This window comes from Acidobacteriota bacterium, from assembly GCA_038040445.1.
Lineage (GTDB): Bacteria > Acidobacteriota > Blastocatellia > UBA7656 > UBA7656 > Onstottus_A > Onstottus_A frigus.
The window spans coordinates 1-40,861 of record JBBPIG010000038.1; the positions used below are offsets into that span (position 1 = coordinate 1).

Genomic DNA, 40,861 nt, shown 5'->3' on the forward strand with positions numbered 1-40,861 from the left:
AGTACGGATTCAAGTGCAGTTTCAATCCGACGTTTTCGACGGCGCAAAGCAAGGAATGGATCTCAAAGGGCTACTACGGTCTGGATCAAGGTCCGATAGTTTTGATGATTGAGAACTATCGCTCAGGATTTCTTTGGCGCCTGATGCGTGGCTGTCCTTACATCATCGACGGGCTTCGCCGCGCAGGTTTCACCGGCGGCTGGCTGCGCGACGTTGAATAGGCCAAGTCATATCCGGCCCGGATCGGTGGCATCAAAGGGACGGCCACGCTAAGATGCTCTCGTTTTTGAAGGCGCTTCGATGACAAAAGCAAAGAAGAAGAAAAAGAGCCCGCTTGAGGCCGTCGCTCCTCGCGGTGTTAGACGGTTCTTTGGTGAGTTGGGTCCCGGTTTGATTACGGGCGCGGCTGACGACGACCCTTCCGGCATTTCGACATACTCAGTGACGGGCGCTTCGTTCGGATACGCGCCGCTCTGGACCGCGCTCTTCTCATTTCCCGCGCCGATCTTGGCGGGATGGCTGAAGCCACCAGCATGGTTACCGGCATAAGTCATTTCATCTGGACGCCTGTCTACGCAGTGCTGGTCGTCTCGCTGCTCTTCTGGACCTCCTATAGTCTCATAGCCAAAGTTTTCAAGTGGCTCACGCTAGTCCTATTCGCCTACATCATCGCAGCGTTTCTCGCACATCCTGACTGGCGAGCCGTTTTACTGTCCACCTTCGTTCCCCATATCCAGTGGTCGAGCAATTATCTGGCAGCGTTTGTCGGGATCCTGGGAACTACTATATCCCCTTACCTTTTCTTCTGGCAGGCCTCGCAGGAGGTGGAAGAAGAGAGAAAGATGGGTAAGCGCACAGTTCGCGAGCGTGAAGGCGCGACTGTTGAATCTCTTCGCAAATCGAGAACAGACGTGCTCACAGGAATGTTTTTCTCAAACCTGGTGATGTACTTCATCATTCTGACCACCGCCGCGACCTTGCATGCTCATGGTCAAACCAGCATCGAGACTGCGCAGCAGGCGGCCGAGGCCCTCAAGCCGGTTGCCGGCAACTTCGCTTACATGCTTTTCACGTTGGGATTGATAGGCACGGGAATGCTAGGCGTGCCCGTACTGGCGGGCGCGGCGGCTTACGCCATTGCCGAAGCGCGCGTGTGGCGCGGAACGCTCGAAGACAAGCCGCGACTAGCAAAGAAGTTTTACTCAGTCGTGGCTGTGTCGATGCTGCTGGGGTTATCTCTAAACTATGTCGGAATCCACGCGGTGAAGATGTTGTTCCTGGCGGCGGTTTTGAACGGCGTCCTCGCGCCGCCGTTGATCGTCCTGCTTGTGCTTTTGACCAGCAACAAAAAGGTGATGGGCAAGAGAGTCAATCCTCCCGTGCTCAAGTGGCTAGGCTGGGCTACGGCGGCGATCATGTCGGCGGCAGCGATGGGGATGTTCGCAACGATGTGATCTCCGATGTACGCGAGCTACGTTCATTTCACCGTTCAGTTGCTACCAGCCATTGTCGAAATAATCCCACCTTGCCCGTAGAAGCCGCTTATGTGGGTCAACCCCGACTCTTTCGCGTGGGCGGGAGAATCTGAGCTTTAGTCAGCCCACCGAGAGAGGATGAGGCGATAGTCCTGAGAGCCGGCTTTCTTTCAAGTCGGTATCTAGCCGATTATCACTTCTTCGGCGCTTTAGCGATGCAAGTCTTCTCAGATTCTTTCGCCTGCACCTTTGCTGTCCTGTCTCGCCTTACTTGGACTTAATCCCGTCGCGCGTTTTGCTACTGCCCTCAAGCAGCCCCTTCAGTTGCAGCGAAACTGTTTAGGTCCTCCAACGACGGTAGCCAAAGCCCCCGCCAAAGAGCAGAACCAGAACCACGATAACAATCAGTATTGTCATGGTACTCATACTCACTCCTTCCAGCCTGGGCGCTACACCACCCGGCCTATCTAGCTCGTCTCAAATTCCGGATTCTCTTGCCTAGAATAAGCTAGCGTAGTTGAAGCACGACGCCTGGCTTATTGATGTTGACATCAATTTCATGTTTTGCAGGTCCGCGCCTGAAGACGCCGGCGAAATAAAGGACGGCAGTCGCCGCGATCAATACCAACACAACGGCCAACACGATCAACGCACCGCTGGCGCCGCCGCCATCGGAATGAACTACTTCTACGACTCTATCTGTCATCGTTCTAGCCTCCGTTCGTGGTAAGTACAATACTCCTATCTCGAATCCATCACCGTTCAATTTGGACAACCGTGGAAATAAGAGGTCCGAACGAGTGGCTTTCTGATGAGGATTAGTCAGTGGACGAAATAGAGGATTATGCCGTGACAAACCTTCTGAGTTGCTCAAACCGCTTAAGAATCAAACTCACATATGTCACCGGCTCAATGCCGCGACAGAAGCCATAGTTCACGACCGGGTCCTCTGAATACTGCACTTTTGACTCCTGCAAAAGCCAATACGCGACATCCTCCCAGGCTTTGCAGATCTTAGAGAACCGAGTACCTGGAGAAAAAAACAGAAACGAAAAAGAGCCAAGAATGGCGACTCCGGAATTCAGACGGGTTGTTTGCTTCGGCGCTACCACCTGCGATTTGGCCTACTCCCTTCCTTTCCTCCACACTGACCCTAATCCGTCGATAAGGGTTGATGAGGATGGAGATTGGCGTGGCTCGCGTGGAGATTAGCTAGTTGAACGAATTGACGGTCGTGATCAACCAGTTTTTGGGGACCCATCGGTTTATGTATCTCCTTTTGAGCCACAGTCGTGTTTCGCGGGCACACTGCTGGCTCCAAACCATCTTGTGCGGTTGAATCAAATGTGAGTAGCATTTGTTGCCACCATCTAGCTCACGCAGTAGCCGGTATGATCGCCTTCATTGCTGCTGCCCAGTACTCAGCCAGCCTCTCCTTAGTCGTGGCCAATCGCAACACCATCTTCCGCGCGTGATGGAGTACCTGTCCCGCCGTGTTGAATATCAAGAACCTCAACCGCTTCGGTCGCGCAGTCAACAACTCGGGCGGCAAGGCTAACCGCTTGAGCGCCGTCAAAACGTTATTCGTTATAACCACCATCCTCAGCCAAGCCCCATTCGCTCCGAACCTTCCACAAGGCATCACTGCTGCTCCGAGTTCGTTCTTGATCACGTCGTGGATCGCTTCGATCGTGCCTGCTTTCTGACGATGCCAGTCGATCAGTTTCTCAAGCTTCCAGTCCCATATGTTAGTGACGATCGCAAAGTGCTTGACCGAACTCCCATCTCCAAACAACTCTCCCTGGCGCAAGCGCATTCGGATAGTCACGTAACGCAGAGGCTTGCTGTGTTTGTTTTCGGCTTCGTGGTTGGATACAAACACCACCTCCGCGCATTCGCGTATCATCGATGGGTCCCGGCTGTTGAGCCGCTCCCAGCTTTTCTCTTCAACCGTCGAGCATATCGCCTCGCGCAACGCCGGGTTCATGCGCGCGCTGATCGCAAAGCCAATGAACCCGGGCGGGCCGTCATGGCGTTCTTCGTTCCTCAGCCAACCGATCAATTCCTTTTCCTGGCAGGCCGAGTCGCCTCGGTAGTAAAACGTCTCCACTGTTGCCGGCAGAGCAGCAAATGCTCGCTTAGCTACTGTCAGCGGCTTCATGATTGCCGGCACGTTTCCGTCTCTGAACTCGTCGGCTATGATCAGATCCACCTCAGCCCAAACCGCCAGCATCGGCTGGTATCCACGCTCGCCTTCGTAGGTCGGTTGCGCTTCCTGTTTGCTACTCTGGATGATCGTCGAGTCCTGATCAATTGTTGCGATCTTCTGGTCCGCACATCTTTGACCCACCGCCCGAACCAGGTCTCGATTGACTTCGGCAAGGCCGCGCAGCGCCTGGCTCTCGCCAGGAGTGTATGCAATCTCGCCTGGCAGCAGTTGCTGCTGTGCCTGCTTGATTTCCTGTTCGTCGTGAAACTCATACAGAAACTTCCGCGCCGCTGCTGACGATGGAAGCTCGTGACCGATTAACTCTGCCAGCCCTTTATCCTCTCGCAAGTAGTCGAAGTCATCCAAACAGTCGTCTCCTGCTGCGTTGAGTATCACGAAGCTTTCAACGAACGTCGCCTCGTCGAAGCCCCGCTGACGCTGTTTTATCTTCACATTACGACTGACGCTTGTCGGCAACCCCAGCGCCCGGCACATTTGCACTACCAGCGGTATGCCGCCTCGTGCGGTCCAAGTTTCTTTAGCTGGTTCAACGTCGAGTTCTGAAAGGCAATGGTAGTTCTGTCGGAGATGGTTTGTTCTGTTTTCTCATCACCTGCAATTTAGCATGGCGATGCACCCAACGGGTGAAATCTATGTCGATCCACGTATTATTTCTTCCAAAGCCGCTTCACTCCATCGCTGTCGGCTCTTCCGCATACTTCAACTGTCATCCGCCCACTACCCTCACGCCCCTTATCGACGGATCAGGGACTGATGGACGACAGTGCGGAACTGTGGTAGGGTAGCGATCATGAGCACCACGACAATAATAATTGTTATCCTCGTACTGCTCCTGCTCTTTGGCGGCGGCTACGGCTACTCCCGCCGTGGGCGATAGGAGCGACCGGGGGTATTAGGCTGCAAGTAGCTCCTTCAACTACCCGACATGATCTGCGCATCCCGCTTCAATCGTTGGCGTGACCCTCAAGCTCTGATGCACCGTGCAAAAGTTGTAGTAGGCGAAGTGTAGCGCATTTTCGTCTTCCTTTCTCCCACAACTGCATTATGTCAGTGGCAGGCTCTTGATTGCATCCGACTATCTTTTTCCAACAACGCATTATGACCTCATCAAACAAAGTCCCATTCCTTGACCCAACATAAACATCTGCGGTATTTTTAGCGGCAAATCTTAGGCGCCTCACCGTCTATTAGTATCGAGGGACCTCACCTCCCGCGAAAAAGCGAGTCTCAAACATCGCGATTGCCTTGCTGAGTGGGATTGTTCGTTCTTTGCCGAGCAATGGGTTGGGTAGGTCTAGTTCATTTCTTCTTTAGGACCCTTGAAGCCATCACGGTCGTTGAGTCACTCGTGCTCAATAAGCCAGGCATGGCTTTAGGACGCGGGACCTACTTTCCACCACTCCATATCTTTTGCTGACGACGATGGGTTTAACGCTTTCACCAGGGGGAATCTATGCCGTCTGACGTAACAGTCAACGACGTTATCCTGCAACCTTTCTTGATGGCTCAGGACTCTGCCGAGTCGCAGCGCGAACTCATGATTTTATTGTCGGAATACGCGGAAGGGCGCATAAGGGGCATTATTATGGCTCACCTCCGTTCCTACCCAAACAGTCAAGAGCATAGTGCAGATTTTGAGGATCTATACAGCGAGACGAAAACAAGATTGCTCACCTACTTGTATGAACTGAAGGAGGGCCTGCGAACTACTCCGTGCGAGGATTTCCGTGGGTACGCTGCGGCGATCACTCACAATACTTGCCACGACCACTTCCGCCAGTTGTACCCAACACGCACTCGGCTCCATAAAAAGATTCGTGATTTGCTTCAAGCTCATCCGGATTTTGCATTGTGGAAAACTGAAGACCAGAACAAAGGTGAGTGGCTATGCGGGTTTCACTACTGGCGAGGTCGAACCAGTTCATCTGATTCGACCGCATGGCTACGACAGTTCTATGAGAATCCCGAGACTCTGACGGAGGCTCTTGCATCTCAAGGTGACATTCAAGGCATGGAGATCGACGCTCTGCTCGCGTCGATCTTCACGAAGGTCGGAGAACCGCTCAGCTTAACCGATCTGGTCAACATCGTATCGGATATCCGAGGCATTAAGGATGTGGCAGTTGCTTCCTTCGACGCGAATGGGGCCAGCTTGAGTTTGCGACTTCAAGATTCAAAGCTTCGCGTCGATTCGGTGCTCTAAATGCGGGAGCCCTTGACGCGAATCTGGCAGGGCCTGCAAGAGCTCCCCCACGATCAGTTGCGAGCCTATTTGCTATATGCGCGGGATAGCTCAGGGGAAGATCTGATCAACTTGTTCCTGGCAGCCGAGATCGCAACAGAGGTGGAGATAGCGGTGCTGTTGCGAATGAGGATGGATCAGTTTCGAGATCTCAGGTTGACGAGGCTACCGCTCGACAACGAAGCCATCAGTAAAGAACTTGGGGTCACGCTCGAACGCGTCTACAAGCTCCGTTTCAAGGCTGGTAAGCGGTTGAAATCGCTACTAGCTGAAATAATCGCGCAAAAGAAATGGCCGAAGTAGGAAGAATTCCCCTCCGCCACCGTCTCATTATAGAGCACGGTACGTGGTCGTTTGTGAAGCGCTATGACGGTTTATATGGATACACACCTGTCAACTAAAGAGATAAGGGACTACCTCCGTCGCAGGCTGACCCGGGACGATTTCGACAGAGTGGGTGAGCATGTGCACAGTTGCGCGTCTTGCTATCAAGACTTTCTGGCCGAACTACAAAAGCGGTTTCCTATTGAGATCGACCTGGATGAGCTTGCCGGGTTGAAAGGCTGGCATCTTGAGGGCGAAGAGTTGGCGGCCTACGTTGAGGGCCGGATGGATGAGCTTAACTTTGAATGTGCCAGTTTGCATCTCGAGGAGTGCGGCTCGTGCATGGAGACGGCATCAGCCGCTTTCGAATATCGCTTGGAGAATCCTCGTGTGAGAATGGGCGCGCGCCGGAAGGAACCATCGACGTGGAGCAGATACCTTCCCAGCGTCCAGTCAATCTCCTCGCCTCGCTTGCAACTGGCCGCCGCTGCTGTACTGCTACTTGGCTTGGCGCTCATCATATGGGCCGTGCTGCAACCGAGGTCTGAGAAACCTCAGCTTGCGGGAGTTCCTCCGCCAGAGACGCGTTCGACTGATCCCTCCCCCCATCCAACTCCGATGCCGATTCAACCGGGTCCAGGCGTAGGCTCCGACATCGATCATAAGATTGACGAAGCGGCGCCATGGCAGACGGCTGCCAATTCACACGAGCACGGAGGCGGACGCCAGGAGGATGAGATCGAGCGAGCGCTGTTAGCCAAGAATCTGACAATGCCGCCTGCGATCGAGATGCTTGACAGGACGCCGGCGATAGCGATTCGCGGGAATCGCGCTTCCATTCAATCCTTCACCATCGCTCGGCCGTTCACGACTTTGATAAATAATGATCGCCCGACCTTCTCCTGGACCACCTTAAACGGAGCCACAAGCTACAAGGTGTCGGTTTATGACGCTGACCTCCACCTTGTTGAAACGAGTGAGCCGCTCGAAGAAACTCAGTGGTCGATGCCTGATCTACTCGAAGCCGGAATCGTTTACACCTGGACGGTGACTGCTCTAAAGGATGGGCAAGAGATTATCGCGCCGGCGTCACCCGCTCGCGCAGAGTTCAAGATACTTGGAAAGCCCGAGCTGCGTAAGCTGAATCGCATGGTCAGTAGAACTACATCGCACGCGGCCCGTGGAGTTCTCTATGCAGAAGCCGGATTGCTGGACGAGGCTGAGAAAGAATTCCAGGCCTACCTCGTCGCTCACCCACACGACGATCGCGTGAAGAACTTGCTTCAAACAGTCAGATCGTGGCGTGGCATACAGCCGTAGTTTGCCGCCATCGCCTCCCACAACAAAACTCGCCGACCATTAACTGAAGCCGCGCTTTTGATATGACAGCCACGGCCCAGCCAAGAGACTACAGCCAGATGCGTCTCGCACCGTGGATTCCGCGTGGTGAGTTTCGCGTTGACGAGTCAATGCGTAGCTACGCTATAACTGCAAGGACCCCAAGTAGTTTGATTAATAAGCGCGCTATCGTACTTCTCTAAGGGCCTCTGCTATTCTTGCTATGGTTACGACGGTCGCGAGGCCGCGATTCAAAGCCCAGAGTACTGAAGCTCATGCCCAAGAAAGTAGCTCCACCAAAGCCTACAAGCGGCGGCGGTTTCGTCTTCGAGGATGACGTTGTCGCTTATTTTTTTTCGTGCCTTCTAGGCGGTCAGCCACCACTTTCCCCGGACCTCGGGCTGCTCGCGCGCCTAGACTTTCAAGCAAGAGCCGATGGTTGGTTGCTCGATGATATATTGCTTACTTTGACTCCGCACGGTGTGACAAGGCGTTGTCCGTTTTCAGTGAAGAGCAACAGACAGTTCACCTCACAATCCGCTCCCAGAGAATTCGTAGTAACTGCTTGGGAACAACTTCTGCACGCGGGAACAGCGGTCTTTGATGTCGAGTGTGACTGGCTCGGAATCATTACGGCTCCATTACCGACCCCGTTGTCCGATTCGATTCAGCACCTCGTAGGGGCCGCAAGCAAACAAGATTCGAAGCTGTTGGCGCATCGGGCGAGTGTTCCGGGATTCATGTCCAAGATGGAAGCGAAGCTTTTTTCAAGCTTTGAATGTCCCGTTGAATTCAAGGAGAAGTACCCCGAGGACTGCACAAACACCGGCGAACTTCTAAAGCGTCTTATACACCTTGAATTTGACTTTGAGCGACAGCCTTCAACTCGTCACCAAGATGCCGTAAGGAATTGTCGTGATGTCCTCAAAAGCAATTCGCTGGATGAAGCAATACTCCTGTGGGAGGAGCTTCGAAGAATTGGGCAGGGTCATCGAACCAGAGCAGGGTTCATCGACTTCAAAGGAATTGTCGACCTGGTCCGATATAAGTTCCGACTCAAGAACTTCCCGGAGCATCAAGTTGATTGGGAGCGCCTGTCAGAGCTGACGCAGATCAACCTTACGGTCATACCGGACAAAATCGGGAATATCGTTTCGATCTCGAGGTCAGCTGATCGCTACCGACTGAGTGAGCAACTCGCACGGCGGAAGGCTGTGGTAATTCGTGGTCCGTCTGGTTGCGGGAAAACAGTGTTAACAAAACTTTGGGCTGAAGAAGCCGGGTCTCAAGCCAAAGTACTGTGGTGGGAAGCCAAGAGTTTTGAGACGAGCGACTTCACTAACTTTGAGACACACTTGGGACTGAGGAATCCCCTGCGGGATGTGCTCCGATGTACCACCGACTCCGATGCATCACTCGTGATTGATGGCATCGACCGCGTGTTTTCAGAGCAGGCGTTTCGTAACTTCGCCGTCCTGCTCCAGTACGTTGAAGCCGGCCTAGAAACAAGCCCATGGCGACTTCTCCTAACTGTTCAGCCCGAAGAGTGGGACAGAATTCAAATACAGCTTGCGGCCGTGAATGTCTCCACATCTGGCTGGCAGATTCTGGACTTGAGCGAGCCTCCTGAATTAGATCTTGCTCCAGTCTGGAAAGCGTTTCCATCACTTGGACAATTACGTCTACAGCGGCATTTGAAGGGACTCCTGCTGAAGCCGAAAGTTCTGGATTTGCTCGCTACACACCTACATATCGCGCCCTTGGACACAAGTAAATGGGTCGGGGAGTCAAACCTTATCAAGTGGTTCTGGGAGACAGAAGTCCTGAATAAGCCTGATGGAGCCACGCGCGCCGGCTTTCTAAAACTGCTGGCTGAAAAACAGGGAGATGATCTACGCGCCCAAACTTCAAGCGGGACCTTTCCTATCGCTGATCAGACTTCGGTCTCTGGACTCGTCCGAGACCGAATTTGCCGAATGCGTGACGAGCAGCTTTCTTTTGATCACGATTTGTACGGCGACTGGGCAAGGCAACGGATACTCCTCTCCTATGCCGACTCCTTATCGGAGTATCTATCACATCGCATGACTTCGCCGTTATGGCACCGGGCGCTCAGGCTTTACAGCTTGCATCTCCTTGAACTGGAACCAAACCTAACGCGTTGGCGAAATCTCCTGAATAGCTTCGCTTCTGATGACGGCAAGGGCACTCTTGAACAAGACTTGATTCTCGAATCTACGATCTTCGCCGCTAATCCAGAGTCAATCTTGGAGCGCCTGTGGGCTGACCTGGCAAACGACAGCGGGGTGCTTCTCCGTAGACTGCTAAGACGATTTCATCATACCGCTACACTTGCCAATCCGATGGTGCTCGTAGTGTCAAAGATGATCGACGATTACTCAGATACGGACGCGGCTCTGACTAATCGGATCCCGTATTGGCCCTACTGGTTGCCAATGCTGCGCTTCCTCCACAATCATTTAGGCCAGGTGATCGATATGGCGATTAAGCCCGTGTCGGACTTAGTGAATACTTGGCTGCGTCTTGGAGCCGAAAACTGGCCGCTCCGCGTGGAGGCGGCTGAGATTGCATTAGCGGCGGGCGAGCATATCAATCGATTCAAACGGCAGGATGGCATTGTAATAGTCGAAGACAAAATCGATGAAGCAATTTACCGGGCAGTGTTGGCAGGTGCAACCGATCTTACTGAACGAGTCACGAATTTCGCGTTAGAGGCAAGTTGTCGGGTTCGAGCCAGGGTTGAGGAAGACGATGAATGGCGTTCCGACTCAAACGCACTCGGCATCCCAGATCCAACGCCTCATTTCGGAGCGACAAGGAAGACTGATGCATGGCCGGACGGCCCCACGGACCGAGTCGACCGCGCGTTTCACAATGTCTGCTTGGAATCCGATTCTCTTCTTCCTTTAATCAACGCCAATCCCGATGCCGCACGAGAAGTGATTCTTGCCAACCTCATTGAGGAGCCGGAAGAGTATTACGAACACAATCGCCATCCCCAAAGCTTCAACCTTGATGGATTTCAGTACCTTCCTGGCTGGCACCCTCCGTTCTACACTCGGGGGCCTTTTCTTCAATTCCTGAGAGCCCAACCTAAGGAAGGATTGGAAACGATATTGCGGTTAGTAAACTTTGCGACGGAGCGTTGGTCCCAAGAGCGAAATACTGAAAGATACTCCGCGCCTTTTGTGGTCGTACCGCTGCCAGAAGGTGTCCAAGAATGGGCGGGAGACGGACATGTCTACTATTGGTATCGAGACAGCGGAAGATGCCCGCACTCGGTCGTTTCAGCGCTCATGGCTTTGGAAAGGTGGTTCTATGAAGAAACAGAGAAAAAGAAGAATCTTGTTCCCTTTGTTGAAACCATCATTCGTTGTTCCAAGTCCGTCGCATTCGCCGGATTGCTCAGTGCCGTTGGTCGGAACGAGCCTTCGCTTTTTAGCGGAATTCTACAACCATTATTCGCTATCCCTGAGTTTCATGTTTGGGAATTCCAGTACGGCGCACAACAGGCGGACTACTACTCGATGATCAGTTGGACATTTCAGAGCAGCTTTCTCGTCAAAGCAGCTTCAGAGTGGCATAGCATGCCTCACCGACAAACGACGCTCCACGATTGGGCAAGGTGGTTCTACCTAAATGCGTCCGAAACGAGGCCTTTTTTTGATCAAGCACGCACGAACTGGTTAGAGCGGCTTAGAAACAGCACGCGCCAAGACTGGCTTGCACATCATCTCGAATGGCTCATTCCAAGGTTTGAAATAGGCAACTATAAAATCGAGGAGAGATCAGATGCCCGAACAGAATGGATTTACGAGGCGCCAAAGGAATTTCAGGACAAGCATCGCGACGAATCCGAGAAGGCGGCACGTCAACTTCAGTTGATGGAATTCCCCGTACGGTGCAAGGCGATTCTAGAAGGCGGGAAACCTCTGCCAGCGGATTCGATAGAAGACTTCTGGAATGAGATTCAGCGCATCTCGAAGCTCTTCCGTGGTGATAGCCCTGATGAATCTGTTCGTAGAATAGATGATGCTGTCTGCGGGGGTATTGCTGTACTCCTTGAGTATCATAGCGACTGGTTGAAGCGCTACCCCGATCACAAAGAGTTTTGTACCCAACGGCTGATTGAATCAACTCGCAATCCACCGCCGAGTAGAGAATTTGATTCTGACGTTAGTGCCTATGATTGGGCATGGCATAGTTTCTGTGCAAGAGCGGTTCCCATTCTATGGTCAGAGAATCCTGATGAGCCCATTGTGCGCGAGAGCGTTGTTTCGCTAGCCCTAAATAGCCACTACAAGACTGTAGCGACCCTTTGTCAGTCGGCCGCCAAACGGCGGGTGCTGCTGGGAGATCACTTTAGTCAATTGCAAAACTTTCTCGTGTTTTGGTCTTCTGTGAGGTGGGAGATAGGCCGTTACCGTCACCCCGAGCAACCGGAGTTTGATGAAGCTGAGTGGCTAGAGCGTGAGACCCAATCCTTCATCAAAGGGACCACTAAGATACTACTTCGCGGATGGAGTCATTCGTTTTTGCAACAAGAGGAAGAGGCCAAACATAGAAGGTCAGGGCGACGCAAAAGGTACAGGCAATTCCCCAAGATCGATTTAGCCATAATCCAATCAATTTTTTCATGGCTACCTGCGCTTAGCGAGGCACACAATGAGACCGAACGTTCGGAATGGGTTGCCCTTTGGAAAGAAATGCTCGATGTGTTCCTCTGGACAATGAGCTCCGGAGTTGAGGACGAGAATGAGATAGACGGTACGCCGCACGAGTGGGATCGTTGGGTTCTCGGTAGGGTTGCATGGATTGTTCAACAGCTCAACGAAGATGAGCATCCAGAAGACTTCTGGCGGCCTATTCTCAGTCTTGGTAGCCCCGGCCACTACTGGGTAGAACATTTTCTGACAGATTGGTTCAGTGTTGCATTGCGCGCCGGCCCCATGCCAGACCAGGGACTTATCCAGTGGAAAGCGATGATTGACTTCGCCCTTTACTCGCCGGACTGGGACCTCGCGTCACCGAGGCCCAACTACTACATAAGTGAAATCTGGTGCCATCTGATGGGCTTCGACCACATAGTTCGCAGCCTTTGGAATGAAGACCAAAGAGGCACGGTTGACGCACTGGAACCTGACTATTGCCGGTGGGCCTCGGTTTTTCTACTCGTTCCTCGCTGCCTAACAGGCTTTTCGGTATTCTTGATGAGCAGTGCTGCGGATGGAATCTTGCTTGAAGCGCTTAGGTGGATTGAGGCGAGCATTGTAAATGCAAGCAGAGATTTCTTCAACGAACGCGATGTTCAGGAATGCCTCGTCCAGCTCCTTGATCATTCTTGGCATACTCACAACACGGCTTTGCGGCAGCAACCTGATACCTTCAAGGCGTTCATGAGTGTTCTGAAAAAAATGGCTGACCTACAGAATCCCACCGCACTTGAAATTCAACAAAGAGTTGTTTCAACCGTATAGGCATCCAGAGGCGCCCCAAAGAACCTAGTTGCCACCGTCGCCTATCACAATGAATCCGGCCCAGTAATAAGGCTTCATTCTATATCGCGGATCGCTCATCATTATTAAGACAGCCTGCCGCCACGCTTCGGCTTTAGAAATCTTCCTGTCGCTTGATCCGGCGCCCACAACGTTCTTGTGAAAACCAAGCATCAGTTTCGTTGTGCTTTCGGAAGGAACTTGCCATTGGCTCGCGATCGTGGTCGGCACGCCGGCTACGAAGAGCGCCCAGGTCATTCCTATCATCCCTTCTCCATCGCCCACGCGCCCTCTTGCCGTATCGCATGCTGACAGCACTACCATTTCGGCTTTCAGATCCATCTTCATCAGCTCCCAAGCTTCGAGGAGACCATCCTCGCTCGAGTCGCCGCCGGACGCAAGGACGATGTAAGAATATAACGGGTTGCGATCATCGAATACTCCGTGAGTTGCGAAGTGAAGCACTCTGTACTTCCCCATCTCGGCCTTAACAGTGTCTTCTCGCGCCGCCGATCCAATGCGAACTACGCTTCCCTGCGCCCCGTACACCTCAGCCACAAGAGTCTGCGCCTCTCTCTCCGTTTCGGGAAGGGGAACAAGAGGCGCATTCCTTAACGTCTGCGCCCGCGCTAGGGCCTCACCACCAAAAGCGGGGTTTCCAATAGCGTAGAATTGCCCTGTTTGGACTCTCGATAACGAGGAATCGCCGTTTTGTTCCTTCTTGCTCAGAGGTACTGAACGCAAGCTATCAGGTACTTATCCCTGGCGTTTTGTAACGCCTGGAAAGGAAGATTCCAGAGGGTATCATCAGGAACAATGCATACAGTACTCTTGTTGTTTAGATACGGTTCTGCTGGTTTGATTAATAGATCATAAAGCTCAAGACCGATCTGCCTGAAGCCCGGATGATTCGTGGACAATAGGTTCCGAAATCTCTCCACCATCGCAGATAACGCGCTCTTCTTAATATCTATAGAGTAGACGCCAACGTTTACTTTGCCCCAAGTTGTTGAATCCCTGGTCAATACAAACAAGAACGTGTGCTCGTCTGTTACGACGTATTCCAAAACTGTCGTTTTGTTATCTGATACGAGCTCGCCTGCATCTTCAATTGTAAATACAGGGAAGAGGCCCCGCTTAGCTTTCTCCTCCGGGTGTGCTGCGTACAGCCCTGCTTGGAATGCTTCATACGCATTACGGGCCTTCTGTAGTCGAGTCTCCAGTCCTTCTATTCGTTTTTCGTCTGGCTGCTGACGCATCCTCTCGCCGCGAATCTGAGTGTTAAGAGCGACCATTTCGCTGTACAGTTTCCGCTCTTCCGACCGCTCGCTTTGACTCAACGAGTTGTTAACGTTGATCCGACCGTTTCGAAAGACATCGAGCAACACGCGCCCCTTCGCCCGCTCAGCGTACTTCAAGGCTTCTTCGACTTTGCCTTGCTGGACGAGCATCGAAACCATTTCGAGATAGGGAGAGATTCTATTTTCAAAGAAAAGTTGTTGCTCTTTCTCCGCACCTGCAACTTGATCTCGCATCTGCTCAACGGCTTCGATGCCCTGCGTGAAAGACTCGGTCGCGAGCGCGTTTTCGTTTTGCGCGCGATAAACTTTCCCTTTGAGAGTTAGAGTCAGGTAGTTCATCAGCGGCGACCGAAGCAGTCTTGCCAGATCAGCCGCGCTATTAGCCGCAGCGCTTGATCTTGCGTAGTCCCCCTGCGAATAGAACACCTGCCCTTTGCGCCAAAGGAGTTCCGTTGTGCGAATCTTGTCCCCTATTGTTTGAGCAAGCGGCAATGCCTTATCAAGCCAAGCCGACGCTCTCGCATAATCGCCCTGCGCCTGATACACGGCTCCCAGGCCTTCCTGGGCAGCGATGATTATTTCAACCGCGTCGATCTCCTCGGCCCTCTTCAGACTATTCTGCAATTCCTGTGATGCGGCTTCGTACTTTCCTTGCCTGTAATCTATTACTCCGATGTTCAAGAGATTCCTTGCGATCTCCCGCCTGTTGTCTACTTGCATGAAGATCTTCAGGCTTTGATTCACGAATTCGGAAGCTTTCAAATAGTCGCCTTGTTCGATGTATAAGACACCCATGTCGTTAAGCACCGCCGCGGTTCTGCCCTTATCGATCAATGTCTTCGCTGTGTCCATCGCTTGAGACAAATAGTTGAGCGTTTGGATGTGGTTACCCATGACCTGGTACACATGACTGATATCCACCAAAGCATCCGCTATGTTGCCGGCAGACCGGAAACCGCCTTGTAGCAGTTCCCTCCACAAAGCGAGCGCCTTTTTGAAATTATCCAATGCGGCGTCGTAATCGCCTTTCCACTTGGCTACATGGCCAAGATTCGACCAGGCAAAGGCAATCCCGTATTTGTCGGGCAATGCACCCGCAGGATCATTAACGTTCTTCAGCGACGCCGCGAGTGATATGCTCTCCAATGAGTATTGCTCAGCCTTAACGTAGTCTGCCGCGTAAATGTGTAGCGTCCCAAGTTCACCCAGAATGTAGATAAGGTCTCTGCGCGAATTAACTTCCTCGAATGCTGCTTTGCTCTGGAGATATTCTTCTATCGCTATTTTGATTTTGTCTTGTTCAAAATGAACGCGTCCCATGTTGTAAAAGACGCGTGCGAGAAACTTCTTATCTTGTAGCTGCGTCGCCGCTGCCTTTGCGACGTTACAGAGGAACATCGATCTGGCTGAATCCCTTAGAGCGGAAGACATAGTCACGGCCTGCAGCAGCGAGTCGCACAGTCGCGCGGTGACAAGTTCCTTGTTACCTCTCAATAATGACAAAGCCGTTAGTTCATCACCTGTTTTCACGGACACCAACGCTGAGAGCAAATCGCCTTCGGTAGCGATCCGCAGAGTACTTGTTGACTGCGGGGATGACGGAATACTCACCTGAAGACTAACGAGGACTACAGAAAGAAAACGAACGGGCCTGAATAACATGGTTGGTTTGCCCGGATAGAAACAGAGAACTTAGAGTCAACGGTAAGGGGAAAGCAATGCTCTCCCCTCACCCGAAGACATCATATTGTCTCGCACGGTTGGTGTGCTCACCACAGCCGTAGCGCGGCGGCCAAGAGGGCAGCTATCTCTGCCAATGTTAGAGTCGAGCCTCCACTTGATTGTGAGCTAGATGTATTCTGCGGCCCACCCGTCTCGGCACGAGCGGTAGTCGACTGCAAGGCAAGCCCAACTGTCAAAATGATGGCCAGGCTGAGCAGCATGGATCTGACTTTCTTCATGGCATCTCCTTAAGTGATTGGGATTTCAACGCCGCTTTGATAACGGCTTTCACATCGTGAGGGAACGTGGTCAATATTGTTTGCTGAGTCGTCAGCTAATAAATGAACGCGGCGCTGCAGAGGGTCTTCTGTTCTATGGCGGGGCTAGTAACTCTTAGAGATCCCTCACCCAACAACCGCGTGCTCGAATGATAAAGAACCAGTTCGTATGTCTTCCGATGCAAGGCTACTGCATCGATACCAAGTTATGGAGCCTGCTTCAGCAAATGTTCCTGCACAAATAATGCGATCGCGTAAAGTCTGAAATCCCGGTTCGCTTTCTTGCTCCAGTCATGACCTTCGTCTTTTGCAAGGAGATACCAGACTGGCGTCCCATTCTTCTTGGCGGCCGCGACCATTTGCTGCCCTTCCGTGGCCGGGACCCGCGGATCGTTCCTTCCTAGAATAATGAAGAGCGGCTTCTTAATTTTGTCGGCGTTATTTGCCGGCGCGGTTCGCTCTAAGAACTCTCGAACCTTTGGATCGCGCTCGTCGCCAAACTCGACTCGCTGCAAATCTCGCCTCCAACCCGCTGTGTTCTCGTTAAAGGTCACGAGATTCGACGGCCCTGAATCCGATATGGCGGCACGAATGCGTTCGCTGTAGTTCGTCGCTACAGACAGTGCCACGTAACCTCCATAGCTGCCACCTTGGACCATAACTCGATCCGCGTCGAGACCGCCCTGCTTCTTAATCCAATCAAACAGAGCACCGATATCCTTCCAGGCGTTCACCCGGAGGATGCCGTTGTCGAGTTTGTGAAAGCTCTTGCCGTAGCCCGAGGACCCACGCACGTTCGGGAAGATCAGCACAACTCCAAGCTCATTGAGGAAATAGTTGTTGTGATACCCGAACTCCGGTCGATACTGTTCTTCAGGACCTCCGTGAATATTGATAATTACAGGTCGCTTGCCCGTGAAGGTTGCAGGCGGGCGATAGAGGAATCCTGATATCATTTTGCCATCAAAGCTTTTCCAAGTGATTTGCTGTGGCTCGGGCAGCTTGTCGAAATCGATTCCACCAGTCGCAGCGCTGTACCAGTGGTCGATCTTACCTGTGTTCGCGTTGACTGAGTACACGTCATTCGGAGTAAGCCGTGATCTGAGATTGAATGCGAGGTCAACGGAGTTACTGTGCCATTGTAGATCTGAGATTACGCCTACCGGCAAAGAAGGGGCCGCCTTCTCCTTGCCAGCCTTCGTGTCAAGGATATGAAGTCGAGATACTCCATCCTCGTTAGACACGAACGCTAAACTTTTCCCGTCAGGCGCAAGCCTGAACTCCTCAACATCCCATTTGATATCGTCCGACAGATATTTGTACTGCCTTGTCGCGAGATCCAGATACGCAAGACGCCGAAACTCTGAATCATGATCGGTAACGACATAGACTCCCTTCCCATCCTTGCTGAACTGCGGATAGTCGTAGTACTCATCCTCCTTTCCTTTCTTTGGGCTCAGGAGGGTCTTCTCTCCGGTTGCCACATCGACTATCCAAAGGGTGCTTACTGTGTTCGAAGCAAAGTTACAAAAGACAGCCTTATGGTCGTCGGCGGACCAGTCATAGGCTTTCAAATAGTTTCCTTTGCCCTCCACCAGCAAGCGCACCGTTTTCGGATCGAGAGGGTTGATGATAGACAGGTCGACGCCGTTCCCGTTCGGTGGCGATGAGCTGTAGATTATTATGTCACCACGGTTGGACCAAACCGGCTCGGTGTTTCTTGACTTCCCATCTGTAATCAGCGTGCTTTTCCGGGTCGAGATGTCATAAAGGTAGAACTGAAAGAAGTCGTTGCCATTGGTGTCCTTGTTGTAGACAAGGTACTTGGCCTGTGGCTGGTGGTACACGTCGTACACGCCCGTCGGGATGAAGAACGAAAGTTTCGGCGACACGCCGGGTGTGTCTCCGCGAAGAATCCACGTTTCGCTGCCAGCTAGGTTCTTGAACAGCAGTTCGCGTTTGGTAAGGTCCCAGCCTGCCACCCGGAAGCCCCATGCATTCGTGTATCGGTTGACTGTTTGCGCCAGGGACGTGGGTATCTTCGGAATGCCATCGACTACGAGACTATCGCCTGGCGCAATCTCACCGTTGTTGGCAGTCTGCGCGAGGCCTGAATTTGCCACCAGGACAACAATGCTCACAATACGCGCAAGTCTGATCATCTCGTTACTGACTCCGTGAACGAGTTCTCGCCCGAACTTTCTCCCACGCGTATTAAAGACGGTGACCAATCCTATTTCTTCCAGCCTCAAGAATATTTTTCTTCGTACTGGGTTCTACCAGTAACCACCTGCTCCAAAGCCGGCATTCTGCCTCATGGAAATAATGCGAGCAGAGGATGAAGCATGGCAAATGGTTACTGGCCTGTGGCAGGTAGACTCCGTGACCGCGCCCCCCATGCTCCTTTTGATCAGCCATCAAGACTTCTTTTGTTCCAGTCGCTCGTGCTTGCATTTTGCGGCGCCTTCCCGACCATCCTTTTCGATGACCTTGAAGCCTTGGCCATTGCAGTCAGGGCACCGGCTTATATCGGATCGTTGCGGCTGCGGGGTGAGATAAAACTCTATGAGGGTATCGGCTTCGCCTGTTCGATGGATGGTTCTGGCGAAACCTCCAGGGTTGACAATTCCCTGTCCTGTTTTCTGAAGGTGGTTTGCATATCGACGACATTCCTCTAGGGTGAATCTCGATACCACACCCACACAAGCCTGTGTTTGTGTGTGTTCTTCATGAATTGTTTCTTCTTTATATTCTATACTGCGACCGGATTCTGCATGGCTTGCAATTCTTGCTTGGCTTGCAGAAATTGCAAGGCTTGCAGCTTTTGCAGGGGCCGACGCTGGAGTAACCCAGTATTCTATGCCCTGGTCTTTTCCTTTCCCTGAGATCATCGCTCCCCTTCGGACGAGGCCCTTGCTCTGCAACAAGTCTATGGCATCTGAGGTGCTCCTCGGACTCAGATTCGAGCGCCGGGCAAGTCTCGGTAGGCTTATCAAACAGTTAGGGCATCCTCTGCCCCACGATAATCTGTAGAGCTGGATATGAACGATCTGCTCTTTTGGTGAGAGCTGGCAATAAAGGTGATCGACGACCTGATGATGTAACTTCGTGAAGCCCGCAATCTCAGGCAGCGAATCCATAAGGCTTGTCAGAGTACGCTGCGCCGGTAGGCGTGCAGCACTTGCAAGCCTAGCAGGATTTGCAAGGCTAGCATTTTGCAGACCAAACGTATCGGTTTTTGCAAGCCTTGCAGAATCTGCAAGGCTTACGAGGTCTGCATCTTTTGCTTCATCGGATAGGCTTGTTGAGCTTCCCTGGTTAACCTCCAGTTCCTCCTCTTGAGCAGTTGGGGAGGAACGGAGGCGGCCCAGTTTTTGAGCTTCTGGGCTTTCGTTGGGCGGTTGTTGAGGCCGTATGAGTTCCTCATGAGGGAGTCGCAGTAGAGGCGGTACAGAAAGACCAAGTTTCTTGGGGTGGGGCGTTCGGAGCGATGCTGGTTCCTTCTTCTGTTTTCGTTCTGGCATTCGCGGCCTCACTTCACAGCGGCGAGTTTGTTTCTGCTCATCTCGAGACGGTCCAGTATTTCATCCGTCAAGCTCCAGAGCTGATCTGCCGCCCGGTGCTTCTCGGCATACATGACAGCCGGCAACTTTTGTGAGGGTGCTTCAGCGATTTTGGAATAATCGTGCAGGTTGGTATCGAATACATGGCTTACTAAAGCGATTGCCGCCTCAACGGCCGCTCGGGACTCGGCCGAAAGGTTCCGTTGTGGTTTGTAGAGGTTGATTACGGCGCCAAGCATTCCTAAGTCCGAGTTAACGTTCTTGCGGACCTGCTCGATCGTATAGGCAAGGTCGGCTAAGCCTTGGAGCCCCATGGCATCAGCAGCGCAGGGAACCAAAACGTAATGCGCCGAGTACAGAGCGGCAGTGAGTAGCTTGCCGAGCTGCGGGGGGCAATCGATAAACACAAGATCGTAACCGGACGCGTGCTCTCTAATCTGTTTAGTCAGGCGGTGGGCAAGATAGTCCGGCTGCATTTCGAGTCTTGCAAGGCGTATATCCGCGGGGACCAGGTCGAGATTAGTAAGCGGACTCTCGACGATGGCATCATCGAGATCTCTCGGTTCCAGCTTTATGCCCGCCTGCGCCTCCGGTTCAATCAGAACGTGAGAGAGCGTGATGTTGTAGATGTCCGGTTCAACCCAACTCGCAGTCAAATTAGCTTGTGGATCGCAATCGATTACGAGCGTTTGATAGCCTCGAAGCGCGCAACAAGCGGACAACTCCCTAGTAACCGTCGTCTTACCAACGCCGCCTTTCTGGTTCGCGACTGCAATGACTTTCATCGTTCAGGCCTCTCTTGTCTTCAGCCCGCACAAGTCTTGCCCAACGCCGAGTTCTTGAGCGCGGCAATGTTCACGCTCGAAGAGTTCGAAGCTCTCTCGCAGACCGGTGCGCCACCGAGTCAGGTTAGCGAACCCTGCCTGCGCGCCGCTTTCGAGTCCTACGACGACGAAAATGAACAGACCTTATTCACTGGCTATCTGGATCTGTGGGCGCTGCTGCTGTCGCCGTTCAGAAACTCGTCAACAGCCTTCAGACTGAACAGAACTCGGCGACCTATGCGAACGGGTTTTAGTCGTCGCGATCGAACAAGCTTCCACAATGTTGTTCGTGAGATTTGAAGCGCTTCGCAGACTTCAGGAACTGAGTAGGTGAGCTTTGGAACGTTCGTAGCCATAAGAAAAGTCCTTTCGAAATTGTGATTGAACTCTTTCCTATGGAAGGACGATGCGCAGATTCTCATGGTGCTTCTCGGTCTGCGCTTGTGTCAGCAAGTTAGCACATAGACATTCTGTCATCAAGAAAAATCGCAACGACAAGAAATCGGAGCGAAGAACATCGCGAGCGCGCATTGAGAACTGAAGTCAAAGTTTGACGAAAAGGAGAGCCGCCCGCTCAGTACGACGGCAAAGGAAATGCTTCTAATGAACTGCTGTAGGCGCTGCCTCAGTCGGGGGACTATTGTACTCGTCCAACATCGCGGCAGCGCGCCTTGCGGTCTCCACATTCGCGTTCACGTAACGGAAGGTCGTATTCGCCTGCGTATGCCCCAGCATCCTGCCCACCTCCGCCAAGGGGAGTTGTTTGGACACCAACCGTGTGGCGTGAGTGTGCCGAAGATCGTGAAATCTCAAATCAGCGAGCCCTATTTTTTTCTTTAGTTTGTCGAACGCTGTCTTGACACTCGTTTTCACGTTGAACACCAAGGCGTCCGGCTCGGCACACTCCAAAAGTGGCAACAACTCTGATATCAACCGAGAAGTCATCGCGACCTGGCGTTCCCTCATGATTTTCGTATTGAAAGCCCGGATCGTAATCAATCCGTTTTCAAAATCAATATCAGACCATTTGAGCTTAAATATCTCACCACGTCGCATCCCCGTATCAAGGGCGCAGATCAATATGGCTCTCAAATGTGCTTTCGCCTCGACGCAGCCGGCCAAGAGTCGAGTTTCCTCCTCTCGGGTCAGTATCCGTTCTCTCGGCTTCTCGTCGCCAGGGTTAATGAGAGACCGGCCCATTTCAAAAGGGTTCTTTTGAAGCCAACCGTTTGAGACTGCCACATTCAAAATGCGCCGCAAGAATGACAACTCTCGATGTACTGTTGCAATTGACCGATCGCGCTCTTTGGGGCTGCCTTTCTCCTTAGTTCCTCTCGTGTTTCTTCCTATCACGACTGGGGTCTTCAGACGATTTGTTTTGTACTGCTCCAGGTCGCCGTGAGTGACGGCACGCACTCTCTTCCCGCCGAAGAACGCCTTTAGAGGTACCAGCCGTTTCTCTAAATCATACTTTGAACGCAGCCCGGCGATCTTGCGCCCGTCCCTGTACTCCGGTTCCACCAGATACGTCTTCTGGTAGTGATCCGCAAGTTGCACAAACGTCATCGCATGAGCATCAAACGCCTTATTGTCACTGTCCAGCTTGGCGAGCATTTCACGCGCTTTGTCCCTTGCGCTTCCTTCGCTATTGTAGGCGGGCTTTCGTTCGATCCGTCGCTTCATGCCCGAATCATCGATATATTCGATCCGGGCGTACCAGACCTTATGCGTCTTCTTGCCTTTCTTGATCTTTCTCGCTAATGCGCAGCCTGTTCTATATCGTGGCATCGTTCACCTTTTCATTCACCTATTCACTGCGATTCGAGGAGAACAATAGCAAACCTGGGAATAAGGAAACAAGTAGAAATACTGAGAAAGTTGACAGGTGCACAGTGGTGAATACACCGAGGAACGGTGGAGCGCTGTTTTCGTAAACCGGAGGTCAAGGGTTCGAGTCCCTTCGCTGGCTCCATATTTCTCGCTTTGGTCAGTTATTCGGTCAGTTAATCAATCGTCAAATCTTCCTCGCGCTTTCCTGCTCAGCGTTCAAAAAAGTTATTCGCGGACCTGGTTGTGGCGGCCGAAAGGCCCGTAAAAAAAGGAGGCCCAAGCTGAATGGGCCGGAACCTACGCGCTTTCATTCCGCTAGTCTAGCGGACAATCGCTTCACACCCAACGACCAAGAACTGCTCACGACCAAATCTGGCGCGACATCGAAATACTCACGCACCGGGGTCTTCGCAACCCGTGCGCGAACCACGTATGCATCAATGGCCTTGTCAGAGTTGCTGCCCCTGCGCCTCAAGACGGCGATCTGGCTCGTTCCCTCAGTTATGTACACGAGGATGTTCTCCAGCAATTCCTCGTGACCGGCCCAGTCGAGTGCCATAGAGGTGACGACCAGACGTTCAGTAGTGCTTCCGGTTCGGAGCATTACCGCTCTACTTGGGTCAAGGCTCGCGCGCAGAGCTTCGGGCACGGGTGGTGCCTGAGAATCGACAAGGAGTGTGATAAATTGCGATGGATGTCTTGGCACAATGTGCGATCGGTACTTGTGAGCCATGAACGAGTTGTTCGTACAACGATGCTCGATCAACTCATGCTGTGACAACGTTTGGATAGGAGAAAAGTGGATCGGACGGGACCGACTCGGTCATGAGGCCTTCCGCAGACGAGCTTTCAGGCCTATCGTAGAGACCATACTCGTATCGTTCGGGGAGAAACCCTGTGATGCGGGCTTTCTCCCCGAACTTTTGACTTAGCTTCTTCTGGGAGCAGACCAGAATTCCTCGTCCAATGCGCAGGAACTCTTCTACAAGCGAAGCATTGGAACGCAGGGCCTGAAGCACCTCGATGTTGTTTGTGGCGTTGGTGGCGACAATCAAGCTGTCGAAGGTGGTTAAGTAGTTCTCGCCGTCGCGAAGAAACATGCGGTGGATATTGTACTTGTCGAAGGCGAAGAATCGGTAAGTGTCCAGTTTCTGGTCGCCAAGTGCAACTGGACGCTTGAGAACTCCAAGGGTGTCCGCGAAAGCGGAATGTGCGGCCTCATTCTCATTTACTAGGATGGCAATCCTAAACACTACTTCCCCCTGTCTGGAGTTCACCCTGTCCGTAGACGGGTTAGCGGAGTCCCTTCATCGCGGGTGCGGGCATACGCTGGTGCGAATTGAGGAAGTAGGGACCGGTATGAAGGATACATTACGAGCCGGTTTGACATTCGAGTTTGAATTCCAAATCCCGGAATTCACATAAGTCACACAGCAGTACGTCCGCGCCGTCCGCATGCAGGCCTGTTGCCTCTCGGCTGGGCCGAATGGCCCGAATGAATTAACAATCTCGCGACGCCGCAATCCTATATCCCAGACGGCGATCCTGCAACGTACATGATACCGACAAAGACTACCGCGCGGACCGCATTGCGCATAACGCCTCATAAGCGAGCATTAGTGTCACCAGGAAATAGCTACGTAACTTAAGTCAAAAGGCAGGCAGGGCTACCTCCAAGAAGGATCTTCCGGTATTTCTCAGAAACACACGAGTAGCCATACTTATACTCACAATAGGCGGGAGTAGACTCTTTAATGTCTGCTCTCCGTTTGTACCCTCAAGCTTGTACCCTTGAGACTCGTTGACGCTTTCCCGAACACTGCGGTATTTTTAGCGGCAAATCTTAGGCGCCTCACCGTCTAATAATATCGGGGACCTCACCTCCCGCGAGTAAGCGAGTCTCAAACATTGCGAATGCCTTGCTGCGCGGGCGAAGTCTGAGCAATCGCGTTGATCGCTGCGCTCGCCAGCATAACGGTTGTGAAGGAAAGCAATGTTAAGACTTTCAGCAACCGAGTCAACGATCTCATATCGAGACTATATCAGCCCGGCGTGTTCAGCACGGCGAATTGCTTCCAGGCGAGTGTGGACGTCTAGCTTTCGCAGGATGTGTTGGATGTGATTGTTGACGGTGGTTCGGCTGATGTGAAGCTGCTCAGCTACGGCCGTTGTTGTAACGCCCTTAGCCAGGAGTCTGAGCACGCTGACTTCGCGATCAGAGAGTTCCGTTTCACGAGCGGGCGCCCGAGTTGAAGAGATCAAAGTGGTAGCTAGCTCCGGGGCGAGCCCCGTGCCCGTGACGACAAAATCGCGTACGAGCAGCTCGAGCCGCTTGCGAACATCGATTTGACGAACGATGTGTATTGAGTAAGGCAGCGTGGTGTTGGCTTCATCGGCGATCAGCACAGAGACATTGCACCATTGCCTGCCGCTTGCTGTCTGAATGTGAAGATCGAAGTTGCTGACTGGATGGTGATTGCGAACGGCCTGCTGGACGCTGCAGTCGGCTGAGCACACGGGACCGCATTCATCCATTCCCTGAATGATCTCGCCGCACGTCTTGCCGATCGCATCGGCCGCGGTCAGGCCAAACATTGCTTCAGCCGCGATGTTCCAGGCGGCCATGTGGCCGACCCCGTCGACGGCAAAAGCCGCGTCCGAAGTGCTCTCCACCAGGTCTTTGATCTCGCGAAGCCGCATGAGCAACCTGACCACTTATTTGATGTGCCTTGATTATTGTTTAAAGGCCGGGAAAAGGCAATCATACTGCGCAATCGAGGCTTCGCAGGCAAAGGGAAAACTAACTGAGAAATACGTCCTCATCTTGTCGAACCCGGAGGAAGAATATGAAAGGTAGAATCGTCAATCTTAGAAAGCTGTTCCCGCTGGTCGCTGTGCTCGTCTGTGCGAGTGTTGCCAATCCTCAGGCGGATCGCCGTCTGCCCGACCTCACCATACAAGCAGGAACTGTAACTGAGAAATCGCCAGTAGTGGATCTGAAAACCGCGGGTAAAGAGGTGGCTCCGGGAGTGTTTGAAGTGGACCCCGCTTCTATTCGCGGCAAGCGGCTCGGACTACCTCGTGGTGGCCAAGCCTTACGGGCAATCTGCATCGGACAATGGAGGAAGGGCGAATGCAAGGGGATCTACATCGAGTGGTAGCTACTACTCTGAGCTAACAACTCGCTCAACACGGATCGTTTACCTCGACGTTAGGCGCCGACCGTACGGGCCGGCGCGGATGGACGCTAGGCTGCTTTCTTTACGACTACTCTTACAATGCCACGACTTTGCGCGCCTCGAGCACGTACACATCAAGCCCGCCTCTTTACAATCCAATCATCAAAATGATTAGGCCTGATTATTGTCCTCCGAACGGAGACAAGTGATCATAAGGGACAAAGAAGTACGCTTGTAGAAACGGCTGGAAACTCGCGCTGGAAAATTCGGGCCGGAAAGTCGGGCTCAAGATGATCTTCTCAAAGGCTACAGGTTATGGAATCCGCGCGCTGGCCTATCTGGCCAAGCACCCCCATACCGGGCTGTGTGGCCTTCAAGAGATCGCCGAACACGAGCACATTCCGCCGGTCTACTTGCGCAAGGTGCTCGGTGAGCTTCGCCGCCATCGGCTGTTGCGCTCGGTCAAGGGGATTCACGGAGGATACGAATTGGCGCGGCCGCCTCAGACCATAACGCTGTGGGAGGTATTTCGACTGTTGGAGCCGGACCCTTATCTGGATGCGTGCATATTGGGATGCGGCCCATGTGATCCTGAGTCATCGTGCGCGCTGCACGAAGACTGGCAGAAGCTGCGAAGCGGGTTGGTTGGGCTGATGCAAACCAAGACGATCTCCGAAGTAGCCGCCTCTGCTTCAACTCATCAGCAGGCTGGCGTTTCGGACACATAGCGACGGAGACAAAAACCGGAGCGGACTTATGTCAGACGCGAAGACTAGATTCAAATTGGTGGTGTTAAGCACATTCGTTGTCGCATCGCTCGCCGTCGTATCGGCGCAGACACAAGCTCCGTCGCCCGCCGCTACGCTGTTCGAGAAGAGCTGCTATAGCTGCCACAACATCGGCGGCGGAGACAAGAAAGGCCCCGACCTCAAAGGCGTCACCTCGCGACGGACTCGCGAATGGCTGCACCAGTACATCGCCTCGCCCGCAAGTATGAATCGCAACGGCGATCCTGCGGCGGCCGAGCTGTTTAAGAAGTACGCTCCCGAAGTCATGCCTGATCAGGCGACGACCCCGGACCAGATCGACGCGATCCTGGCGTTGATCGAGGATCTCTCGAAGAAGAACGAAACCTTCGTGCCCGCGGGCGCGAAACTCGCCAGGCCGATCGTTCCATCCGACATCGATGCCGGACTCGCGCTGTTCACCGGAAGCGCGCCACTTGAAAGTGAGGGCACTGCGTGCATCTCGTGTCACAACGTAAACGGAGTCGCCACACTGGGCGGTGGAACGCTCGGCCCTGATTTGACTGCTGTCAACACGAAGTACAAAGACCCGGAGCTGATCGGGATTCTCCAGAATCCCAACTTCCCGACGATGAAGAGCGTGTTCGGAACGCGCCCGCTTGCCGACGAAGAGATCGTCCGACTGTTCGCCTATTTTCAGAACGCCAAGCTGACTCAACCGGCAGCGCAGATGAACCCGGGAATCGTCCGGCTCGATCCGTGGTTCGTGGTGGTTGGCTTCTTTCTGACGTTGCTCTCGGTGTGGTCGTTCAGTTTGATCTGGCGGAATCGGCTTCAGGGCGTGCGCGAGCCGATTGTAAGCGCGGCCGCAAAGAGTCACAAGAGGCATAAGAGATGAAGGTTCAGGGTTCAGGGTTCAGGGTTCGTGGTTCAGGGTTCCGGGTTCGTGGTTCAACTCGGAACTCTGAACCCTGAACCCTGAACCGTTTTTTCCGGAGGAAACAGTGAACTGGATCAAAGACATAATCAGCCCTGAGACGCGCTCCTGGGAAGAGTTCTATCGCAACCGCTGGCAGCACGACAAAGTGATCCGCAGCACTCACGGCGTCAACTGCACCGGCGGATGCAGTTGGAACATTTACGTCAAGCAGGGCATCGTGACCTGGGAGATGCAAGCGCTCGACTACCCGCTGCTCGAGGACGGCCTGCCTCCATACGAACCGCGCGGCTGTCAGCGAGGCATTTCGTATTCGTGGTACCTCTACAGCCCGATTCGCGTGAAGTACCCGTACATTCGAGGCGCGCTGCTCGATCTGTGGCGCAAGGCCAAAGAAGAATTCGAAGATCCTGTCGACGCATGGGAGTCCATCGTCACCGACGACGAGTCACGCTCTCGCTATCAACGCGCTCGCGGCAAGGGCGGGTTCCGGCGCGGCAGTTGGGAAGAGATGCAAGAGATCATCGCCGCTTCGGTCATTTACACAATCAAGAAGCACGGCTCCGATCGTATCGTCGGCTTCTCTCCGATTCCCGCGATGTCTTTCTTGAGCTACGCCGCCGGCTCGAGATTCCTTCAACTGCTCGGCGGGGTGAACCTGAGCTTCTACGATTGGTACTGTGATCTTCCTCCCGCGTCGCCCGAAGTCTGGGGCGAGCAGACCGACGTCGCCGAAAGCGCCGATTGGTACAACTCGAAGTTTCTCGCGGTGATGGGATCGAACCTGAACATGACCCGCACGCCGGATTGCCACTTCGCCGCCGAGTCGCGTCACAACGGAACGAAGATGGTGGTTCTCGCGCCGGACTTCAGCCAGGTGTCGAAGTACGCCGACCAGTGGATTCCGCTTCACGCAGGGCAGGACGGGCCGTTTTGGATGGCGGTGAATCACGTCATCCTCAAAGAGTTTCACGTCGAGAAGAAGACGCCGTACTTTCTCGACTACGTCAAGCGATACAGCGATTCGCCATTTCTAGTGAAGCTCGAAAAGTTCGTAGTACCGCCTTCAGGCGGAAGTTCGTACGGCGGTCACAAACAATCGGTTGAGTTCGAAGGTACAAACTTTCCGCCTGAAGGCGGTACTACAAACTCCTACAAGCCTGGCCGACTCCTTCGCGCGAACAAACTTGCGAAGTACAAAGACGAAGAGAACGGCGATTGGAAATTCCTCGTCTACGATTCGATTTCGAATCAAGCTCGAATGCCCGGCGGTTCCGTAGGTCATCGCTGGGGTCAGACCCAAGGCAAATGGAACCTCGAGTTCAAAGACCCGTCCGACGGCTCGGAGATCGATCCGCAGTTGAGCTTCATCGATAACCCTGACGTCGTCGTCGAAGTTTCGTTCCTCGAGTTTGGAGCGGATGAGACCTTCCGGCGATCAGTCCCCGCCAAGTGGATCGAGACCGAAGACGGCAAGGTCCTGGTCACGACGGTCTACGATCTATTGATGGCGCAGTTCGGTGTGAGCCGAGGACTCGCCGGCGACTATCCCGAAGACTACAACGATACGCGCCTCTCATACACCCCTGCCTGGCAGGAGCAGTGGACCGGCGTTTCAAAAGAGACCGTCATCAAGTTCGCGCGCGAGTGGGCTTCGACCGCGGCGAAGACCGAAGGCAAGTGCTCGGTCATCATCGGCGCGGGGGTCAATCACTGGTATCACAACAATCTGATTTACCGCTCGGCGATCACGGCGCTGATGCTGTGCGGATGCGTGGGCAAGAACGGAGGAGGATTAAACCACTACGTTGGTCAGGAGAAGCTTGCGCCGGTCGCGCCGTGGAGCAACATCGCATTCGCGCGCGACTGGGTTAACGCGGTGCGCTTGCAGAACGCGCCGTCGTGGCACTACGTCCACAGCGAACAGTGGCGCTACGAAGGCGAGTTCACCGACTATCACCCCGTCCCGCAAGATGGCCCGCAGAACGGCGACCGTAGCTTCGCAAGCGGGCACACAATCGACATGCAAGCCAAAGCGGTGCGATGCGGCTGGCTTCCTTTTTATCCGCAGTTCAACAAGCCGAATCCGCTGGTCGTTCAAGAGGCGGTCAAATCAGGCGCAAAGACCGATCAAGAGATCATCGACCACGTTGTTCGCCAGATTCAGCAGAAAAAGCTTCCGCTCTCGGTCGAGAAGCCAAGCTCGAAAGCGAACTGGCCTCGTGTGTGGTTCATCTGGCGCGGCAACGCGTTGATGGCCAGCGCTAAGGGTCACGAGTTTTTCCTGAAGCACTATCTTGGAACTCATCACAACGACATCGCCGACGAGTGCGCCGAAGGAACGGTGAAGGATGTCGACATGAAGTCCGAAGCTCCGCAGGGAAAGATGGACCTCGTCGTCGATCTGAATTTCCGAATGGACACATCCGCGCTTTACTCGGACATCGTTCTGCCCGCCGCGACCTGGTACGAAAAGGCTGATCTGAACTCGACGGACATGCACTCGTTTATTCATCCGCTGTCGGAAGCCGTGCCGCCGTGCTGGGAATCCAAGAGCGACTGGGACATCTTCCGCGGCCTCGCAAAGCGCGTCAGCGAGATGTCGGCAAAGCATCTCCCGGCTCCTATCAGAGACTTGGTCGCGACGCCGCTCGCGCATGACACCCCCGACGAGATGGCGCAGCCGGATATCAAAGACTGGGGCAAAGGCGAGTGCGAGCCGATACCCGGAAAGACGATGGGCCACTTCACTCTGGTCGAACGCGACTACGTGAACCTCTACAACCAGTTCATCTCGCTCGGCCCGCTGGCGAGAAAGAACGGCATGGGCGCTCACGGTGTGAAGTACGCGATCGAAGACTTCTACGACGAAGTAGTCGAGTCGCAACAGCACACGATCGAACAGTGGAACGGCAACAAGTATCCTTCGCTCAAGCGCGCAGAAGACGCGGCGAACATGATTCTTCATTTCGCGCCCGAGACGAACGGCGAGCTTGCTTATCGCGCGTATCAATTCGTCGAGAAGAAAGTCGGCCGCCCGCTCGCCGATCTTGCGGAGAAGAGCCGCCACGCGCGCGCGACCTATCGTGACTTGCAGGCACAGCCGCGGCGGTTGTTGAACAGCCCGATGTGGTCCGGCCTCATGCACGATGGGCGAGCTTACTCGGCCTTCACTTACAACTACGAGCGGCTGGTGCCGTGGCGGACGCTCACGGGCCGGCAGCAGTTCTATCTAGATCACGAAGGCTACATCGCGTTCGGCGAGAACTTGCCGACTTACAAGCCTTCGCCGAAGCCCGCCGCTTATGGCGATCTGAAGAACAGCACCAAAGAAGGCAAGACGAAAGCGCTCAATTACCTGACGCCTCACGGCAAGTGGCACATTCACTCTACGTTTTCGGACAACCATCGCATGATGACGTTGTCGCGAGGCTGTGAGCCGGTGTGGATGAACGACGAGGACGCCGCTGACATAGACATCAGGGACAACGACTGGGTCGAGGTCTACAACGACAACGGCGTCGTCTGCACGCGAGCCGTTGTGAGCGCCCGAATTCCGAAAGGCGTGTGCATTCAATACCACTCGCCCGAAAGAACGCTGTCGGTGCCGAAGTCGCCGATGCGCGGCAATCGTCGCGCAGGCGGACACAACAGCCTGACGCGAATCCGGTTGAAGCCGAACCTGATGGTCGGAGGGTACGGGCAATTCACTTATCACTTCAACTACTGGGGCCCGACCGGAGTGAACCGCGACACTTTTGTGCTGGTGCGCAAACTCGAGAAGGTGAGCTGGTAAGAGGAATGATCCACAGATGACACAGATCAACGCAGAAGGACAATAGCAAAGGAAGAAACGTGCTTGCGGTGTTCTTGAATGAGAAGGAAGGCAAGGACCACGGACGAAGGCAGATGAAAACAGGTACCACGAGAAAGAGGTCGCCGGCGCTACGGCTTGTCCCCTTCCCCCATTTCTATCTGTGTTATCTGCGTTTATCTGTGGATGAGGCTCCAAGGAGATAAAGATGGACGTTCGCTTACAGATTTCAATGGTGTTTCACCTTGACAAGTGTATCGGCTGCCACACGTGCTCGATCGCTTGCAAGAATGTTTGGACCGATCGCAAAGGCGCCGAGTACATGTGGTGGAACAACGTCGAAACCAAACCCGGCACCGGCTACCCGACCGCGTGGGAAGATCAGACCAAGTACAAAGGCGGGTGGGAGCAGAAGAACGGGCAGCCCGATCTCAAGATGGGGGGCCGCGTCCTGCGAGTGCTGAACATCTTTCACAATCCGTACCTGCCCAAGCTCGACGATTACTACGAGCCGTGGACCTACAAGTACGAAGACCTGTTCAATGCGCCCGAAGGCGCCGATCAGCCGACTGCTCGTCCGATCTCAATGGTCACCGGCAAGTACATGAACGTCGAAGCCGGGCCGAACTGGGATGATGATCTCGGCGGCTCGCCTATTTACGCCGCGAACGATCCAAATCTCGAAGCGCTCACCGAGGAGCAACGCGCCGAGCTGTTCGAGATCGAACGTCTGGTGTTCTTCTATCTGCCTCGCATCTGCAATCACTGCTTGAACGCGGCGTGCGTCGCGGCGTGCCCGTCAGGGGCGATCTACAAACGCGGCGAAGACGGCATCGTGCTAATCAATCAAGAGGTCTGCCGAGGTTGGCGCATGTGCGTGACCGCTTGCCCGTACAAGAAGACTTTCTACAACTGGTCAACTGGCAAATCGGAAAAGTGCATCCTGTGCTTCCCGAGGCTCGAGACCGGCCAGGCGCCTGCATGCTTCCACTCGTGCGTTGGAAGGATTCGTTATCTGGGCGCCCTGTTGTATGACGCCGACCGCTTGCTCGATGCGATGAAGGTCCCCGACGACAAACTGGTCGAAGCTCAGCGCGATTTGATCCTCGATCCATTCGATCGCGAAGTGATTGCCGAGGCTATGAAGAACGGGATCGATGAGGGCGCAATTGAAGCCGCCCAGCGCTCGCCGGTCTACCGGTACGTCAAGGAGTGGAACCTCGCGTTGCCGCTGCACGCCGAGTTCCGCACGCTGCCGATGCTCTTCTACGTGCCGCCTCTGTTGCCGGTGATGGCCAAGAGCGAGGACGGACTCTACGACGCTTCAAACAAAGAGCTGTTCAGCCCGATCGAGAAGTCGCGGCTCCCGATGGAGTACATGGCGAAGCTGTTCTCGGGCGGCAACGTGGACCTCGTGCAATATGCGCTGAAGAAGCAATACGCGATTCGACTATTCAAGCGCATGGAAACGGTCGGCGATATAGACCATGCGACGGTGAAGCGCGCCCTCGAGCAAGTGAACACTTCCGAAGAAGAGGCGGAGCAAATATACCGGCTGACTTCGCTGGCCACGATGGACGAGAGGTACGTGATACCGCCTTCTCATCGCGAAGAAGCGATGCAAATGCTGAACGACGATACGTGGGCAGAGAAGGGCGAGGTCGGGTTGGGCTTTCGTGAGTTACCTGTAAGGGGCGCATAAGCTCGATGTCCGACAAACTTCAGTTTGTCACTCGCTGATCGCCGACTTAAGGACTCGCGACAAACTGAAGTTTGTCGGACTTTTCCTGGGAGGGTAACGATGATCAAGATACTTTCGCTGCTAGTCATAGCCTTATCGATCTCGTCTGCGGTTTTCTCAGCCGTGGGTCAGGATAAGCCTACGTCTGCGCAGGCGTCGCCGCCCGCGCGAAAGATCCCGGGCATCACAACTGAGGATGCCTTTCCCCGTGGCTGCGTGGACTGCCACACCAATCACCCTGAGATGAACCTGGACGCCAGAATCAGTTCGCTGATGAAGGGGTGGAATAACAAGGTGGAACCGGCGCTCCTTGCCAAGGCGCAAGCCACCGCCCCGACTGGCGTCACCTTGAAGGGTAAACACCCGGTCGCCGCTTTCGCACTCAAGAACATCCCCGCGGGCTGCCTGACGTGCCACAGTAAGAAGTCGACAACGGCGCCCCCCTTCGCGCAGATGCTGCACAAAATCCATCTGACCGGAGGGGAGGAAAACCACTTCCTGACGGTGAACCAGGGGGAATGTACGCACTGTCACAAGCTCAACGTGTCAACGGGGCTGTGGTCGCTGCCGAGCGCCCCCGAACCGTAACTGTTTCTTTGGAGCACTATGAATCATCTCTACGAAATTCTTGCGAGCTCGCTCGAGTACCCTGGCGAAGATTGGAACACGCGTCTCGATCGTTGCAAACAATGGTTGACTATTCAGGAGCCCGACGTCGCGGTGCAGTTCATCAGGTTCCGCCGGAAGGTCAAGGATCTCTCGATCGACAAGCTGCAGGAACTGTACACGCAGACGTTCGATCTGAATCCGGTCTGCACGCTCGATATCGGCTATCACCTGTTCGGCGAGAACTACAAACGCGGCGAGTTGTTGGCGAAGCTTCGTGAGACGGAAGCGCCGTACGAACTGGGCCAGGCGAATCAGTTGCCCGACCACTTGCCCGTGCTGCTCCGGTTGCTCGCGAAGCTCGAGGATGAAGAACTGCGACTAGCGCTGATCGGTGAGATTCTGATTCCGGCGCTGGGCAAGATGCTTGAAGCCCTCAGCCAAACCGAGAATCCGTATCGGGACCTGATCGAGGTCATCAGCAATGCGCTAAAGAACGAAGTACCGGAAGGTAGCGCACGCTGCCAGCTTGCGCCGGGTGAAGAGATCCCCGAGCTTTATCGCATTTCGGCGAAGGCGCCGGCCCGGTGAGGGTTAATGGAGTTCGTAGTTCGGCCTTCAGGCGGAAGTTCGTAGCGCAAATTCTCCGCCAGGTACGAACTTCCGCCTGAAGGCCGAACTACGAACGTTGGGAGTGATGATGCTTAACCTCGATAATCTACTCTTCGTCATGTTTCCCTACACCGTGATCATTCTCGCGGTCGTCGTCACGGCGCAGCGGTATTTCAAGAAGGGCTTCACCTACTCGAGCCTGTCGTCGCAGTTCCTCGAAGGCGGCGAGCTGTTCTACGGGTCGGTGCCATTTCACATCGGCATACTCGGAGTGTTGGCCGGCCACCTGATCGGCTTTGTGTTTCCAAAGAGTGTGCTGTTGTTCAACAGCGTTCCGCTGAGGCTGTATATCCTCGAAAGCACCGCGCTGCTGTTCGGACTGATGTGTCTGGTCGGCATCGTGAACCTGATCGTGCGCCGGCATATCTCGGCTCGCGTTCGCGCAGTGACTTCGCTGATGGATGTGGTCGTGCTGCTTCTTCTTTTGATTCAAGTCGTGCTCGGTGTCTACACCGCGATCTTCTATCGCTGGGGTTCGGCGTGGTACGCGGCTTCGGCGGTGCCTTATCTGCGCTCGCTGTTCACGCTTCAACCTGACGTGGCGATGATCGCGCCGCTGCCCATGGTGGTGAAGGCGCACTTCCTGAACGCGTGGGTGCTGGTGGCGGTTTTTGGTTTCTCGCGCTTGGTTCACATGCTCGTCGTGCCGATTCACTATCTGTGGCGCCCTTATCAGCTTGTGATCTGGAACTGGAACCGCAAACGCATTCGTGGCCAGGCTCCGCGACCGAGACCCGCTCCTGCCGAGGTGATAGTGCCGGCGAGCGAAAGGCCAGCCAAGAGCAGTCCGGCTTTCACGAGGTAAGAGGATGAGCTTAAGGACGGCAAAAATAATCTCACTGCTCGTGACCATAGCCGGCGCGATCGTGCTGCTGCAGGGCGCGACGTTCACTTGGCTCGGCAATCAGCAGGGCTACGAGCCGGCACAGCCGATTGCTTTTTCGCACAAGGTTCACGCGGGCGATATCCAGATTCAGTGTTTGTACTGTCACTCGGCCGCCGAGAAGTCCAAGGTCGCAGGCATCCCGGCCGCTTCGACGTGTATGAACTGCCACTTGCAGATCAAGAAGGACTCGCCCGAGATTCAGAAGATCACGCAGGCGCTAGCGGACAACAGACCGATCGAGTGGGTGAGAGTGCATAGTCTGCCGGATCACGCGCGCTTCGATCACAGCCGCCACGCCGCGGCCGGTATCAAGTGCCAGCAATGCCACGGCGCGATCGAGACGATGGAGCGAGTCTCGCAGTTCGAGACGCTTTCGATGGGAATGTGCGTGACGTGTCACAGGACTCATCGCGAGGTGACTTTGGATGAGAACGGCAAGCCGGTGATTTCACGCGAGGCGACGCCGAAGAGATTGATGGCTTCGACTGATTGTTCGGTTTGTCACCACTGAACGCTGGCGGGCATGTAGGGGCGGCCCTCCGTGGCCGCCCCTCCTCGGCCGACCAGCGCAAGCCTCAGCATGGAGGGGCGGCCACAGAGTGCCGCCCTTACAAGGTCAAAAATGAGCGGCGAAAAGCTTTGGAAGAGATTCCAGCAACAAGACGCGGACGACGTGCCGCAGCTCGTCAATATTGACTCATCGCGGTTGCCCCGCTCTGGAGTGTCAAGGCGAACCTTCATTGAAATGATCGGTTTCTCGGCTGCGGCGCTCGCATTCACCAGTTGCCGCGCGCCCGAACAGAAGATCATTCCGTACCTGAAACAACCAGTCGAGTTCACTCCCGGCGTTGCGAGTTGGTTTGCTTCCACGTGCGCCGGCTGCAGCGCCGGTTGCGGAGTGTTGGTCAAAGTTCGCGACGGCCGGCCGATCAAGATCGAAGGCAATCCCGAACATCCGCTAAACGGCGGCGGTCTGTGCGCGGTGGCTCACGGAATGGTTTTCGGCCTTTACGATTCGGATCGCCTAAGGCAGCCGCTGATCGGCTCGAAGCCGGCTACGTGGGCGGACGTTGATCGTCAGATCATCGACATCCTCGCCGCGACACAGAAGACCGGCGAAAAAGTCCGCGTGCTCACCGGGACGATCACGAGTCCTACTTCGCGAGAAGCAATCGCAAAGTTTCTGAGTCAATTCAAGGATGGAAAACACATCGTCTACGAAGCGGTCTCCACCGCGGCCATACGAGAAGCTCACGCGCGCACTCACAAGGCCGCCGCGATGCCGCAATACCGATTCGACCGAGCGAAACTGGTCGTGAGCTTTGGCGCTGATTTCCTCGGAACGTGGATCGCGCCTACTCAGTTCACACGCGGGTACTCGACCGCGCGCGACCTCCGCGAAGGACGCCGCGAGATGTTGCGCCACGTTCAGTTCGAATCATTGATGTCGCTGACCGGCAGCAATGCCGACACACGCGTGAAGGTTTCGCCTTTCGAAGAGATCGACGCGTTGCTGCTGCTGGCGAAGCTCATCGCCGCGAACGATGCAAGTAGCTCGGCATTCGCGACGATCGATGACTCGCGCATCAGCCCGCGCGTGCGTGAAGCGGTTCAGCAAACTGCGAACGAACTCCTGAAGCTTCACGGCCAGTCTTTGGTTATCAGCGGCTCAAACGATATCGATGTCCAATGCGTGGTCAATGCTATCAATCAAGCGCTGGGCAATTACGGTAGAACGCTCGACCTGAATGCGCCCAGCGAGCAGAAGCAAGGCGCCGATCAGGAGATGGTCGAGCTTGTGCGCGAGATGAACGCGGGCGAGGTCGGCGCGCTGATCATATCCGGAGTGAATCCGGCTTACGACTATTACGCCAGCGAAGAGTTCACGAACGCGCTTGCAAAGGTCCCGCTGAAGATCTCGTTGAATCCGACGCTTGATGAGACTTCGAGGCTGGTCGATTACGTTTGCCCACAGCATCACTTCCTCGAAACGTGGGACGATGCCGAGCCGGTGCGCGGTGTCCTTAGCTTGAACCAGCCGACAATCGCTCCGCTGTTTCAGACGCGGGCCTATCAAGAGAGCCTGCTCAGATGGAGCGGCGACGGGCGTCCGTTCTACGACGTGCTTCGTCAGTCGTGGAATGAGAAGCTCTTCACGCAGCAAAAGACGCACGCGACCTTTGATGGGTTCTGGGACCACTCGCTTCAAGACGGCTTTGCTGTATTGCAAACGCAGTCGGCGGAACAACCGTCCTTTGCCACAGATCAGATGGGCAAATCGGTCGAAAGATTGAGGGCGCGGTCTGCGGATTACGAGAGCAAGCTGGCAGCGTTGTTCTACGAGAAGATCGGGCTTCGCGACGGGACTCACGCGAACAACCCGTGGCTGCACGAGCTGCCCGATCCGATCAGCAAGATCACCTGGGACAACTACGCGTGCGTTTCTCCGAAGCTCGCCGGGAAGCTTGAGCTTGAAGAAGGAACGATCGTTCGCATATCGAACCCGGCAACTACGATCGAGCTTCCAGTACACATTCAACCAGGACAGCACGACGACTGCGTCGCCATCGCGCTGGGCTACGGACGAACGAGCGCCGGCAAGGCGGGCAACAACATCGGCGTGAGCGCGTATCCGCTGGTCCGGTTCGATAACGGGACGTTTCAATACCAAACGGCGGGAATCACGCTCGAGAAGACCGCGGCCAAGGTTCAGCTTGCTTCTACCCAGCTTCATCAGACGCTCGGCGGGCGGCCGCTTATCAAACAGTTCACGCTCGACGATTACCTGAAAGAACACAAGGCCGAAGAACATCTCAAAGAGTCGAAGAGCATCTGGAAAGATTACCAATACGGCGAGCACAAGTGGGCGATGGTCGTTGACCTGAACGCCTGCATAGGTTGCTCGGCCTGCATCTTGAGCTGCCAAGCTGAAAACAACGTTCCCGTGGTCGGCAAAGACGAGGTTCGCCGCCAGCGCGAGATGCATTGGATAAGGCTCGACCGCTACACGCTCGGTTCGGATGACAACCCGACGGTCGCTTATCAACCGGTGTTGTGCAATCAATGCGACAACGCTTCGTGCGAGAGCGTGTGCCCGGTGCTCGCTACGGTGCACAGCAGCGAAGGCTTGAACATGCAGGTCTACAACCGCTGCGTCGGCACGCGCTACTGTGAGAACAATTGCCCGTACAAGGTGCGGCGCTTCAACTGGTTTGAGAATCAACACGCCGATCCGATCGCGAATCTCGCGCTGAATCCTGACGTGACCGTACGCAGCCGAGGCGTTATGGAGAAGTGCACCTTCTGCGTGCAGCGAATCGAACAAGCCAAGATTCACGCGCGCAATGAGGGTCGCAGCATTCGCGACGGCGAGATTCAGACCGCGTGTCAGCAGAGCTGTCCGGCTCGCGCGATAACCTTCGGCGATCTTGTCGACGATGAGAGCAAGGTAGGCAAACTGAAGCACGACGAGCGCGACTACCTTCTCCTTGAAGAGCTGAACCTTCGACCCCAAATCAGCTACCTGGCTAAAGTGCGAAACAGCGGGGAGGTTGAGGCATAACCATGGCAGTCGCCATCAAGCATTCCGATCACGGCGAGATGAAACTCGCACTAGAGCACCAGGCTGTCTCGAGCCTTCGTCAGCCCTTGATCGAAGGCGAGAAAAGCTACAGCGAGGTCACGACCGACATCTGCAAGCTGCTCGATAACAAGCCGGGCGCCGGCTGGTGGATCGCCTTCTCAGTTTCGTTCTGTTTGCTCATCGTGGGCGCAATCGCGACTACCTACACCGTCACGACTGGCATCGGGACGTGGGGATTGAACAAGACAATCGGCTGGGCGTTTGACATAACCAACTTCGTATTCTGGATCGGGATCGGTCACGCGGGCACGTTCATTTCGGCGGTTCTTTTCTTGTTCAATCAGAAGTGGCGCACGTCGGTTAATCGCTCGGCTGAAGCGATGACGCTGATAGCCGTGATGTGCGCGGGGTTGTTTCCGGTTATCCACATGGGAAGGCCGTGGTTGTTCTACTGGATTCTGCCCTATCCAAATGCGCGCGGGTCCTTGTGGGTGAACTTCCGTTCGCCGCTGGTGTGGGACTTCTTCGCGATCTCGACTTACTTCACGATCTCGCTGGTGTTTTGGTATCTCGGCCTCGTGCCTGATCTGGCGACCGCGCGCGATCGAACAGTCTCGAAGTTCAAGCGAGGGCTGTATCGCATCTTCAGCCTTGGATGGAACGGGTCGAATCGAACGTGGTCCCGATACGAGACGGTTTACCTGGTGCTGGCGGCACTGGCGACTCCGCTGGTGCTGTCAGTCCACAGCATCGTGAGCTTCGACTTCGCGACTTCGTTGATACCAGGATGGCACTCGACGATCTTTCCGCCCTACTTCGTTGCGGGCGCGGTGTTTTCGGGATTCGCGATGGTGATGACGTTGATGATCCTGGTGCGCAAGCTCATGCACCTCGAACAATACATCACGGAGCGTCACCTCGAGAACATGTGCAAGGTGACTCTGCTGACAGGCTCGATCGTGACGATTGCGTATCTGACCGAAGTCTTTATTGGGTTCTACAGCGGCAATCCGAACGAGATGTTTGTGATCCTCAACCGAGGGCTCGGGCCGTACGCGTGGGCCTACTGGACGATGGTGACCTGCAATGCGATCGTGCCGCAGTTGTTTTGGTTTAAGCGAGTTCGCACGACGATTCCGGTGATCTTTGTGCTGTCGATACTGGTCAACGTCGGAATGTGGTTCGAGCGTTTCGTGATCATTGTGACTTCGTTGCATCGGGATTTTCTGCCGTCGAGTTGGGCGATGTACACGCCTACAGTCACCGAGGTTGGGATTCTACTGGGCAGCTTCGGGCTGTTCTTCACGCTGTTCCTGCTCTTCTTGAGACTCTTCCCGGCGATCTCGATGAGCGAAGTGAAGGGGGTGCTCCATTATGCGCGACGATAAAGCGCAAGCGAACAGCAGGTACACGGCAGCGGTGTTCAGAAACGAAGAAGAGCTGTTCTCTGCAGTCTTGGAAGCTCGCGCATCGGGCTTTGAGATCCACGACGTGTACACGCCGTTTCCGGTGCACGGCATGGATCAGGCCGCCGGGTTGAAGCGCTCGCGGTTGACGTGGATCGCACTGATAGCGGGAGCGATCGGGTTGATATTCGGGCTTGGGTTGCAGGTGTGGACCTCGGCTTATGACTGGCCCCTGAACGTCGGAGGCAAGCCGTTCAATTCGTTTCCGCTGTTCATCCCGGTGACCTTTGAGTTGACGGTGTTGTTCTCAGGTCTGATCGCGATCGGCGTGTTGCTGGTGCGGAATCGACTCTGGCTGTTCAGCAAGCGATTGGTGTTCAGCCGCGTGACGGATGACCGTTTCGTGATCGTGTTGAAGCAGTCCGACGCCTCGTTCGACGTGAGCCGAGCTATGAAGCTGTTCGCCAAACACGGCGCGATCAAGGTAATCGAGGGGGATCAGTTCGTTTAGGGCATGTAGGGGCGGCCCTCCGTGGCCGCCCCTCGTTGGTTTAGTTTTTTGTTTTAACCGGAGAGCGGGGGCGCCAGGGGGGCGTGCCGACAAGGAGGTGTTGGGGTTGGTGTAGTAATAGCGGCGAATGTTTTGGG

30 protein-coding genes and 1 pseudogene are annotated in these 40,861 nt (G+C 54.5%); 19 read left to right on the plus strand and 12 right to left on the minus strand.

Translation table 11 applies throughout. From position 1 onward, the window contains the following. From AABO57_26410 to AABO57_26420, 3 genes are all read left to right on the plus strand, one after another. Nucleotides 1-221 (plus strand): glucoamylase family protein (locus AABO57_26410; protein ID MEK6289261.1); only part of this gene is annotated, 221 nt, incomplete at its 5' end. Between the two features lie 79 nt (nt 222-300). Continuing rightward, nucleotides 301-549 carry a hypothetical protein gene (locus tag AABO57_26415; protein MEK6289262.1) on the plus strand — a complete coding sequence of 83 codons (249 nt, stop codon included), beginning with the start codon at nt 301-303 and terminating at the stop codon, nt 547-549. Next, nucleotides 516-1,454, plus strand: coding sequence for a divalent metal cation transporter (locus tag AABO57_26420; protein MEK6289263.1), 939 nt, complete (start codon nt 516-518; stop codon nt 1,452-1,454). The genes AABO57_26415 and AABO57_26420 overlap by 34 nt, the downstream gene beginning before the upstream one ends. Nucleotides 1,455-1,983: 529 nt before the next feature. Here the strand turns inward: AABO57_26420 and AABO57_26425 are convergent. Beyond that, nucleotides 1,984-2,181 (minus strand): hypothetical protein, encoded by a 198-nt coding sequence (locus tag AABO57_26425; protein ID MEK6289264.1) that lies wholly within the window; start codon nt 2,179-2,181, stop codon nt 1,984-1,986. 669 nt (nt 2,182-2,850) lie between these two features. Next, nucleotides 2,851-4,221: pseudogene (locus AABO57_26430) on the minus strand (IS1380 family transposase). Between the two features lie 937 nt (nt 4,222-5,158). On the opposite strand from AABO57_26430, the gene AABO57_26435 reads away from it, so the two are divergent. From AABO57_26435 to AABO57_26450, 4 genes are all read left to right on the plus strand, one after another. Then, complete coding sequence (locus AABO57_26435; protein ID MEK6289265.1) at nt 5,159-5,908, plus strand: hypothetical protein; 750 nt, start codon at nt 5,159-5,161, stop codon at nt 5,906-5,908. Further along, entirely contained in the window at nt 5,909-6,250 is a 342-nt protein-coding gene (locus tag AABO57_26440) for a hypothetical protein (protein MEK6289266.1), read from the plus strand. It abuts the gene before it with no gap. Between the two features lie 75 nt (nt 6,251-6,325). Further along, nucleotides 6,326-7,591: a hypothetical protein gene (locus AABO57_26445; protein MEK6289267.1), complete on the plus strand. Its 1,266-nt coding sequence runs from the start codon at nt 6,326-6,328 to the stop codon at nt 7,589-7,591. A 293-nt stretch (nt 7,592-7,884) separates the two neighbouring features. After that, nucleotides 7,885-13,107 (plus strand): hypothetical protein, encoded by a 5,223-nt coding sequence (locus AABO57_26450; GenBank protein MEK6289268.1) that lies wholly within the window; start codon nt 7,885-7,887, stop codon nt 13,105-13,107. A 24-nt stretch (nt 13,108-13,131) separates the two neighbouring features. Here AABO57_26450 and AABO57_26455 read toward each other — a convergent pair whose 3' ends face one another. From AABO57_26455 to AABO57_26500, 10 genes are all read right to left on the minus strand, one after another. Next, on the minus strand, nt 13,132-13,869 hold the full coding sequence (locus AABO57_26455) for a CHAT domain-containing protein (GenBank protein ID MEK6289269.1): 738 nt from the start codon (nt 13,867-13,869) through the stop codon (nt 13,132-13,134). After that, on the minus strand, nt 13,851-15,857 hold the full coding sequence (locus AABO57_26460; protein ID MEK6289270.1) for a tetratricopeptide repeat protein: 2,007 nt from the start codon (nt 15,855-15,857) through the stop codon (nt 13,851-13,853). The genes AABO57_26455 and AABO57_26460 overlap by 19 nt, the downstream gene beginning before the upstream one ends. 775 nt (nt 15,858-16,632) lie before the next feature. Further along, nucleotides 16,633-18,588 (minus strand): alpha/beta fold hydrolase, encoded by a 1,956-nt coding sequence (locus AABO57_26465; protein MEK6289271.1) that lies wholly within the window; start codon nt 18,586-18,588, stop codon nt 16,633-16,635. 255 nt (nt 18,589-18,843) lie between these two features. Then, the gene (locus AABO57_26470) at nt 18,844-19,950 is read right to left on the minus strand and encodes a helix-turn-helix domain-containing protein (GenBank protein MEK6289272.1); all 1,107 of its coding nucleotides are present in this window, start codon (nt 19,948-19,950) and stop codon (nt 18,844-18,846) included. 8 nt (nt 19,951-19,958) lie between these two features. After that, nucleotides 19,959-20,774, minus strand: a complete 816-nt coding sequence (locus AABO57_26475) for a ParA family protein (protein ID MEK6289273.1) — start codon at nt 20,772-20,774, stop codon at nt 19,959-19,961. Nucleotides 20,775-21,413: 639 nt separating this feature from the next. Beyond that, complete coding sequence (locus AABO57_26480; protein ID MEK6289274.1) at nt 21,414-22,601, minus strand: site-specific integrase; 1,188 nt, start codon at nt 22,599-22,601, stop codon at nt 21,414-21,416. Between the two features lie 349 nt (nt 22,602-22,950). Beyond that, the gene (locus tag AABO57_26485) at nt 22,951-23,247 is read right to left on the minus strand and encodes a hypothetical protein (protein ID MEK6289275.1); all 297 of its coding nucleotides are present in this window, start codon (nt 23,245-23,247) and stop codon (nt 22,951-22,953) included. A gap of 163 nt (nt 23,248-23,410) precedes the next feature. Beyond that, nucleotides 23,411-23,920 carry a hypothetical protein gene (locus AABO57_26490; GenBank protein MEK6289276.1) on the minus strand — a complete coding sequence of 170 codons (510 nt, stop codon included), beginning with the start codon at nt 23,918-23,920 and terminating at the stop codon, nt 23,411-23,413. 624 nt (nt 23,921-24,544) lie between these two features. After that, nucleotides 24,545-24,673, minus strand: coding sequence for a hypothetical protein (locus tag AABO57_26495; protein MEK6289277.1), 129 nt, complete (start codon nt 24,671-24,673; stop codon nt 24,545-24,547). 7 nt (nt 24,674-24,680) lie between these two features. Next, nucleotides 24,681-25,358, minus strand: a complete 678-nt coding sequence (locus AABO57_26500) for a LuxR C-terminal-related transcriptional regulator (GenBank protein ID MEK6289278.1) — start codon at nt 25,356-25,358, stop codon at nt 24,681-24,683. Between the two features lie 131 nt (nt 25,359-25,489). On the opposite strand from AABO57_26500, the gene AABO57_26505 reads away from it, so the two are divergent. The 12 genes from AABO57_26505 (at nt 25,490) to AABO57_26560 (ending at nt 40,724) form a co-directional block, all read left to right on the plus strand. After that, a complete protein-coding gene (locus AABO57_26505; protein MEK6289279.1) occupies nt 25,490-25,804 on the plus strand; it encodes a hypothetical protein in 315 nt (104 codons plus the stop codon). A 308-nt stretch (nt 25,805-26,112) separates the two neighbouring features. Then, nucleotides 26,113-26,550, plus strand: a complete 438-nt coding sequence (locus AABO57_26510; protein MEK6289280.1) for an Rrf2 family transcriptional regulator — start codon at nt 26,113-26,115, stop codon at nt 26,548-26,550. Between the two features lie 28 nt (nt 26,551-26,578). Next, a complete protein-coding gene (locus tag AABO57_26515; protein MEK6289281.1) occupies nt 26,579-27,466 on the plus strand; it encodes a c-type cytochrome in 888 nt (295 codons plus the stop codon). A gap of 106 nt (nt 27,467-27,572) precedes the next feature. After that, nucleotides 27,573-31,301, plus strand: coding sequence for a nitrate reductase subunit alpha (locus AABO57_26520; GenBank protein ID MEK6289282.1), 3,729 nt, complete (start codon nt 27,573-27,575; stop codon nt 31,299-31,301). A 226-nt stretch (nt 31,302-31,527) separates the two neighbouring features. After that, complete coding sequence (gene narH, locus AABO57_26525) at nt 31,528-33,021, plus strand: nitrate reductase subunit beta (GenBank protein ID MEK6289283.1); 1,494 nt, start codon at nt 31,528-31,530, stop codon at nt 33,019-33,021. A gap of 99 nt (nt 33,022-33,120) precedes the next feature. Further along, nucleotides 33,121-33,648, plus strand: coding sequence for a hypothetical protein (locus tag AABO57_26530; GenBank protein ID MEK6289284.1), 528 nt, complete (start codon nt 33,121-33,123; stop codon nt 33,646-33,648). Nucleotides 33,649-33,666: 18 nt separating this feature from the next. Beyond that, nucleotides 33,667-34,257, plus strand: coding sequence for a nitrate reductase molybdenum cofactor assembly chaperone (gene narJ, locus AABO57_26535; GenBank protein ID MEK6289285.1), 591 nt, complete (start codon nt 33,667-33,669; stop codon nt 34,255-34,257). Between the two features lie 109 nt (nt 34,258-34,366). Then, nucleotides 34,367-35,143: a respiratory nitrate reductase subunit gamma gene (gene narI, locus AABO57_26540; GenBank protein MEK6289286.1), complete on the plus strand. Its 777-nt coding sequence runs from the start codon at nt 34,367-34,369 to the stop codon at nt 35,141-35,143. Between the two features lie 4 nt (nt 35,144-35,147). Further along, nucleotides 35,148-35,735, plus strand: coding sequence for a cytochrome c3 family protein (locus AABO57_26545; GenBank protein ID MEK6289287.1), 588 nt, complete (start codon nt 35,148-35,150; stop codon nt 35,733-35,735). 111 nt (nt 35,736-35,846) lie between these two features. Next, nucleotides 35,847-38,786: a 4Fe-4S dicluster domain-containing protein gene (locus AABO57_26550; protein ID MEK6289288.1), complete on the plus strand. Its 2,940-nt coding sequence runs from the start codon at nt 35,847-35,849 to the stop codon at nt 38,784-38,786. 38 nt (nt 38,787-38,824) lie between these two features. Next, nucleotides 38,825-40,195 (plus strand): NrfD/PsrC family molybdoenzyme membrane anchor subunit, encoded by a 1,371-nt coding sequence (gene nrfD, locus AABO57_26555; GenBank protein MEK6289289.1) that lies wholly within the window; start codon nt 38,825-38,827, stop codon nt 40,193-40,195. Next, nucleotides 40,182-40,724, plus strand: coding sequence for a DUF3341 domain-containing protein (locus tag AABO57_26560; GenBank protein MEK6289290.1), 543 nt, complete (start codon nt 40,182-40,184; stop codon nt 40,722-40,724). Before nrfD ends, AABO57_26560 begins: the two co-directional genes overlap by 14 nt. Nucleotides 40,725-40,861: the final 137 nt, after the last annotated feature.

Bases quoted from the DNA above. Each gene is read 5' to 3' on its own strand.
- AABO57_26445 (MEK6289267.1), top strand. From the start codon at position 6,326: ATGGATACACACCTGTCAACTAAAGAGATAAGGGACTACCTCCGTCGC.
- AABO57_26435 (MEK6289265.1), top strand. From the start codon at position 5,159: ATGCCGTCTGACGTAACAGTCAACGACGTTATCCTGCAACCTTTCTTG.
- AABO57_26420 (MEK6289263.1), top strand. From the start codon at position 516: ATGGCTGAAGCCACCAGCATGGTTACCGGCATAAGTCATTTCATCTGG.
- AABO57_26450 (MEK6289268.1), top strand. From the start codon at position 7,885: ATGCCCAAGAAAGTAGCTCCACCAAAGCCTACAAGCGGCGGCGGTTTC.
- AABO57_26510 (MEK6289280.1), top strand. From the start codon at position 26,113: ATGATCTTCTCAAAGGCTACAGGTTATGGAATCCGCGCGCTGGCCTAT.
- AABO57_26550 (MEK6289288.1), top strand. From the start codon at position 35,847: ATGAGCGGCGAAAAGCTTTGGAAGAGATTCCAGCAACAAGACGCGGAC.
- AABO57_26515 (MEK6289281.1), top strand. From the start codon at position 26,579: ATGTCAGACGCGAAGACTAGATTCAAATTGGTGGTGTTAAGCACATTC.
- AABO57_26495 (MEK6289277.1), bottom strand. From the start codon at position 24,673: ATGAGATCGTTGACTCGGTTGCTGAAAGTCTTAACATTGCTTTCCTTC.
- AABO57_26425 (MEK6289264.1), bottom strand. From the start codon at position 2,181: ATGACAGATAGAGTCGTAGAAGTAGTTCATTCCGATGGCGGCGGCGCC.
- AABO57_26440 (MEK6289266.1), top strand. From the start codon at position 5,909: ATGCGGGAGCCCTTGACGCGAATCTGGCAGGGCCTGCAAGAGCTCCCC.
- AABO57_26485 (MEK6289275.1), bottom strand. From the start codon at position 23,247: ATGCTCCGAACCGGAAGCACTACTGAACGTCTGGTCGTCACCTCTATG.
- AABO57_26505 (MEK6289279.1), top strand. From the start codon at position 25,490: ATGAAAGGTAGAATCGTCAATCTTAGAAAGCTGTTCCCGCTGGTCGCT.
- AABO57_26545 (MEK6289287.1), top strand. From the start codon at position 35,148: ATGAGCTTAAGGACGGCAAAAATAATCTCACTGCTCGTGACCATAGCC.
- AABO57_26415 (MEK6289262.1), top strand. From the start codon at position 301: ATGACAAAAGCAAAGAAGAAGAAAAAGAGCCCGCTTGAGGCCGTCGCT.
- AABO57_26475 (MEK6289273.1), bottom strand. From the start codon at position 20,774: ATGAAAGTCATTGCAGTCGCGAACCAGAAAGGCGGCGTTGGTAAGACG.
- AABO57_26560 (MEK6289290.1), top strand. From the start codon at position 40,182: ATGCGCGACGATAAAGCGCAAGCGAACAGCAGGTACACGGCAGCGGTG.
- narJ (MEK6289285.1), top strand. From the start codon at position 33,667: ATGAATCATCTCTACGAAATTCTTGCGAGCTCGCTCGAGTACCCTGGC.
- narH (MEK6289283.1), top strand. From the start codon at position 31,528: ATGGACGTTCGCTTACAGATTTCAATGGTGTTTCACCTTGACAAGTGT.
- AABO57_26465 (MEK6289271.1), bottom strand. From the start codon at position 18,588: ATGATCAGACTTGCGCGTATTGTGAGCATTGTTGTCCTGGTGGCAAAT.
- AABO57_26460 (MEK6289270.1), bottom strand. From the start codon at position 15,857: ATGTCTTCCGCTCTAAGGGATTCAGCCAGATCGATGTTCCTCTGTAAC.
- AABO57_26530 (MEK6289284.1), top strand. From the start codon at position 33,121: ATGATCAAGATACTTTCGCTGCTAGTCATAGCCTTATCGATCTCGTCT.
- AABO57_26480 (MEK6289274.1), bottom strand. From the start codon at position 22,601: ATGCCACGATATAGAACAGGCTGCGCATTAGCGAGAAAGATCAAGAAA.
- AABO57_26470 (MEK6289272.1), bottom strand. From the start codon at position 19,950: ATGCCAGAACGAAAACAGAAGAAGGAACCAGCATCGCTCCGAACGCCC.
- nrfD (MEK6289289.1), top strand. From the start codon at position 38,825: ATGAAACTCGCACTAGAGCACCAGGCTGTCTCGAGCCTTCGTCAGCCC.
- narI (MEK6289286.1), top strand. From the start codon at position 34,367: ATGCTTAACCTCGATAATCTACTCTTCGTCATGTTTCCCTACACCGTG.